Source organism: Nocardioides sp. (assembly GCF_025965415.1).
GTDB lineage: Bacteria > Actinomycetota > Actinomycetes > Propionibacteriales > Nocardioidaceae > Nocardioides.
Map to the genome: position 1 here is coordinate 1 of NZ_JAOPWY010000164.1, position 53176 is coordinate 53176.

Consider the following 53176-nt stretch of genomic DNA (forward strand, 5'->3'; position numbering starts at 1 on the left):
TCGCTGGTCGACGGCCGGCACGGGCGGCTCGTCGGCCGGCAGCACGTCCTGCGACTGGGCGCCGCCGGGCGCGAACGCCCCCTGCAGCTGCAGCTGGGCCTGGGCGCCTGCGTCGGTGCTCGGGGACGCCGAGCCGCGGCGCGCACGGCGCATCGGGCCGCGATCCGCCTTGATGCGACCGACGAGGGACGCGCCCTCCATCGAGCCGGAGGCAGCCGGGTTGGACAGGTCGATGTCGGCGGCGTCGACCTGGGCCGGGGCACCGCCCTGGCCCTCCTCGGCACCGGCCTTCTGGGCCATGCCGAGGTAGGGGTCGGACTCCGTCTGCGCCGCGGGCGCGGCCGACGGGTCGCCGACCGAGATGATCGGCGTGCCGACGGCGACGGTCTCGCCCTCGGACACCAGCAGGGCGAGGACCGTGCCCTCGTAGGGGGACGGCAGCTCGACGAGCGACTTGGCGGTCTCGATCTCGACGATCACATCGTTGATCTCGATGGTGTCGCCGACCTTGACCTTCCAGGCGACGATCTCCGCCTCGGTGAGTCCTTCACCGACGTCGGGCAGGAGGAATTCAGACATGGCGTTCCTCTCAGAAGGCGAAGGTGCGGTCGACGGCGTCGAGCACGCGGTCGAGGTCGGGGAGGTACTCCTCCTCGATCCGCGACGGCGGGTAGGGCATGTCGAACGCGCCGACCCGCAGCACCGGGGCCTCGAGGGAGTAGAAGCACTCCTCGGTGATCCGGGCCGCGACCTCGGCACCCATGCCGAGGTTGACGTGCGCCTCGTGGGTGATGACGCAGCGACCGGTGCGGCGTACGGACTCGTAGACGGGCGCCATGTCGAGCGGCGAGAGGGTGCGCAGGTCGATGACCTCGAGGCTGCGGCCCTCGGACTCGGCGGCCTCGGCGCACTTGAGCGCCGTCTTGACGGTCGGGCCGTAGGCCAGGACCGTCGCGTCGCTGCCGGCCCGCACGACGCGCGAGCTGAACAGCGGCTGCGGCGTGGCCGACTCGTCGAGCTCGGCCTTGTCGGCGTGGTACTGCCGCTTGGGCTCGAGGAAGATGACCGGGTCGTCGTGGGCGATGGCCTGCTGGATCATCCAGTAGCCGTCGACCGGGTTGGAGCAGGCCACCACCTTGAGGCCGGGCGTGTGGGCGAACTGCGCCTCCGGGCTCTCGGAGTGGTGCTCGACCGCACCGATGCCGCCGCCGAAGGGGATGCGGATGACGATCGGCATCTTCACCCTGCCCTGCGAGCGGTAGGTGTACTTGGCGACCTGGCACACGATCTGGTCGTAGGCCGGGTAGACGAAGCCGTCGAACTGGATCTCCACGACGGGGCGGTAGCCGCGCAGCGCCATGCCGACCGCGGTGCCGACGATGCCGGACTCCGCGAGCGGGCTGTCGATGACGCGCTCCTCGCCGAAGTCCTTCTGCAGGCCGTCGGTGATGCGGAAGACGCCGCCGAGCTTGCCGACGTCCTCGCCCATGAGCAGGACCTTGTCGTCGGCCTCCATGGCCTTGCGCAGGCCCATGTTCAGGCCCTTGGCGAGAGTGATCCTCTGGGACGCGCTCATGCGTGGGACTCCTCAAAGGACTCGAGGTAGGCAGCGAAACCGTCGCGCTGGGCGCGGATCTCGTCGGTCATCTCGCTGAAGACGTAGCCGAACTGGTCCAGCGGATCGGGGTCGGGCAGTGCCTTGCAGCCCTCGCGGAGGTGGTGGCCCAGCTCCTTGGCCTCGGCGTCGAGGTCGTCGAAGAACTGCTGGTCGACCAGGCCGTTGCGGCGGAGGTAGACCTTGAGCCGCTCGATCGGGTCCTTGAGCTTCCAGTGCTCGAGCTCGTCGTTGAGGCGGTAGCGCGTGGGGTCGTCGGTGGTGGTGTGGGCACCCATCCGGTAGGTGTAGGCCTCGACGAAGGACGGGCCGTTGCCCTCGCGGGCGCGCTGCAGCGCGGCCTTCGTGACGGCGTACGTCGCCAGCACGTCGTTGCCGTCGACGCGGATGCCCGGGAAGCCGAAGCCCAGCGCGCGCTGGTAGAGCGGGATGCGGGTCTGGCGCTCGATCGGCTCGGAGATGGCCCACTGGTTGTTCTGGCAGAAGAACACGACCGGGGCGTTGTAGGAGGCGGCGAAGATGAAGGCCTCGTTGACGTCGCCCTGCGAGGACGCACCGTCGCCGAAGTGGGCGATCACGGCCGAGTCGCGCTCGGGGTCGCCGGTGCCGACGACGCCGTCACGCTGCATGCCCATGGCGTAGCCGGTGGCGTGCAGGGTCTGCGCGCCGATGACGATCGTGTAGAGACCGAAGTTGTTCTCGTTGGGGTCCCAGCCACCCTGGTCGACGCCGCGGAACAGGCCGAGCAGCCGGAGCGGGTCGACGCCCTTGCAGTAGGCGACGCCGTGCTCGCGGTAGGTCGGGAAGACGTAGTCCTGCGGGCGGAGCGCACGGCCGGCGCCGATCTGCGCGGCCTCCTGGCCGAGCAGCTGGGCCCAGATGCCGAGCTCGCCGTGGCGCTGCAGCGCGGTGGCCTCGACGTCGATGCGTCGCGTCAGCACCATGTCGCGGTAGAGGCCGCGGAGCTCCTCGGCCGAGAAGTCGTGGTCGAACTCGGGGTGGTGGACGCGCTCACCCTCGGGCGTCAGCAGCTGGACGAGCTCTGGGCCACCGTCGGACTGGGAGGGTCCGAAGACCTCCGCAAGGTCGGGGCCGAAACCGGCAGGATCGGACAACGCACTCTCCTTCAACAGCTAGCGGCAGTCACGGGATCGCCGGACGCCGACGGCTTGCAGCGTGGCCGTCGGCGTGTGTGACCCCGACCACATGATGGTGCTCAACGTATCGGCCGAGTCCTGCCAGCACCAATCTGGCGACCCCGCCCCGGAGGGGGCCCTGGTCGCCGGCCTGGCCCTCGGAAGTTGCAGATCGTCCTGCCAGACGAGCCGGCGCCGGCAGGCCCGTGGGTGACCCGTCGACGCCGGCTCCCTCCATGGGGGGTGGAGGTCGGGCGGCTAGCTGCTCCGCCCTTCGGTGAAGGTGGCCATCAGCTGCTCCTGGCCCGAAGGCCAGTGTCCGGGAGGACCTGGGGGACCTCACACCGTCGTGGGACACGGATCCGGTCGAGCAGCATGGAACCCACCTTCAACGTCACCGTGGCCAGGGACGGGCCACTGGTCACGAGCTTCTTCTGCGACAGCGACCGCACGGTGACCCGGTGGAGCCTGGGCCCCACGGGCAGCACGAGCACGGCGGCGACGCGCACCGGCCGGATGGCTCCCAACGACACTCCCTCACATGCAGCACACGACAGGCCGACCCGGGCCGCCCACCCCTGTGTGGCACGCCCCGGACGACCACCACCTTGCGCCATGTCCGGCCCGCCAGACAGTGCCCGGGGCGAAGCGCCGGACTACCTGCAGGTTGCCTTGACAAAACCTCGACACGGCGAGCGGTTTCGGGCGCGGACACGCCACCGGACCAGACCGCACGTAGCCTTTCCCGAGCCGACGACCGTGCCAGCGACCAGGGGGAGGTGCGAGCGGTGCCCACCCGAGCTGCCCGTCGTACGGCGGCCGTCCTGGCCGGGGCCGCGCTCCTGGGCGGCGCGCTCGCGCCCACGTCGGCCCCCGCCGACACCGTCGCCTTCCCGCCGCGGCCGCTGTTCTGGGAGCAGCCGCTGGCCGACCCGAGCGTCGTCCTCGACCAGGGGCGCTGGTTCGCCGCCGGGACGGGGTGGCGCGGCGGCACCAGCAGCAGCGCGCAGGAGTACGCCGGGTGGGCGCCCGGCCCGCCCCTCCTGGACTCGCGGCCGGCGTGGGCACTCAACGGCGACGTGTGGGCGCCCGAGCTCGTCCGGGCCGACGACGGCACCTGGCTGGCCTACTACTCCGTCCCCGTCGTCGGCCTCCCCGCCGCGGAGGACCGGTGCATCGGCGTCGCCACGTCGCCCGCCCTCGCAGTCCCCTTCACGCCCCTGCACAGCCAGCCGCTCGCCTGCCCCGGCGGCGCCGCGACGGCCCCGGCGAGCGACGTCGTACGGACCGAGCGCGGGCTGCCGCGTCGCGGGGTCATCGACCCGTCGTCCTACGTCGCGCCCGACGGGCGGCGGTTCCTGCTCTACCGCACGCAGGGCACCCCGTCCTCGATCCGGATGGTGCGGCTGACCGCGAGCGGCCTGCGCGCGGCGGGGCCGAGCCGCGAGCTGCTGCGCGACCCCGGCGTGCTGGAGAACCCGGAGATGGTCGACGCCCGGGGCTGGCACCACCTGCTGCTGAGCCGGGGCGACTACGGCGGCTGCGGCTACCGGACCGTCTGGCGTCGGTCGGCTGCGGTCCGGCGCGGCTGGGGGTCGGCGCCCGAGAGCGTGCTCCTCGACCGCCGGACGACGGGGATCTGCGGGCCGGGTGGTGCGGACTACGTGCCCCTCACGCCCAACCGGCTCTTCGTCCACGGCTGGGTCTGCGACGGGGTCAACGGCCCCTGCGAGTCGTCGTACGTCTCACGCGACGACGTCGCCCGCCGTGGCCACCGGGTGCTCTACCTCGCCCGGCTCCGCTGGACCGACGCCGGCCCGGTGCTCGCACGCTTCGGCCAGGGGCCGGTGTGGACGCCGCCGGTCAGCGTGACGGCAGTCCGCGGCGCTCCAGCACCTCGCGGAGCACGTGACGCCCCGCCATCGACTCCGGACCGCGCAACCGGGTGAGGTGCAGGACCGCGGACTGCGGCGGCGAGACTCCCGGTCAGCCCCGGCCGTGCGGCGTCAGCCAGACGGCCGGGTCGGGGCCGGCCGGCACGATCTGCGTCGGGTTGATGTCGGTGTGGACGACGTAGTAGTGCTGCTTGATCTGGTCGAAGTCGACCTCGTCGCCGAAGCCGGGCGTCTGGAAGAGGTCGCGCGCATAGCCCCATAGGTGCGGCATCTCGGTCAGCTTGTTGCGGTTGCACTTGAAGTGGCCGTGGTAGACCGCGTCGAAGCGCACCAGCGTGGTGAAGAGGCGTACGTCGGCCTCGGTGATCGCGTCGCCCATGAGGAAGCGGCGATCGGAGAGCCGCTCCTCGAGCCAGTCCATCGCGGTCCAGAGGCGCTCGTAGGCGTCCTCGTAGGCCTCCTGCGACCCGGCGAAGCCGCAGCGGTAGACGCCGTTGTTGACCTCGGTGAAGACCCGCTTCATCACCGACTCCATCTCCTCGCGGAGCTCGGCCGGCCACAGGTCCGGGGCGTCGGGACGCTGGTGCTCGCGCCACTCGAAGAACAGGTCGTGGGTGGTCTGCGGGAAGTCGTTGGTGACGACCTTGCCGGACTCCACGTCGACGATCGCGGGCACGGTGATGCCGCGGGGGTAGTCGGTCTCGCGGGCGAAGTAGGCCTCCTGGAGCCGCTCGATGCCGAGCACCGGGTCGCGGCCGTCGGGGTCGAGGTCGAAGGTCCAGCTGCGGGCGTCGTGGGTCGGGCCGGGCGCGCCCCACGAGATCGCGTCCTCGAGCCCGAGCAGGCTGCGCACGATGATCGAGCGGTGGGCCCAGGGGCAGGCGCGGGCGGCGACGAGGCGGTAGCGCCCCGGCGCGACGTCCCACCGCGGCACGTCGCGCGGGCTGTCCTTCGAGCCGCTCGGGAACGTGTCGTCGAGGGGGTCCGCGGACGCCTCGCCCGCCAGGATCCGGTCCGGGAGGTAGGTCATGTCGCGCTCGAAGGGCTTGCCCTGCGTGGTGTAGGTCGCCGTCTCGTTCACCCTTCAACCTTACTGGACTGAACCGCAAAGAAGTGTTTGCAAAGAAGTGTTGGCAGTCTTACCCTGCTGCCATGGGCTCCGCCATCACCCCCGATATCGCCGGCCTCCGCGCCCTCAGCCACCCTCTCCGGCTCCAGATGCTGGGGCTGCTGCGCTCCGACGGCCCGGCGACGGCCACCACCCTCGCGACGCGTCTCGACCTCAACACCGGGGCAACGTCCTACCACCTGCGCCAGCTGGCCCAGCACGGCTTCATCGAGGAGGACACCGAGCGCGGCAACGCCCGCGACCGCTGGTGGCGGGCGACGCACGACTCCACGCGGACCGAGTTCCGCGGCGAGGACATCACCGACGACGTCGAGGCCTACCTGTCGACGGTCGCGATGATCTACGGCGAGCGGCTGCGGTCGGTCGTGTCCGAGCTGCGCTTCTACCCCGACGAGTGGCAGGGCGTGAGCACGCTCAGCGACTGGCACTTCACCCTCACGCCGGCGCGGGCGAAGGCGCTGGTCGATGCCCTCACGACCACCATCGAGGAGGCCCAGGACACCGACGAGGACGGCGCCGCCGGGTTCGTCGTCAACCTCAACGCCTACCTCCGACCCGGCCAGCTCGGCGCGCGGGAGGAGCAGTGACCGCCGCCATCACCCGCCGTACGCCTGTCGTGGGCGCCCTCGTCGCCGAGGGCGTCTCCTTCGTCGGCACCCGCGTCTCGATGATCGCGATCCCGTGGTTCGTGCTGTCCACGACGGGCTCGGCCACCCAGACCGGCCTCGTCGCGGCGGCCGAGATCACCCCGCTGGTGGCCCTCAAGGCGCTCGGTGGTCCGCTGCTCGACCGGATCGGGCCGCGGCGGGTGAGCCTCGTCTGCGACCTGCTCTCGGCCTTCGTGGTCGCCGCGATCCCGGTGCTGCACGGCCTGGGCCTGCTCACCTTCCCCACCCTGCTGGTGCTGGTCGCGATCGCCGGCGCCCTGCGCGGTCCCGGTGACGCGGGCAAGGCCGCGATGAGCCCCGAGATCGCCCGCACCGCCGGCTGGTCCCTCGAGCGGGTCTCCGGGCTGGCCGCGGCCGTGGAGCGCACCTCCTCGATGGCCGGCGCCGCACTGGCCGGCCTGCTCGTCGCGTCGGTGGGAGCGGCCGACGCGCTCTACGTGGACGCCGCGTCGTTCCTGGTCTCCTTCGTCGTGTTCGGCGTCGCCACGGCGGGGCTGGGCCGGCCGGTCCCTCCCGAGGTCGACGCCGACCCGACGTCGTACGTCACCGAGCTGCGGCAGGGCTGGGACTTCCTGCGCACCGAGCCGGTGCTGATCGCGATCTGCGTGATGGTCGCGGTCACCAACCTCGTCGACCAGGCCTACGCGGCCGTGCTCGCGCCGGTGTGGGCGAAGGACTCCGGGGCCGGCGTCGCGGTGCTCGGCACCCTCTTCGCGGTGATGAGCGGGGCGTCGGTGGTCGGTGCCCTCATCGCGGCCAGGTGGGGTGAGACGCTGCCGCGCTACCGGACGTACGTCGTGGCGTTCCTCATCTGCGGTGCGCCCCGCTTCGTCGTGATGGCGCTGGAGTCGCCGGTCTGGGCGGTCTTCGCCGTCACCGCCGTCGCCGGTGTGGCCTCCGGCTTCCTCAACCCGATCCTCGGTGCGGTCATCCTCGAGCGCATCCCGGCCCCGCTGCTCGGGCGGGTGTCGTCGCTCAACACTGCCATCTGCTGGTCGCTGATGCCGCTCGGCGGCGTGCTCGGCGGCCTGGCGGTCACCGGGCTCGGCATCTCGCCGGCCCTGCTGGTGGCGGGCGCGGCGTACTTCCTCACCACGATGGCGCCGACGCGCGTGCCGTCCTTCCGGCGGATGGACCGGGCGCCGGTCGAAGACACGCAGACCATGGTCACCGGGTCGGGGCACCCGCCCGCCTGAGGGCCGCCGCCCCGTCGACCAACGTCCGCGCGTCTACGCCGGGGACCCGGGAGCGAAGCGGGCCGCCACCTCGACCACGCGGTCGAACGCCTCGGCCTCGCCGATGCTGACGCGTACGCCGTCGCCGGCGAACGGCCGCACCGAGACGCCCGCCTCGCCGCACGCCGCCGCGAACTCGAGGGCACGCTCACCGAGCGGGAACCACACGAAGTTGCCCTGCGCGTCGGGGAGCTCCCAGCCGACCTCGCGGAGCCGGGCGACCAGGTCGGCGCGGCGCGCGACGAGGTCGTCCACGCGCTCGAACAGGGCGTCGGTCGCCTCGAGGGAGGCGATGGCGGCGGCCTGGGCGACGTGGCTGACACCGAAGGGCAGCGACACCGCGCGGAGCGCGCCGGCCAGCGGCGCCGGCGCGACGGCGTACCCGACCCGGAAGCCGGCGAGGCCGTAGGCCTTGGAGAAGGTGCGGGTGAGCACGACGTTGTCGTGGCGCCGGTAGGTCGCGATGCCGTCGATCGCGTCGTCCATCCGGACGAACTCGAGGTAGGCCTCGTCGACGACGACCACCACGTGCGAGGGCACCTTCGCGATGAAGGCGTCGAGGTCGGACTGGGTGACCGCGGGCCCGGTGGGGTTGTTGGGGGTGCAGACGATGACGATCTTGGTGCGGTCGGTGACCGCGGCCGCCATCGCGTCGAGGTCGTGGCGCCCGTCGGCGGTGACCGGCACCTGGACGCTCCTCGCGCCGCCGGCCGTCACGGCGATCGGGTAGGCCTCGAAGGAGCGCCAGGCGTAGACGACCTCGTCGCCGGGCTCGCAGAAGGCATTGACGAGCTGGTAGATCAGCGCCACGGAGCCGGTGGCCGCGGCGAGGTCCTCCGCCGGCACGCCCATCGCCTCGCCGAGCGCGGCGTAGAGGGCGGTGTTGCCCATGTCGGGGTAGCGGTTCATCTGCGCCGCCGCCTCGGCCGCCGCCTCCAGCACGCCCGGGAGCGGCGGGTAGGGGTTCTCGTTGGACGACAGCTTGTAGGACGTCAGCCCGGGTCGGGCCACGGGCGGCTTGCCGGCGACGTACGTCGGGATGGCGAGCACGTTGGGCCGGGGCTGGGGGGTCGTGGTGGACATACGCCAGACCCTAGTGATCGGTCCGGCGACCTCGCCACGGCCTCAGGACCGGCAGCAGCACCAGCCCGACGACGAAGCCGACGCCCGCTCCGAGGATGTTGTCGACCATGTCGGTCACGTCGCACGCGCGGTCCAGCCGCGCCAGCTGGAGCTGCGCGAGCTCGATGCCCAGGCTGTACGCCGCCAGCGCGACGAGGCCGAGCGGGGCGAGCAGCAGCCCCGACCACCAGCGTCCGACCGCGAGCACCAGGAAGACGCCGGCCGGCACGAACAGCAGCACGTTGAGGGTGCGCTGGTCGAGGCCGAGGACCTCGAAGGCCGCCCCCGACGGGCCGCCGTAGTCCCACGAGCAGGACTCGCTGCGGCCCTCCGCGGGCACGACGCCGATGTCGGCGCGGGTCGGGACGAGGGTGACCAGCGCGATCGTGACCAGCGACCAGAGCAGGCCGGAGACCGCGACAGCGGAGGTCGTGCCGAGCCGGCGCCGGGTGAGGAGTGCGAGCAGGACGGCGACGACGCCCGCGGCGAGGGCGCCGAGCACCATCACGCCCGTGCCGCCGATCGTGACCATCCGGGGAGGGTAGCCAATCGATCGCACCGGCCGAGGGTGGGTTTCGACGCGCCGTCGCGGCCTCGCAGGCTCGGTCGCGGGCCTGCTCGACCTCCCGACACACGCGTGCCACTCGTTCCTCGAGCCCCGCTAGTGTCGTGACATGCGCTTCGTGACGTGGTTGCTCACCTACGCGGCCGGGCTGGCCGTGGCCGCCTGGCTGCTCGACGGGATCTGGTTCAACGGGCCCGGCGCCGGACAGGCCGAGCTCAAGGAGAAGATCCTCCCGCTGCTCTTCGTGGCGCTGATCCTCGGACTCGTCTCGACCTTCATCGAGCCGGTGATCAAGCTGCTGTCGCTGCCCTTCATCATCCTGACGCTCGGCTTCCTGCTGCTGGTCATCAACGCGCTGATGCTGCTGCTGACCGCCGGGCTCGCCGACGCCTTCGACCTGGGCTTCCACGTCAACGGCTTCTGGAACGCGCTGGTCGGATCCCTGATCATCACCGTCGTCGGCTGGGGCGTCCGGACGGCGCTGCCGGCCCGGGATTGACCGGCTTGCCGACGCTTCCGTCCCCGCGCTCGCCCGGCCGCTATCGCATCGCGCTGGTCTGCCTCGGCAACATCTGCCGCTCGCCGATGGCGCACGTCGTCCTCGAGCAGCGCCTCGCCGCGGCCGGCCTCGACGACCGCGTCGAGGTCTCCTCGTCGGGCACCGGCGGCTGGCACGTGGGCGGCCCGATGGACCACCGGGCCGCAGCCACCCTCACCGCCGCCCGCTACGACCCGACGCGGCACCGCGCCCGGCAGTACGACGCCACCTGGCCCGAGTCGTACGACGCCGTGCTGGTCATGGACGCGGCCAACCTCGCCGACGTGGGCGGGCGCACCGACCGCGTCGGGCTGTTCCGCGACTTCGATCCCAGCGATCCGGGTGGGGAGGTGCCCGACCCGTACTACGGTGGTGACGACGGGTTCGAGGAGGTGCTGGCGATGGTCGAGCGCACGAGCGATGCGATCGTGACGGCACTCGTCGGCGCGGTCGAGGGCCCTGCCTGATGGCTCGCCAGCCGCTGATCGCCAAGCGTGCCGAGGAGCTCCTCGGCACGTCTGTGGTCGCGACCGCGCCGGTCGCCGGGGGTGACATCGCCACCGCCACCCGCCTGCGCCTCTCCAGCGGCCAGACCGCGCTGATGAAGACGCTGCCGCACGCGCCCGAGGGTTTCTTCGAGGCCGAGGCCGCCGGGCTGCGCTGGCTCTCGGAGGTCGACGGCGGGCTCCCGGTGCCGGAGGTCCTCGGCGCCGCCAGCGACTGCCTGGTCCTGGCCTGGGTCGAGCAGACGTCGAAGACCCCCGCCGAGGCCGCCGTCACCTTCGGCCAGCAGCTCGCCACCACCCACTCCGCCGGCGCCGACGGCTGGGGCCTCGACCACGACGGCTTCATCGGCCGGCTGCCGCTGCCCAACCGGACGGCGGGCTCCTGGGCGGAGTTCTACGCCGTGCGCCGCGTCCTCCCCTACCTCAAGCTGGCGCGCGACCGAGGAGCGATCACCGACTCCGACGCGGCCGCGGTCGAGGCGGTCGTCGGCAGGTTCACCGAGCTGGTCCCCGACGAGACGCCGGCCCGCCTCCACGGCGACCTGTGGAACGGCAACTGCCTCTGGGGCCAGGACCTCGCCATCCACGTCATCGACCCGGCGGCCTACGGCGGGCACCGCGAGGTCGACCTGGCGATGCTCCACCTCTTCGGCCTCACCCACCTGCCGCGGGTGGTGGCGGCGTACGACGAGGCGCACCCCCTTGCCGACGGCTGGGAGGCGCGGCTGGGCATCCACCAACTCTTCCCGCTGCTGGTCCACGCCTGCATGTTCGGCGGCAGCTACGGCGCCCGGGCCGGGACCATCGCGGCGCGTTACCGCTAGATCTTCAGCCTCGCCTCAGGCACGGCTGGCATCCTTGCGAGGTGACCGACCCCAGGCCCCGCGTGCTCGTCGTCGACGACGACCGGGCGGTGCGCGACTCGCTGCGCCGGTCGCTGGAGTTCAACGGCTACGAGGTGGTGCTGGCGGGCGACGGCGCCGAGGGCCTGGTCGCCGTGGGCTCCCACCACCCCGACGTCGTCGTGATCGACGTGATGATGCCGCGGCTCGACGGCATCGAGACCACGCGGGCGCTGCGGGCGGCCGGCAACGACGTGCCGATCCTGGTGCTCACGGCGCGCGACGCCGTCGGTGATCGAGTCGAGGGACTGGACGCCGGCGCGGACGACTACCTGACCAAGCCCTTCGCGCTCGAGGAGCTGCTGGCGCGGCTGCGGGCGCTCCTGCGCCGCGTCGTCCCCGACGACGAGGCCGACGGCGAGGTGCTGTCCTTCGCCGACCTCACCATGGACGTCGGCAGCCGCGACGTGTCGCGGGGCGGGCGCGCGATCGAGCTCACCCGCACGGAGTTCACCCTGCTCGAGATGTTCCTCCGGCGCCCACGCCGGGTCCTCGACCGGTCCTTCATCCTCGAGGAGGTCTGGGGCTACGACTTCCCGACCAGCGCCAACTCGCTCGAGGTCTACGTCGGCTACCTCCGCCGCAAGACCGAGGCCGAGGGCGAGACCCGGCTGATCCAGACGGTGCGCGGCGTGGGCTACGTGCTGAAGGAATCATGAGGTCCGCCGCCACCTGGCCCGAGGGGCGCTGGCACTGGCGCAGGTCGCTGGCCTCGCGCGTGGCGGTGCTGACCACGATCGCGCTCGGGATCTCGATCGCGATCCTGGCGCTGACGGCGTACGTCGTGATGCGCCAGCAGCTGATGAGCTCGCTCGACCAGTCGCTGCTCAACCGCGCGCACAAGGCCACGGCCTACACCACGCTGTCCGAGATCACGGCGCGGGGTGCCCCGGCCTGGATGCTGGGCGCGGCCGACGTCCGGATCATCTTCGTCACCGCCGAGGGTCGCACGGTCACCGGCGACGACGTCCCCGACTTCAGCCTGGGCCGGCCGGAGTACGACGTCGCGACCGGGCGGCGCGAGTCCGTGGTCCGCACCCTCGTCACCCGCGAGGGCGAGCGCTTCCGCGTGGCGACCGTGCAGGCCAACAACGGTGCAGCCCTGATGCTCGCCCAGCCGCTGGCGCCCAACGACCGCACGCTGGAGAAGCTCGGCGGCGTCCTCTTCGTCTTCGGCGCGCTGGGCGTGCTGACCGCGCTGCTCGCCGGGTGGCTCGTCGCCCGCAACGGCCTCAGGCCCGTGCGCCGCCTCACCTCCGCGGTCGAGCGCATCGCCGTCACCGAGGACCTGACGCCGCTGCGGATCGAGGGCGACGACGAGGTCGCGCGCCTGGCGACCGCCTTCAACCAGATGCTGCTGGCGCTCGGCGCCTCGCGGGACCGGCAACGACGGCTGGTGGCCGACGCGAGCCACGAGCTGCGCACGCCGCTCACCTCGTTGCGCACCAACCTCGACCTGCTCCGCCAGGCCGAGGGCAACTCGGCGCTCCCGCCCGAGGCACGCCTCGAGCTGCTCGACGACGTCCGAGGCCAGATCGAGGAGCTGAGCGCCCTCGTCGGCGACCTCGTCGAGCTGGCGCGCGACGAGCCGACGACCCGCGTGGTCGCCGAGGTCGACCTCGCCGAGGTGGTGGAGCGGGCGGTGACCCGCGTACGCCGTCGCGCCCACGGCGTCTCCTTCGACGTCGACCTCGACCCCTGGCCGGTCGTCGGCGACTCCAGCAGCCTCGAGCGCGCCGTCACCAACCTGCTCGACAACGCCGCGAAGTGGAGCCCCGACGACGGCACCGTCACGGTGCGCCTGGCGGACGGCGTCCTCACCGTCGACGACGAGGGGTCCGGCATCGACGCGGCCGACCGGCCGCACATCTTCGATCGCTTCTACCGCTCGGAGGAGTCGCGCGCGATGCCCGGCTCGGGGCTCGGGCTGGCGATCGTGCGGCAGGTCATCGACCGCCACGGCGGCCGGATCGAGGTGTCGGAGGCGCCGACGGGTGGGGCGCGCTTCTCGCTGTGGCTGCCGGGCGTCACCGCCACTGCGACGCAGGGCTAGTCGAACACCCGCTGCAGCCGCTCGGCCTTCCACTCCGACTCCGACCACTCCTCGCCGACATCGGACTTCACGGTGATGCCGCCGCCCGTCCCGAGGGTCCACCGGCCGCTCCCGTCGGTCATCAGCGAGCGGATGACGACCCCCAGGTCCGCAGGGCCGTCGCCGCCGATCCAGCCGAACGCGCCGGCGTACGCACCCCGCGGCGACGACTCCACCTCCTCGACGATCTGCATGGTCCGCAGCTTGGGCGCGCCGGTCATGGAGCCCGCGGGGAACAGCGCCCGCAGCGCACCGACGGTGCTGACGTCGTCGCGGAGGTGCCCCCGGACCGTGGAGACGAGCTGGTGCACGGACGCATAGGTCTCGACCTGCATGAGGGCCGGCACCTCGACCGACCCGACGTCGCAGACCAGCGACAGGTCGTTGCGGAGCAGGTCGACGATCATCAGGTTCTCGGCGCGGGTCTTGGGGTCCTCGGCCAGCCGCTCGCGGTGGGCCTCGTCCTCCTGCGGCGTCGTGCCACGGGGGGCGGTGCCCTTGATCGGCTTGGTCTCCAGGTGCCGGTCGGGGGTGATGAGGGCGTACCTCTCCGGCGAGCTCGACAGCAGCCACGCCCGCGCGTCGGCGACGTCGTGCTGGAGGAAGCCGGAGTACGGCGCGGGGTTGAGCTCGCGGAGGCGGAGGTACGCCGTGACCGGGTCGAGGTCGGCCTCGCGGGCCAGGCGGTGGGTGAGGTTGACCTCGTAGGAGTTGCCGGCGTGCAGGTGCTCCTGGACGGTCGCGAAGGCAGCGGCGTACGCCTCAGGAACCCCTGCGCTGGTGGAGGTGCGAGGGGTGCCGGCGACCTCGACCACCGCCGGGTCCACCGCCGGGGCCACCGCCGGGGCCACCGCGTGCTCGAACACCCGCACCGCCCGCGGCCGCATCCAGACCGCGTCCGGCAGCGCCGGATCGGGCGCGGCGGGGAGGTCGGTGCGGGAGGCGTAGCCGAGGTAGCCGAACCACTGCTCGCCCGCCCGGATGCGCTCCTCGAGCACCGCGAAGATGTCGTCGCCGACCACGGTCGACGTGCCGCCGGCGTGCGCGCGCACCTCGCGCCGCGCGGCCGAGAAGGTCAGCGAGATGTCGTCGTCCTCGAGCCAGCCGATGATCGAGCGGCGACCGGACCACTCGCGGGCGCCGCCGCCGTCGAGCCAGAAGCAGCGCGGGTGGGCGGCGGCGACCTCGCGGAAGAAGGAGACGGGGTCGCTCATGTGAGGAAGTTCCTCACGAGCGCCTCGCCGTGCTCGGACAGGATCGACTCGGGGTGGAACTGCACGCCCTCCAGCGGCAGCGTGCGGTGCCGCACGCCCATCACCACGCCGTCGTCGGTCCACGCCGTGGCGACGACGTCCGGCGGCAGCGACACGGCCGCGAGCGAGTGGTAGCGGACGGCCGCGAAGCCCTGCGGAAGCCCGGCGAGGACGCCGGCGCCGTCGTGCGTGATCGGCGCGACCTCACCGTGCGCGGGACGAACCCGCGCGACCGTGCCGCCGTACGCCGTCACCAGCCCCTGCATGCCCAGGCACACGCCGAGCACCGGCCGCGTCCCGGCCAGCAGGACCGCCGCGCCGACCGAGAAGTCGGCCGGGACCGCCGGGTGGCCGGGCCCTGGCGACAGCACGACGTGCGAGTGCCTCAGCACGTCGTCGGGCGACACCTCGTCGTGCTGCACGACGCGGGGCAGGACGCCGGTCACCCGGGCGACGAGGTGCACCAGGTTCCAGGTGTAGGAGTCGTGGTGGTCGACCACGATCACGTCCGGCGTCACGCACGGAGACTATGGCCGATCTACTGGGTCACGGTGCGGCAGGCCGCCGACACCGACTCGTCGCCCACCTCGTGGCACGCGTCGAACGCCGCGAGCCTGGCCATCAGCAGCGCCACCTCGTCGCGCCACTGGCGGTTGGCGACCAGGTTGCGCTTCTCGTAGGCCTGGCGCTTGTAGGGGTAGAACTCATAGCCCCACGTCGTCCTCCCCGGCCGCGGGTCGAGGTCGAGGCGCACCAGCAGCGCCGTCCTGCTGCGCACCGCGGTGTAGGACGGGATCCGGTCGAGCTCCGACCCGCTGAACGCCGCGTCGGGGTCGCCGCCGGTGAGCGTCTGCTGCGTGTGCTCGAGGAAGGCGTAGGACTGGCGCACCAGCGTCGACTGCCTGAGGGTCGGCACCAGGGAGGTGCCGCTGCGGTAGGGCATGGGCGGCAGCCCGGCGAGCTCCTCGAAGGTCGGCGCGAGGTCGATGTTGCTCGTCACCTCCCGGCGCGCGCCCGGCACGACGCCGGGACCGGTGATCAGCAGCGGCACCCGCACGTCGCTGTCGTACGGCGTCCCCTTGCCGCGACCGAGCCCGACCTGGCCGAGGTGGAAGCCGTTGTCGGAGGTGAGCACGACGTAGGTGTCGGGACCGACCGTGCGCAGGATCCTGGTGATCAGCCGGTCGGCGGACTGGGCCATCCGGGCGCGGTCGCGCAGGTCGCGCACCGCCACGGATGCCCGTAGCGAGCCGGCGGTGTTCCAGGCGCGGGCCCGCTTGCCGTTGGCGAGCCGCGGCCGGTTGTCGCGCGGGTCGTCGCCGAAGCCGGGCAGGTCGTCGACGGTCAGATTGCTGCAGGCCACCCGGCCGCAGGAGCGCTCGCCCTCGCGGTCGCGGAACATCGGCGGGAACAGCGGGTCGCCGGGGTAGTAGCCCTCGGGCTGGGTGCGGTTGTGCGGAGCGTAGAGCGCGACCTCGAGGAAGTAGGGCGCGTCCGCGGCCTCGCCCTTGCGGAGGAAGTCGAGGGCCCGCTCGCCGATGACGGTGCCGGCGTAGGCCCGGTCCTTCTCGGCGGCGCCCGCGCTCGCCGGCGGCGCGGGGTGCTGGGTGATCTGCATCCGCTGGTCGACGACCGAGGTGCTGGCGAAGTCCCAGCCGTCGTACGCCGATCCGAAGACCGTGTTGAACGTCGACCAGCCCGGCACCACGGGCGGCAGCGCCCGGCCCGGCACCCACTCGTACTCGTTGAGGAACTTGCCGACGAAGCCCGTCGTGTAGCCGGCCTCCTGCAGGCGCACGTTGAAGGCGCGCTCGGGGTTGCCGTGGGTGTCGAAGGCCGGCCAGCCGCCGAGCATCGAGGCGCCGCTGTTGGAGGTGTTGGTGCGCACGCCGGTCTGGTGGGGGTACTGCCCGGTGAGGAAGCTCGAGCGCGAGACGCAGCACAGCGAGTCGGTGACGAAGGAGTGCGGATAGCTCGCCCCCGCCCGGCGCATCCGCTGCACCGACCGCATCGTCTGCACGAGGTCCATGGAGAAGTCGTCGAGCATCACCACGATCACGTTGGGCCGCGCGTCCCGGCCGGCTGCGGGCCGCAGCTGACCGATCGCCGACACGCTGCTGGTCGACCGCGGTGCGCGCGCGTCGTCGCGCGTCGTCGTAGCCCCTGCCGCGCCGCACGCGGTGAGCGCGAGCAGGCCCACCCCCACCCATGCCCGCCTGAGTTGTCGCACCTGTCCCCCGTCGTGTCCCGAGCCGGTCACCCACAATGACGCCGTACGCCGTCACTTGGTTGCCTGCCACGCCGACGCTATGTCTACCAGATGACTCGACTTTTGGGTCTCTGAGGCGGGAGGTCAGGGCGCGAGGAGGTCGCGCACGGCCGCGTGGAGCAGGTCGTAGCCGTTCTCGGTGAGGATCGACTCCGCGTGGAACTGGATGCCGCGGAAGTGCGGGCCGATGACCGCGTGGATGTCGCCGGTGGCCTCGTCGGCCTCCACGCGGACGCCGTCGGGCACGGTGCCGTCGACGGGGACCCGTCCGACGAAGGTGTTGTAGAACCCCACCCGCTCGGTGCGGCCGTCGAGCCGCACCGGCGACTGCGTGCCCTGGAAGACGACGTCCTTGTAGCCAAGCTCGAGGCCGAGCCGCTCGCACAGCGTCTGGTGCCCCAGGCACACCGCGAGGAAGGGCTGGCCCGACGCGAGCAGGTCGTCGACGGCGCGCCGGAAGGAGGCGATCTTGGGGTGGTCGCCCTCGCGCGGGTCGCCCGGGCCGGGGCCGACGATCACCAGGTCGGCGCCGTCGAAGGCGCCGGGGGCGTAGTCCTCGTGGCGTACGACGCGCGACGTCATGCCGAAGACGCCGAGCACGTGGACGAGCATGTTCACGAAGTCGTCCTCGCCGTGCAGGATCACGGCGGTCCGCCCGGCCAGGCCCGGGTCGGGGGGCTCGCCCGCCTGGTCGGTGAGCCAGAAGCGGGAGAGCCGCTGGTTGCGCGAGCCCAGGGCGAGCAGGACGTCCTCGTCGCGGGCGAGCTCGGCGATGTCGGCACCGTCGGAGAGCGCGGCCGGGGCCAGCCCGAAGGCGCTGAGGATGCCGCCCGCCTTGGCCCGCGTCTCGGCCACCTCGTAGGCGGCGTCGGAGTCGCGCACCAGCGTCGCGCCGGCGGTCACCTTGAGCTCACCCGCGAGCGAGACGTCGGCCGTGCGGATCAGGATCGGGCTGTCCATGGTCGGCGTGCCGTCGGGCGCGCGGCCGAAGAGCGCCAGCGCGGCGCCGTAGTAGCCCCGGCCCTCGGGCTCGTAGTCGGCGATCAGCCGGCAGGCGTTCTCGACGGGCGCGCCGGTCACCGTCGCGGCGTACATCGTGTCGCGCAGGATCTCGCGGTGGTCGCGGTCGGAGCGGCCGGCGAGGAGGTACTCGGTGTGGATGAGGTGGGTCATCGGCTTGAGGAACGGCCCGAGCACCTGGCCGCCCTCGTGGCAGATGTAGCACATCATCTTGAGCTCTTCGTCGACGACCATGAAGAGCTCGAAGACCTCCTTCTCGTCGGCGAGGAAGTCGATCAGCCGGTCCTTGACCTCGCGCTCGTCGCCGGCCGGGGCCGCGACGCGGAAGGTGCCGGAGATGGGGTTCATCCGCACGTCGCCCGAGCGCACCGAGACGTGCCGCTCCGGGCTCGCGCCGATGAGGAAGCGGTCGCCGGTGAAGAAGCAGAAGGTCCAGTACGCCCCGCGCTCGCGCTCCAGCAGCCGACGGAGCACCGTGAGGGCGCGGGTGGCGTCCCAGTCCGCGATGACCGCCCGGTAGTGCCGGCCGATGACGAGGTTGGCGCCCTCGCCCTGGCCGATCTCGTCCCGGATGATCGCCTCGACCACCTCGGCGTAGTCGTCGTCGGAGGTCGCGAAGCCGCCGCGGTCGGCGAGCTCGATCGGCACGTCGGGCAGCGCCGCGATGAGGTCGTCGACCGACACCTCGTGCTCGGCCTCGATGTCCACGACCGTCAGCGGGGTGCCGTCGTCGATGGCCGCGAAGCCGCGCTCGCGCACCTGGCGGAACGGCACCGCGACGAGCCGGTCGGCACTGCGCCCGGGCTGCGGCGCGCCGGTCTCGAGCGGGATGTCGAGCAGGCTCGCGACCTCGTGGGGCGTGCCGCCGACCAGGCCCGCGGTGGGGGCGGCCTTGCGCCGGATCACCGCCCACGCACCGTACCCCTGGATCTGCTCCAGGAGGTCGGCTACGGGCGCGGTGTCGGTCATGGCCGAAACCCTACGGCGAGCGCTCGTGCGTGGGTCAGCGTGTCTCAAGCGTGGGCCACGAAGGGCCGGAGGCCGGCCGTCGGGCACGACCTACGATGTTGCGGTGACTTTCCCCCGCCGCATCATCCACTACTACCCGCGCTTCCTGGACCACCGTTCCGGGGTCACGGAGAGCATCGCGGCGTGGGCAGAGATGGCGGCGGGCGCCGCCCTCACGGAGGTCTGGGTCGCGGCATCACCGACCGCGCGCAGCCACCGGGACGCCGAGCGCCTCCAGGAACTGGGAATCCCCCTGCGGCACGTCCCCCACTTCGGCAGAAGCGGCCGCACCTACCTCCCTCGGTGGCGGAGGTCGGATCTCGGCCCCGGCGACCTCCTCTACGTGCACGAGGGCTGGGTGTTGTCCAACGTCGCCGCCGTCCGCCATGCCCGCCGGGTAGGCGCGTCCGTGATCGCCATGCCGCACGGCGTCTACGCGCCCCAGGTCGTGGAGGCCGGACGGGACCTCCTCCGGATCCGGGCTCGCCTTGAGCGCTACGTGCTCCGCCGGGTGCACGCCGTGCACCTGTTCTTCCCGCCGGAGGCGGCGGAGGTCCTTGCAGTCGCGCAGGCACAAGTTCCCGCCGGCGTGTTCTCCAACGTGCCGCCCACCATCGAGGCCGATGGCCGGTGGGTGGGCGACGGCGGCTACGTAGTATGGATTGGCCGATTCGTGGTGGGCCACAAGGGTCTCGACCTGATGCTGCGCGGCTGGGCCGAGTTGCCCGAACCACGGCCCCCACTCGTCCTGGCCGGACCCGACTACCTCGGAGGAAAGGGGGAGGTCGCGGCGCTCGTCGCGGATCTCGGGCTGGGCGACAGCGTGACGATCCGCGACTCGGTGAGCGGGTACGAGAAGGAACAGCTCATGATCCACGCCACGGGCTACGTCCACAGCAGTCGGTGGGACGCCTGCAGCATGGTCCTGTTGGAGTTCATGGCGCGAGGCACGCCCTGCCTGGTCAACTCGACGGTCCACGCCGCCACCACTTACGCGCAGGCCGGTGCCGCCCTCACGTTCACCGACGTCTCCGAGTTCCCACGCCTGATCCCCGCCCTCACCTCCGATACCACTCTGGGCGAGCGCGCGGCCACCTTCATGCAGGCGGAGGTCTCGCCCGACGCCCTGAGGGAGCCCTACCTCGCCTGGCTGGAGAGCGTGGGCTGAGGCGAGGCGGTCACTGCGCCCCCCAGCACCGGACCGAGTTGGTAACGTCCGGTAGCCACCGTCCGCCAGCCGTCTCGGGAGATCAGCGTGAAGCAGCAGCTACGGCACGTCGTCAGAGCCGTTCCGCTCGCGCGTCGCGCCAACAACTGGCGCGTCCGTCGCGACCTCAAGATCCTCGAGGCCCTGCCTGCCTACGCCCCCAACTCCGCGGGGCACGCCGAGGCCCGCGCCGCTCTGGCGCTCCAGGCGGCCACCCAGGGCGTGGAGTTCCTGGGCCAGCTGGTGACGCAGGTCGGCGGCCGCGAGTTGCTGCTCACGGATCCGGCAGGCTTCTCCTCAGGGGCCGACGACGCCGCCGCGACCTCGCGCCTGGACGCGCTGTTCCGCACGTACGGCAGCGACAAGTCGACCGACCACGACTACCACCTCGTCTACGCCCACATCCTGGAGACCCTCCCCAGCGGCTCGAGCGTGCTCGAGGTCGGTCTCGGGACGAACAACGAGAGCATCGTGTCGACCATGGGCCACCACGGCCACCCAGGCGCATCCCTGCGGGCCTTCCGCGACTACCTCCCGACGTCGGCGGTCCACGGCGCAGACATCGATCGGGAAATCCTCTTCACCGAGGAGCGGATCACCACGTTCTGGGTCGACCAGACGAGCGACGCGAGCGTGCGCGCCCTCGAGGCCCAGCTGCCCGACGACCTGCACCTCATCGTCGACGACGGGCTCCACAGCCCCAACGCCAACCTTCAGGTCCTGATGCTGGCGCTGCGGGTGATGCCGGTGCAGGGGTGGCTCGTCATCGAGGACATCATCCCGGCGGCCGAGGACTTCTGGCGCCTGGTCGCCGCCGTGCTGCCCGAGCGCTACGAGACCACGCTGGTCCGCGCCAAGGGCGGGGACATGTTCGTCGTACGCCGCTCCGCCTAGGTCGCCTGCGGGCGCAGGCCGCGCCGCGCCCGACCGTTACCCCGGCTGGCTCCCCGCCGTCGCACCGGTGGCGGCGGGCTCGCTGTGCAGTCCACGCGAGGCCCCCGCCAGGATAACGAAGTTGGCCACGGCGGCCGCCACCATGCCGCCCATGACCCAGACGAGGTTCCCGCTGCCCACAGTCACCACCAGTACGACCGCTACGGCTGCCAGGTAGGCGACCCGGACGGTGAGGAGCGTGCGCCAGCGGCGGTAGGTGCTGAGCAGTGAGATCGGTCCCGACGCAAGCGCCCAGACAACCTGCTCCAGCACCACCCACGGCAGGATCGCGCGGGCGCTACCCCAGGTCTCGCCCAGCACCTGCTCGCCGATCGACCGCGGCAACAGGGCGAGGCAACCCGCCCACGCGAGGACGAGCACGCTCATCACCGCTGCCTGGGCAACAGCGAGCCGGGCGCGGTCGTCACTAAGGACGCGCACCAACTCGGGGACCACGACCGCTGGAAGGGCCGAGAACAGCACGGCGGCGGGCCCCAGGAGGGTGCCGGCGCCACGGACCGCGGCCACGTCTCCCAACGTCATGTGGCTGGTCATTACCGCAGCGAGGAGGAGCGGGGCGAGGCACGCGAGCAACGCGTCGGGGCCGAGGATCCGCAGTTCACCGGCGTGCTGCCTCAGCCATCCCCGCCCGTCGGACCCTCGGCGCGAGCGGAGCGGGACGAGGATCACCACCAACGCCGAGCCGCCGCCCGCGAGGACCCACGCAAGAGTCATCGTGGTGACCTCGAGCCGCAGGCCCGCCAGGTTCGCCACGAGGAGGCCCAGCGTGACGGCGAGCCAGGCGCCGTCGCTCGCCACGGCCGAGTGTGCGCGACCCTCGGCGATCGCGCCGTAGCGGAGCAGGTCCTGCGGATAGATGAGGAGGCACGCACCGACGAGCACGTAGTAGGCGGCCGACCCTCCGTCGCCGATTGTGCTGCCGAGCACCACGCCGAGCGTCGCGACGACGGCCGCCCACGCCAGGCTCAGCACCATTGGCGGCGGCCGGTTGCTGCCTGCCGACAAGGAGACCAGCAGCCCCAGCGAGGATCGCTGCACCGCCAGGCCGAAGGCGAACAGGGCGTAGGCGAACGACACGGCACCGAACTCGTCCACGCCGGCGCCCCGCGCGGCTGCGACGAGGAAGAGCACGTTGGAGAGGCTCGAGAAGGCCTGGTCGATGACGCCCAGGCCGAGCCGGCGGAAGCGCGTCATCGCCGCCTCGACGCCCCGGTCGCCAGGGCTTCTGCGACCAGCCCGAGGTAGGCCAGGGCCCGGTCAGCACCGGACGGCCAGCCGTCGGCGACCCGGGTGCCCTCGGCCACCCGACGTGCCCGCAGGTCCTCGTCCGTGGACACATCGACCAGGGCCCTCGCCAGGGACGAGGGGTCAGCGGGGTCGAAGTACCAGGCCGAGCCTCCTGCCACCTCGTGGACGAAGGGACGGTCGGACGCGACCAGCGGTCGCCCGGCCTTCATCGCCTCCAGCGGTGTGACGGAGAAGCACTCGTTGAGACTCGGGAAGACCGCTCCGTCGCAGGCGTCGTACAGGCCGGGCATCTGCGAGACCCGCAGCGGTCCGACGTTGCGGCTGGTCTCGCGGGTGGCGGGGTCCAGTGCCTGCCACTCGTCGTCGGTGAGTGTGAGGACGAACTGCACCTCCCGCCCGTGCTCATCGCGCAGCACCCGTGCGGCCGCTCCGAGCAGCGCGAGGTTCTTGTGCGGGTAGGCGCGGGTCGGGAAGGCGAACGTCGGGCGATGCGCCGGCTCGACGGCCAGGGGTTCGCGCAGCGACTCGTCGTGGAAGACACGGTTGAGCACGTTGGGGACGACCCTCAGTCGCTGCCGGGGGATGCCCCACCTGCCCTCCAGAGCCGACGTGACGTAGGAGGACTCGGCCACGACCAGGTCGGCCGCGCGGAACGTCCGGCGCGACACGCGCGCCCGCACCGCGTGGCGCAGCCGCGCACGGCGGCCCTGCACTGCAGCGTGCTCCGGGAACAGGCTGGTGACGTCGGCGAAGCCGACGATCCGCGTGCGTGCCCGGCGCGGCCCGTAGTCCGGGCCGAATACGGTGAAGGACACGTCGAATCGCTCCTGCCCCGGTCGCCGACGGAGCCGAGCGACCGGGCGGCCGTCGACCACCCGCACCGACAGGTCGTCCCGGTCGCCGGTCGCGTTGGCGGAGACCTCCGGTGACACCTCGACCACGATGTCCTCGAGCCAGGGCCAGCGGCGCAGGGCGTCCGGATCCCTGACGAGGCGCGCGAGCTCGTCGAGGAATGACGCGCCGACCTGGACGCCACCGCCCACGACGAGGTTCGACATGTCGAGCAGGACCGATGGGCTCACCGACGCCGACCTTCAGCCGCGTCCACGAGGAGCGCGCGCAGTGCCTCGGACCCGACGCGGCGCGACATGTGCTCGTCGTACCAGGCCCGGCCTCTGCGGCCCATCTCGGTGCGTCCGGGCCGATCGATGCCCGCGAGTCGACGCACGGTGTCGCGCAGTCCCTGCTGGTCACCCGGGTCCACCGTCACGCCTGCTCCGGCACGGGCGACGACCTCGGCGCTGTCTCCTCGAGCTGAGACGACCAGGGGCAACCCCGCGGCCAGGATCGACTGCACCTTGCTCGGCATCGTCACGGCAAACAGGGGCTGGTCCGCCAACGAGACGAGCTGGGCGTCGGAAGCCGACATCATCGCGGGCATTTCGTGCCGGGGCACGGGAGGCAGGAGGTGGATGCGGGGGTGGACGTCGAACCTCTCGACCAGTCCCGCCCTGCTCACGCCGTCCCCCACGAGCACCAGGTGGCAGCCCGACTCCGGCGGCAGCGCGGCAAACGCCTCGACCACGGGCTCCAGCGCCTGCGCCTGCCCGTGGTTGCCGGCGTACATCAGGACGAAGTCGTCCTGGCCGGCGCCCCAGGACTCGCGCAGGTGCTGCGTGGCCTCGAGGGCGACCGCGGGCTCGGGTTCGTCCGGCACCCAGTTGTGGATCACCGAGAGCTTGTCGCGCGGAACCCCGCGAGACGCGAGCAGGTCGACCATACCCGGCGAGGTGACCGCCACGTGGTGGGCATGCCTGTAGGTGAGTCCGACGAGCACATCCAGCACCCGACGCGCCAGCCTCCCGGCCCGACCGGTCAGGAAGCCCGACGCGAAGATGGAGTCCGGCCACACGTCCTGAATCAACAAGACGTAGGGAGTCCCCCAGAGCGTTCGGGCCACCATCGCAGGGAGGGCGGCAGTCGCCGGCGAGGAGTAGACCAGGGCCGCCGAGGACGACCGCAGCAGCCCCTGCCCGAAGACCGCACCGGACACTGCCCAGGACGCGTAGTTGGCCAGCCTCCGCAGCGCGGACGCGTCATGGCTCGGGTAGAGCGGCGTACGACGGATCGGCAGACCGTCGAGCACCTCACGGGAGGGGCGGCGCGCCGAATACCCGTCCGCCACGACTCCGGTGGGGTAGTTGGGGACCCCAGTGAGGACCCGGACGTCCAGGCCCGTCCCGGCGAGGGCGGTGGCGATGCCTCGCGGCACCTCGGCGGGCTCCGGCGGGTACCACTGGCTTACGAACGCAACCCTGGGACGGCCCGAGCCCTCGCTCGAGCGCCTCATCGTGCGGGGACGCCCTTCACCACGACACCGGGCGGCACGTCCTTCACGACGCAGGCAGAGCCACCGACCACGGAGCCCCGGCCTACCCGGACCCCGTTGAGGATCACGCCACCCACCCCGATCAGGGCGTCGTCCTCGATCACGCAGTCCCCCGAGATCGACGACAGCGGGTTGGCGCTCACGTAGTCGCCGACGGTCGTGTCGTGGCCGACCGTGGAGTTGAGGTTGAGGTGGACGTGGCGGCCCAGCCGGATGTGCGTCGTCATCCGCACCCCCGCGCACAGCACGGAGCCCGGACCGATCTCCACGTCGAACCCGGTCGTCACGGAGGGGTGCACCAAAGTCGCCGGCTCCAGTCCCGCCGCGTTGATCCGCTCGGCGATCGCGCGCCGTACGGCGGGGCCACCGATGCCGACGACGTAGTGCGTCGCAGGCGTCGGCGAGCCGGTACCGATGAGCTCGGCGGTGGTCCCGAGGTAGGGGACACCGCGTGACTCCAGATGTGCCAGGTTCGCCTCGGTCGGGCTGTCGTCGACCACCCCGGCGATCGTCCAGACCGTGGCGGCCGCCGCGTCGTTGACTGCGTCGACGATGTCGAGGACCTCGCGACCGAACCCGCCTGCGCCCACGACCACCAGGGTGTCAGGCACGGCTCGCCTCCGAGGATCCTAGGAACTCCGGCATGGTCGCCTCACCTTCGGCGTTGATGTCGCGACGGCGCACGACCTGGGCGACGGTCGCCCAGATGATCTGCAGGTCGAGGGCGGGGCTGCGCCGCTCGACGTACTCGACGTCCTTGGCGAACTTGGCCTCCCAGCTGATCGCGTTGCGACCGCTGACCTGGGCCAGTCCCGTGATACCGGGGCGAACCTCGTGCCGACGGCGCTGCTCCGGCGTGTAGCGGTCGAGGTAGCACACCAGTAGGGGCCTGGGGCCCACCAGGCTCATGTCGCCGCGGACGACGTTCCACAGCGTGGGGAGCTCGTCCAGGCTCGCTGACCGCAGGAACGAGCCGAGGGGCGTCATGCGCTCCGCGTCTGTCGTCAGTCCGCGGGCGCTGTCGGGCTCGAGCATCGTGCGGAACTTGACCAGCTCGAAGACGCGCTCGTCCTTGCCCGGACGCTGCTGCCGGAAGAGCACGCCCGGACCCAGCCTGGCCCGCACCAAGACCGCGATCACCACCTGCGCGGGCAGCGACACCAGCAGGGCGACACCGCCGACCAGGAGGTCGAGGCCGCGCTTGACGGGGTCGTAGGCGGTCATGGCGCGGAGTCTAGTGTCCGGTCCCACTGCGTTCCCGGGCGGCGGAAGACGAGGAGGATCGCCAGGAAGATCCAGAGAAGGGTGCCCTCACGATTGCCCGTGAGCGATGGCATGCCGAAGGAGGAGCCCGCAACGAGAAGGACTACCGCCGTCGCCAGTCGCCACTCCTCGTGCGGGAGGAAGCGACGCAGGCGAATCAACCGGATCGCAAGGAGAACGTGGACGGCAAACACCAACAGCACCCCGACCACGCCGGCGACGACGACGGCCTCGATCCACGTGGAGTCGTAGGAGACCGGCAGTCCCCTGGCGCCCACACCGAACCACGGGTGCTCCATGAGCACGGCGCGCGCGAGCTTCACGAGACCACCGGGTTGTTGGAACTCGGTCGGCAGCCCTGGCGACGAATCCGGAACCTCTGGCGGCAGCTCGTTTCCTCCGGCGCCAAAGCGACCGGCAGTCAGGGTGTAGGCCCAAGAGTTTCCCGCCTGTGCGCTCTGGACGTACCAGCTAAGCATGCCTGCGGCACCCCAGGTGCCGAGCCAGCCCAGTGCCCCGAGCGTGAAAGTGCTCGCGACCACCACCGCGGTGCCCACCGTAAGCAAGCGTCGATGCGGACGCGCGGTGAGGACGAGCCCGAGGGCGATCAGCAAGCCACCGATGATGAAGATCTTGGAGAGCGTCATCACCCCGCCGAGGATGACCAGCGCGCAGAGGACCAGCCAGACTCTCCGTGGGACGGACGCGCCGGACCGCACGAGATAGATCAAGCAGAACGCCGCGAGGCTGTAGGCGATGCCGGCCTCCGCCGGCTGGTTGAACACACCCGAGAAGCGCCCGTTTACGGCAGCAAGCTCGGCGACGGTCGGCCCAGCTCCGCTGGCGGCCCAGAAGACGCGGAGGAACGGCAGGTTGTCGACGCCGACCAGCGACGTCAGGACAGCCAGTGCGGCGTTGATCGCCATGGCGCTCACCACTACCCAGGATGCCGTACGAAGCATCACCAACGGGGAGATAGATCGCATCCAAAGAGCCACTGCCGTCATCGTTGCCAGTGGCAGTAGGGCGTTGTCTAGGCCGGCGACCAGCGACCCCGATCCCCACTCGAGGCGACTCTCTGTGACCAGACCGCCCACGGCTGCGACCAGCACGTACGCCGCCCACAGCACGAGCACGGCCCGACCCGGCATCAGCACCCGCAGGTGCCGGCGGTGAAGGACCACCGCAACGGCCGCAGAGGCGTACATTGCGAGCTGCTCGGTGCGCAGCCCGCCGACGAGGTACGGTCCGAAGACGCACAGGACCGCGCCGATGAACCAGTAGCGAGTCACGGTCGCGTCCCGCCGCGGCGCGTCGGTAGCAAGCATCGGCCGATCGTCGCCCGGGAGGTTGGCATGTGAGGACGTCACGGAGCGTCGTCCGAGACCGTGCGAACACCCGACCAGCTCTCGTGGCGCGCGTGCGTGGAGAGGATGAAACCCACCGCACGGCGTGAGCAGTCGCCGATGCGGTAGTCGTCGGGGACGCGCGAGGCGCGGTCGGTGTCGGAGACGGCGAAGCGCACGGCCTCCACGACGTTGGTCGCGTCAAGCCCGGTCATCAGGATCGAGGCCGAGTCCAGCGCCTCGGGACGCTCGATGGAGTCGCGAAGCGTCACGGCCGGGAAGTCGAGCAGGGAGGACTCCTCGGAGATCGTGCCGGAGTCCGACAGCACGCACCATGCCTGCTTCTGAAGCTTGTTGTAGTCAAGGAACCCCAGCGGTGCGTGGAAGGTGATGCCATCGGTGGAGCGACCGAGAGCGTCCAGCCGCTTGCGGGTGCGCGGGTGTGTCGAGACCAGCACCGGCATCCCCGTCTCGGCGATGACTTCCTCGAGGCAGTCGAGCAGGAGGTTGAGCCGGTCGGGGTTGTCGACGTTCTCCTCGCGGTGCGCGCTGACCAGCACGTAGCCCCGGGGCGTGAGACCGAGCCGCTCGACCGCGTCGGAGGCATCGATCGCCTCGGCGTGCGCGGCGAGTACCTCCTTCATCGGCGAGCCCGTCTTGAGGATGCGGCGCGGGTGCAGCCCCTCCGCGATCAGGTTGCGCCGGGCGTGCTCGGTGTAGACGAGGTTGAAGTCGGAGACGTGGTCGACGAGGCGCCGGTTGGTCTCCTCTGGCACGTTCTCGTCGAAGCACCGGTTGCCTGCCTCCATGTGGTAGACGGGGATCCGCATCCGCTTGGCCATCACCGCCGCCAGGCAGCTGTTGGTGTCACCCAGCACCAGCACCGCGTCGGGCCGCTCCGCGAGCAGCACCTCCTCGGTCTTGATGAGCACCTCACCCAGCACCCGGCCCAGGCTGCTGGTGTCGACATTGAGCAGGTGGTCGGGCGAGCGCAGGCCCAGCTCGGAGAAGAAGATCCCGTTGAGGTTGTGGTCGTAGTTCTGCCCGGTGTGCACCAGCACGTGGTCGACCGTGCGGTCGAGCAGCTTGATGGTCTCGGACAGCCTGATGATCTCGGGACGGGTCCCAACGACGGTCATCACCTTTGTCATGGTGTCTCCTGCGGGGCCGTGCGCACGACCGGCTCGTGAATGGTATCCGGCGCATCGGGGTCGAAGAGGCTGTCGGTCCAGAACAGCGTGGTCAGCACGCCGTCGCCGACGTTGGTGATGTCGTGGGACCACATGGTCGGCATGTCGACGACCACCGGGTCCTCGCCGGTGACTGGCAGCTCGACGACCTCGTCGTGGAACATCCGCCGCAGCCGGATCACCGCCTCGCCGTCGAGGACGACGAACCGCTCGATCTTGTGGAGGTGGTAATGGATGCCGCGGGTGACGCCCGGGACCGTGGTCGAGACAAAGGTCTGGCCACCGTTGCCGTGGGTGCGGACCGTCTCGACCAGCCGACCGCGTTGGTCGCTGCGTGGCGTCAGGGCTAGGGGGTAGTGGGCTGGGAAGAGCGCCGCTCGGTAGGTGTTGAAGAGGTCGCGCTCGAAGTTGTCGGCCATCGCGGGCACGTCGGCGGTCGGAACATACGTCGTGTGGAAGCGCTCGAGGGCGTCCCACACCGCCTGCACCGACGTCGGGTGCGCGGTGGGCCGCACCGTGTCGGGCGAGTCGGGCGCGAGCGCGTCGAGAAGCGCCCGCGCCGCGCCCTGCGCATGCAACAGCTCGATCGGGCGGTCGGAGATCTCGACCCGCTCGCCGGAGATCGCGCGGTCCACGAAGGTGGCGACGAAGGAGTTGTAGCCGGGGCGTCCGTGCTCCCCGAAGAGGTTGGGCAGCAGCACGTCGACGAAGCGCCCGCCAGCGTGGCCGGCCGCGGCTCGCAGCACCTCGGCGGCCTGCTCCTTGCCGGCGGCGTACGCCGACCCGTTGCCGACCTGGATGGAGTTGGCGAAGACGACGGTCACGCCCGTGGTGCCCTCCAGCGCGTCGGCGACACCCTGCGCCAGCGCGACGTTGCCGTCGACGAGCTCCTCGTCCGTGGCGCGGTTGACGCCCGCGACGTGAATCACGGCGTCGACGTCAGCGACGAGCGCGGGCAGGCGGTCCCACTCCGCGCGCCCGACGGGCACGACCTCGTGATCGGTGGTGGCGTGGATGCGGCACCGCAAGTGCCAGCCGAGGAAGCCCTCGGCGCCGGTGAGCAAGATCCTCACGCGCGCAGCTCCGGGTCGGCGGCGATCTCGGGGATGGTGCGCAGCAGGGACACCGTCTGCTCGACGTCGAGCGGCGGGACGGAGTCGGACGCGTAGTCGACCGACGTGTCAACCTCTTCCTCGCCCTCGCTGAAGTACTTCTCGTACTGCAGCCCGCGGTCGTCGAGCGGCACGCGGAAGTAGTCACCCTGGTCGGCCGCCTTGGCGATCTCCTCGCGACTCAGCAGGGTCTCGTGCAGCTTCTCACCGTGACGGGTGCCGATGCGGTGCACCTCCGGCTCGTCCTGGCCGAAGAGCCGCCCGACGGCGGTGGCGAGCGTCGCCACGGTCGTGGCGGCCGCCTTGCGGACGAACAGGTCACCCGGCTGGGCGTGCGCGAAGGCGTGTTTGACCAGGTCGACCGAGTCGTCGAGCGACATGAGGAAGCGCGTCATCCGCGGGTCGGTGATGGTGAGCGGCTTGCCCTCGCGCAGCAACGAGATGAAGGCCGGGATGACCGAGCCGCGGGAGTACATGACGTTGCCGTAGCGGGTAACGGACACCGTCATGTCGTCGTCGGGGTGATTGCGAGCGAACGCCTGCGCGGTCTTCTCCATGAGGGCCTTCGACATGCCCATCGCGTTGACGGGGTAGACCGCCTTGTCCGTGCTGAGCAGCACCACCGAGCGGACCCCGGCGGCAGCGGCGGCCTCGATGACGTTGTGGCTGCCGACGACGTTGGTCTTCACCGCCTGCTGGGGGAAGAACTCGCACGAGGGGACCTGCTTGAGCGCGGCCGCGTGGAAGACGAAGTCGGCGTCCAGCACCGCCGTACGGACGCTGTCGGGGTCGCGCACGTCACCGAGGAAGAAGCGCACCCGCTCGTCGTTGAACGCCCGTCGCATGAGGTCCTGCTTGGCCTCGTCACGGCTGAAGATGTTGATCCGCGCGGCACCGTCGTCGAGCAGGTGGCGCGCCATGATCGACCCGAAGGAGCCGGTGCCACCGGTGATGGCGACGGTGCGGCCCGTGACCGAGGTGTCGCTCTCGCTCGGGGGGGTGGTCACAGGGTCTTCCTTTCGAGAAACGTGCGGACGTGCGAGACGACCCGCTCGAACTGCTCGTCGCTGAGCGCGGAGCCGCTGGGCAGCGACAGGCCCGTCCGGAAGAGTCTCTCGGACGTGCCGTTGGTGTAGGCCGGCCGGTCGGCGAAGACCGGCTGGAGGTGCATGGGCTTCCACAGCGGGCGGGCCTCGATGTCGGCCTCGCCGAGGTGCAGTCGCAGCTCGTCGGCCGACCAGCCGGTGACCTCCTCGTCGACCAGGATAGACGTGAGCCAGAAGTTGTCGTGGTCCTCGCCGGCTGCTGCGTCGACGCCGTCGTGGCCGCCGAAGACGCTGAGGCCGTCGACCGGCGCGACGAGGTCGCGGTAGCGCCGGCGCCAGCCGCGGCGGCGCTCGAGCATCTGCGGCAGGCGGGCCAGCTGGACCCGGCCGACGGCGGCGAGCAGGTTGGACAGCCGGTAGTTGAAGCCGATGTCGACGTGCTCGTAGTGCACCACCGGCTGGCGCGCCTGGGTCGCAAGGTAGCGGGCCCGGTCGGCCATCTCCGGGTCGTCGCACAGGAGGGCGCCGCCGCCGGAGGTGGTGATGATCTTGTTGCCGTTGAACGACACCACGGCGCCGACACCGTCGGCACCCGCCGGACGGCCGCCGCGGCGCGCGCCGAGCGACTCGGCCGCGTCGACCAGCACGGGTACGCCGTGGCGATCGGCAGCGGCGCGGACACCGACGTGGTCCGCCACCTTGCCGAGCAGGTCGACCGGCACGACGGCACCCACCCGGGCCCCGGCTCGCTGCTGGTCCTCGATCGCCTTCTCGACCAGGGCGGGGTCGAGGTTGCCGGTCTCGTCGGAGTCGACGAACACCGGCGTGGCCCCGGTGTAGGTGACCGCGTTGGCGGTCGCGGCGAAGGTCATCGACGAGGTCACCACGACGTCGCCGGGGCCGACACCGAGGTGCAGCAGGCCGAGGTGGAGCGCCGCGGTGCCTGAGCTCAGCGCGACGGCGTACGCGCGATCGGTGGCCTCTGCGAGCTCGGCCTCGAAGGCGTCGACCTCGGGTCCGAGGGGTGCGATCCAGCCGGAGCGCACCGCGCGGACCAGTGCGTCCTCCTCGGCCTGTGTCACATCGGGGGAGGACAGGTAGGTGCGAGAGGTCAACGATCCCCCACTGCGTGTGCCAGGTCGCTGAGCTCCGCGGGGTCGGCCGCGGGGACCGCAACGGTGCGGATCATCGGGTGCGAGGTGCCCTGGGGGCACTCCTCGTCGGAGAAGAGCCGCTCGTGCAGCTTCTCCCCCGGACGCAGGCCGGTGAAGACGATGTCGACCCCCGAGGCGTGCGATAGCTCGATCATGCGGTGGGCGACGTCGAGGATCTTTACCGGTGTCCCCATCTCGAGGACCATGACGTCGCCGGAGCGACCCATCGTGCCGGCCTGGACGACGAGCTCGCAGGCCTCGGGGATGGTCATGAAGTAGCGGGTGACGTCGGGGTGGGTGACCGTGATCGGGCCGCCGGCCTCGATCTGCGCGTTGAACGTGTGCAGCATCGAGCCGCGCGAGCCCAGCACGTTGCCGAAGCGGACGCTGATGAAGTGGCCGGCCCCGCGCTCGGCGTGCCAGGCGGTGAGCTGCTCGGCTATGCGCTTGGTGGTGCCCAGAACGCTGGTGGAGTCGGCCGCCTTGTCGGTGGAGATGTTGACGAAGTGGGCGATCCGGTGGAGCTCGGAGAGGCGCAGCAGGTTGAGCGTGCCGAGGACGTTGGTCTTCCACCCCTCGTCGGGGAAGCGCTCCAGCATCGGCAGGTGCTTGAGGGCGGCGGCGTGGAAGACGATCTCGGGCTGGTGCTCGGCGAAGACCTTCTCCAGCGCCCCACGGTCACGGATGTCGCAGAGCACAGTGTCGGGGGCGTCGAGCAGGCCGTGGCCGAAGATCGAGAGCTGGACGTCGAGCAGGGCGGACTCGTCGCGGTCGAGCATGATCATCGTGGCCGGTCCGAAATTGTGGACCTGGCGCGCCAGCTCGGAGCCGATCGAGCCGCCCGCGCCGGTGATCAGGACCCGCTTGCCGGTGAGGTAGCCCGCGATCTCTGTGACGCTGGTCGACACCTGGTGGCGCCCGAGGACGTCACCGATCTCGACCGGCCGGATGTCGGCGACGCTGACCTGGCCGCCGATCATCTCTGCCACCCGCGGCAGAACGAGGACGTCGATCCCGGCGGCCTGGGCGGCCTTCTGAGCGCGGTCGATCACGGCGCCATTGGCGGAGGGGATCGCGAGCACCACCACGCCGGCGTCCCGCTCGCTGCCGACCGCGGCGAGCTGCGACCCGTCGCCCAGCACCGGTACGCCGCTGATGCGCAGGTGCCGCTTGCCGGGGTTGTCGTCGAGGAAACCGACGACCTCGTCGGCGTCACCGCGCAGCAGGTGCAGCACTTGGCGACCGGCGTCGCCGGCACCGTAGATCAGCACCCGTCGACCAGCCGGGCGCGAGTCGTCGACCTGGAGCCGGTCGCGCAGCGCACGGTAGAAGAGCCGACCGGCGGCGGAGATGAGCAGCGCCATCGGCGGGGCGAGCACGACCACGCTGCGGGGGGCGGGGGTGGACATGGCCGCGGACATGCCCAGCGTCAGGGCTCCGACGACGGCGAGCAGGAGCGCCAGGCCGGTGGCCTCGTCGAAGGATCCAACCAGGTAGCGGCCGCGGTAGAACTTGGTGGCGTAGCCGATGGCGAGGAGGAGCGCCGAGGCGAGCAGCCAGTAGGCGAGGACTGAGTCCCAGAGGACCTCGGAGAGGTTGAAATCATGGCGGACGCCGACGACGACCGCGGTCGCCAGACCCCATGACCCAACATCCCAAAGCGCCAGGCCTCCCCGGCGAACGTAACCGTTTGACAACATGCCGAACCCCCGCAGGCTTCAATCTGGACAACCCGTCGATGTTAACCCGCCGTTACCCTCAGCACGTGATTGGAGATGGACCCGTACCGTGTGGCCGAAGCTCACCGGACGACCAGCATGACCTACGCGCTCGCGGCGACCAGGTCGGGAGGAGGTGATCGCGTGTCCGAACCCACGGTCGTTCTGATCCTGAGTGGTGACGGCCGGGCGGACCGCGTGCACGCTTGGGTAAGAGCCCTCGGCCAAGTGCAGGCCAAGAGTCGTGGTCTTCGCGTGGATCCAGCAGCTGACTCGCCCCAACTTGCTGCTTGGTGCGAGGGCGCCGAGGTCAGCCTGCTCCCAGACCAGGGCACCGTAGCGAGACCCGACATCGTTGTCCTGGGCGGATCAGACCACCTGCCGACGTCAGGCGCCCTAAAACGGCTCGTCGCCGCCACCGTCGCCCATTCTCACCCCCACCGCACACGAGTGCTCCCCTGCGGCGAGACCGCAGCGGATCCCGGTGACGAACCCGAACGCCTGGCGGCGCCATGCGTCGCCCTGCCAGTCGGGCGCGACGGTCTTGTGCCTTGGGACGACAGCGCGGGCGAAAGGATCGAAGCCTTGGAGGCGGGCGGCACTCCAGTGCCCGAGCTGAGCACCGCCGCCGTCTTCGTCGACGCATGGCCCGACAGATCGATCGTCGGGCCGCCCCTTCGCTACGGCGCGGATCGGCCGGCTCCCGGGCTCCCGGCGACCGCCGTGCACTGGCTGCTGACCGACACACGACTGCCCCACTTACAGGCGCCGCCAGCCGGCGACCGCCCGTTCCTCACGATCATCACGCGCACACAAGGCACCCGGCTGCTGATGCTTGAGGAGATGCTGACCTGCCTCTGCGCCCAATCTCTGCGCGACTTCGAACTCCTTGTGGCCTGCCACCGCGTCAGCGAGAGCGACGGACGCCGCATTCGTAAGGTGGTCGCGGACCTGCCCACTTGGTTGCGCGAGCAGATCAGGGTCATCGACGTCGACCGGCCAGGGCGTGCTGCTCCCCTCAACGACGCGCTGTCATTTGCGACCGGACGGTACTTCGCCGTGCTGGACGACGACGACGCCGTAACTGCCGACTGGGTCGCAACATTCGCCGACATGGAACCCGGGCACGAGGGCACCGTGCTACGCACCTCGGCCCTGAGACAGGACGTCGAGCCCGTGGCAGCCAGCCAAGGCGGCGGCGTGACCCCGAAGGAGGTCGGGCCTGCGTATCCGGGGTGGCCCCGGACCTTCAGCCTCGTCGAACACCTGTGGGACAACGCCAGCCCTTTCATGACCCTCGCCTTTCCGCGCGGACTCTTCGTTGACCTGAAGTGGCGTTTCGACGAGTCCATGGAGACCGCCGAGGACTGGGCCTACTTGCTTCGCTCGGCCGGACTGGTGGGGGTCACCGATTCCTCACGCCTGACTGCGGTCTACCGCACCTGGACGCGCCAAGAGGGTTCCCGCGAGATCCACGACCCGGCGGCGTGGGACGCTTCTCGCCGGGCGGCCATCGCCGCTGTGAACGACGCGCCGCTGGTGCTTGCGCCCGGCGCCGTCCAGGACATTCGTGCTCTACACGAGGCATTGCTCGAAGAGCGCGCGGAGAAGTTCCGCTTTGCGGGTCTCAACGAGCAGGCGGCCGCAGACCTCCGGACGGTCAACGAGGCGGTGGTCGCCCTGCGCGAGCGGGTCGCCCAATTGGAGGACCGTCTGGCGCGGGTCAAGAGTCGTCGGTCGTCGGGCTGACGGTCGTCGTCGAACCCTCACGACGCCGCATGCAGCCGTAGGCTGTGCGCCGGTCTCTCAGGACCTCACGCACCCACCAGAACTCCGGAGCAACATCCATGGCCCAGCATGCACTCACGGACAGTGCGGCGCCCCGATTCAGGACAGCCCTCGCGTCCGCGATCGCGTGGCACGACATGCGCCCGCGGGCAGCGCTGGGGTCCGTCCGCGGTTGGCTGTGGGTCCTTGTGATCACCGCGGTCTTCTTCTGGATGTCCAACCCGCTCGTGTACGTGCCGGGCTTCCACCTCTCGCTGGAAAAGTCCGTCCTCTGGACGGGGGTCGCCCTTGTGATCACTCTGCCGTGGGCGCGCCTCCCCAGAGTCCCGTTGCCGTGGATCGTGTTCCACGCCGCGACATATCTTTCCCTCGCCTGGACTATCGATCCGCACCTCACCGACTACACGTCGCTGCTCTACGTCAAGCTCACCCTGATTGCCCTCGCGATCGCCGCCAACTGCGAGCCGGCGGTGGTGTGCTGGGGAATGGGCGTGGGAGGCGTCGTCGTCGTCGCACTCTCGATCCACGCCTATGAGGAGCAGATGTGGGGGGCCTCGCAAGCCCTGATCGGCGGGGCGGAGTTCGCCGGGGTGGGCACGAACGAGAACATTCTCGCCTACACCTTGAGCATATCCCTGGCCGCGATACTCGCGGCCCGTCCCCCTCGCCGCCTCGCGTTCGCCGCCGTGTGGTCAGTGGTCGTCGTCGTTAACGGCTACGGGATTTACCTCGCACAGTCGGGCACGGGGTTCCTGACCGTCCTGACCGTGCTGCTCGCACTCGGCCTCGTCCGAGCATGGCCCGTCCTGCGGACCCGGCAACGCAGCTGGCTGCTCGCGGGCGGCGGGATCCTGGCGGCCCTCCTGACCGGCGGGATGTTGGTGATCGTCGGGGTCCTGGGCAAGGAGCTGTCCAGCTTCTCGGGCCGTGCTCCCTTCTGGCGGGCCGCGTGGGACACGACTATGGACACCTCGCCCCTCGTGGGCTCGGGATGGGGAGCGGTCTGGACGCATCCTTGGAGCATGGTGCCGCTCAACGAGGTCGCGCAGGACATCTACGACCGGGCTGGGTACTCGCTCTCACATGGCCACAACCTCTTCGTCGACGTGCTTCCGGAGCTGGGCCTGCTAGGCGTGGCACTGGCCGTGCTGATGATCGCCTACGCGGCGCGAGGCGTCACGCGGGCCGGGCTACACGGTGCGAGCACCGATCCGGCTGCCGGGCGGCTCGCAGTGCTGGTGCTCGTCGCTCTCCTGGTGTCCGGCATCACAGAACCCATGTTCACCGTGCCACTCGGATGGTGGTCGCTGGCTCTCATCGCCGCACTGCCGCGCCAGCGCGTCCTCATCGCTCACTCAGCGGACCACCGTGCCCTGGAGCACGAGGCGCCCCCAACGTTGCCGCGGGAAGCCTCCAGCGCCACGACGCACTGACGTCTGGTCTCAGTCGAGCTGGGTCGCGATCCACTCCTGGAGGCCGGCGACACCGTCGCGGAGGCTGACGCGGGGCTGCCAGTCCAGCTGGCGGAGCGTCGTCTCGACGTCGCACGAGGCGTGCCGGACGTCGCCGTCGCGGTACTGGCCGGTAACGTGCGGCTCCGGCGCGGAGTGGTAGCGCGCGATCTCGCGAGCGAGGTCACCGATCGTCGTCCGCACGCCGCTCCCGACGTCGACCGTGCGGATGTGGTCGGCGGGCTTGAAGGCGATCGCGGCGACGAGCGCACTGACCACGTCGTCGATGTAGACGAAGTCGCGGGTGATGTCGCCGTCCTCGTAGAGCGGGATCGACTGGCCTTCGCGAGCCAGCCGCGAGAAGAGCGAGACGATGCCCGTGTAGGGGTTGGAGAGCGACTGGCGCGGGCCGTAGACGTTCTGCAGCCGGAGCACCGACAGCCGGGTGTCGTGGGAGCCGGTCCACGCGGAGAGGATCTGCTCCTGCGCGAGCTTGGTGGCGCCGTAGACGTTGATCGGGTTCGGGTGGGTGCCCGCCACCGTGTTGGGCACGTGCGCGGCGCCGTCGCCGTGGTCCCACTTCCCCGCCTCGAGCTGTGCGTGCGTCCGGAGGCCGGGCTGGAACAGGGTGCCGTCGCCGTTGCGCCACACGCCCTCGCCGTAGACCGCGCGCGAGCTGGTCAGCACGAAGTGGCTCGGGACGTGGCCGGCGCGGGTCAGCGCGTCGAGCAGCTGCGTCGTGCCGACGACGTTGACCATGCCGTGCCGCGTGCTCTCCGCGAGCGACTGCGCGGTGCCCGTCTCGGCCGCGAGGTGCACGACCGTGTCGGGGCGCAGTTCGGCGACGACCGCGTCGAGGTCGTCGGCGCTGGTGACGTCGCCGATGCGCAGGTCGACGGAGTCCGGCAGGTCCTTCGGCGGCTCCGAGCCGGGGTGCACCTGCGGGTGCAGGTTGTCGAGGACGACCCACTGCTCGGCGGAGTCCGCGAGCTCGCGCGCCAGCGTCGTACCGATGAAGCCGGCGCCGCCCGTGACGAGGACCCGACCACCCGCCTGAGATGAAGAAGCCATGGCGCGCAGCCTAGGAGACAGCGGCCGAAACCCGGGTGTCGCCGGGGGCCGGTGGCCGGGCTGACACAATCCGGCGCATGACCGCGGAGCCGTACGCCTCCTCCGTGGACCAGCCCTCCCACCTCCGCGGCCTGCTCGAGGTCGGCGCCGCGAGTGTCATGTGGGGCACCGGCGGGCTGGCGGTGCAGCTCATCCGCGAGCACGAGTCGCTGTCTCCGGTGACGATCAGTGCCTGGCGGATGGCCATCGCCGCCGCCGTCCTGCTGGTCGCTCTGCTCGCGCTGCGCCGCGGCGGTGAGCTCCTCGCCCTCGCCCGTGCCCGCCCACGCCAGCTGCTGGTCGTCGGCGTGGGGACCGCGGCCTACCAGGGCTTCTACTTCGTCTCCGTCACCCAGGTCGGGGTCGCCGTCTCGACCGTGGTCAGCCTCGGCCTCGCGCCGGTGCTGCTGACCGTCGCCGAGTCGGTCCGGCACCGGCGCGCCCCGACGGCGTCGCGCGTCGCCGTGCTGGTCGCGGCGCTGACCGGCCTGCTGCTGGTCAGCGTGGCGGGCCACGAGTCCTCGACCGGACCGGCCCCGGTCGCCGGGGTGCTGCTCGCCGTCGCGTCGGGGACGACGTACGCCCTGACGACGGCCGCCGGCGGCTCCATCAGCCGTACGACGTCGCCGCTGGTGCTCACCAGCGGGATGACGCTCGTCGGGGCCGCGGTCCTGCTGCCCTGCCTGGCCCTCGTCGACGGGCCGCGCGTCACCACCGACCCGGCCGCGCTGGCGTGGCTGCTCTACCTCGGGGCGCTCACGATGGCGCTGGCCTACGTCCTGCTCTACTCCGGCCTGCGGGTCGTCGCGCCGAGCACCGCCGTGACGGCCAGCCTGGTCGAGCCGGTGACCGCCGCGGTGGTCGCCGCGGTCGTGCTGGAGGAGGCGCTGGGACCGGTGGCGGTCGTCGGGATCGTGCTCGTGCTGGGCGCGGTCGCCGGTCTCGGGCGGCCTGCTGCGGCGGCCGGGCCGGTGCTGCCCGACCCCGACCTCAGCTGAGGATCGTCAGCAGCTGCGTCGCGCGGGTGAGCACGACGTAGAGGGTCGAGCGGCCGGTGGCCGACTCGTCCTCGATCTCCTGCGGCCGGACCACCACGATGCCGTCGAACTCCAGGCCCTTGGTGTCGAGGCCGGTGAGCACCACGATGCGGTCCTCGCCGCTCGGGGTGACGCTGGAGTCGACCGCGGCGCGGGCGCCGGGAGCGTGCTCGGCGAGCTCCGGCCACGACGCGAGCCAGGCGTTGACCTCGGACCGTCGCGCCACCGGCACGACGACGCCGACGGTGCCCTCGACGCGCCCGGCAGTCTCCGCCACGGCGGACCGGACCGCTGCCTCGAGGTCGTCGACGGGGCCGATGACCTTCGGCTCCTCACCCGTGCGGCGTACGGCGTCGGGCAGGTCGGCGTCGAGGCCCACACGACCGGCGTAGGCGGCTGCGAAGGCGTAGATCTCGGCGGAGTTGCGGTAGTTGGTGGAGAGGTGGAACTCGTGGAGCTCCTTGCCCTCCAGCGCCTCCGCGCGGGCGGTGGCCGCCTCGGGGGCGTCGGGCCACGACGACTGCGCGGGGTCGCCGACGATGGTCCAGCTGGCGGCGCGGCCGCGTCGCCCGACCATCCGCCACTGCATCGGGGTCAGGTCCTGCGCCTCGTCGATGAGGACGTGGGCATAGCCGTCGTCCTCGATCCGGTGGGTCGGTGCCGACCAGGCGAGGCCGCCGGGGGCGTACTCGCGCTCGGAGATCGTGGTGAGCTCCTGGAGGTCGACCCCGCCCTCGAGCAGGCCGGTCTCGTCGAGGTCGCGCTCGTCGTCGGTGCGCTGCGGCACGTCGCCGATGGCGTAGCGCAGCTCGTCGAGCAACGGCACGTCCTCGATCGACAGGTCGCTCGCCGCCCACGACTTGGTGAGCAGGAGCTGCTCCTCGCGGGTGACCAGGCCGTCGGCGACGCGGGCGAGGAACTCGGGCTCGCGCAGCCAGCGGAAGACGGTGAGCGCATCGAGCGGCGGCCACCACTGGGTGGCGAACTCGACGAACCCGTCGTGGGACAGCATGTCGTCGTCGAAGGCCTCGCGGCCGCGGTCGCGGCCACGGTCGCCCTTGACCTGGCGCCACATCGCATCGAGCAGCGTCCGTGCCACTCGCGGCAGCTGGCGGTTGCGGCGACCCTGCGACATCAGCTGGCGGCGCAGCCGGCCCAGCAGGCCGGGGTCGAGCACGATCGTCTCGTCGAACCAGTGGATCCGGAAGCTCGTCGGCGCGCCGGGTGCGTGCTGGCGGGACGTGCGGCGCACCAGCTCGGCCATCCGCGTGGCGCCCTTGATGTCGGCGACCGCGGGCTCGTCGTGGCGGGTGGCGCGGACCCCGCCGACGACCTCGCCGAGCGAGCGCAGCGCGACGGCCGTCTCGCCCAGGCTGGGCAGCACGCGCTCGATGTAGCGCATGAACACACCGCTCGGGCCGACGACGAGCACGCCGCCACCCTCGTAGCGACGGCGGTCGTTGTAGAGCAGGAACGCCGCACGGTGCAGCGCGACGACGGTCTTGCCGGTGCCGGGCCCGCCGGAGATCGACACGACACCCTTGCCCGGGGCGCGGATCGCCTGGTCCTGCTCGGCCTGGATGGTGGCGACGATGGAGTGCATCGAGCGGTCGCGGGCCCGCGAGAGCTGCGCCATCAGCGCGCCCTCGCCGACGATCGGGAGGTCGGTCTCGGCCTGGTCGTCGAGCAGCTCGTCCTCCACGCCGATGACCGTGCGGTGCAGCGAGCGCAGCACGCGACGGCGTACGACGCCCTGCGGGGTCGCGGCGGTGGCCTGGTAGAACACCCCGGCCGCCGGCGCGCGCCAGTCGATCAGCAGCACGTCACGCTCGGCGTTGCGGACGCCGATGCGACCGATGTAGCGCGGGAGCGCGTCGATCGAGGGGTCCAGGTCGAGCCGACCGAAGACCAGGCCCTCGTGAGCAGCATCGAGCTGGGCGATCCGCTTGGCGGCCTGGAAGACCATCGCGTCGCGCTCGACGAGACCGCCCTCGTGCTCCAGCTTGCCGCGACTGTGTCCCTCCGCGGCCAGCGCCTTGGCGTTCTGGGTGGACGCATCGAGCTGGACGTAGACCTCGTCGACGTACTGCTGCTCCGCCGCGATCTCCCGCGCCTCGAGCTCCTCGCTCACTCCTGCTCCTCATCCCCCGATGACATCCCCTGATGCGACTGCCCATCCTTCTCGGGCAGACCGACAAGCCTACTGCGGAGTGGTCCCACTCGCCGACTTACCGGCAATCGGTGGAACTGTCCCTGCGACCGCACCGTCTTGTTGGATGGGGTGCAGCAGCACCCAGGGGGAGACATGGACGCTCGACGCACCGGGACGTGGCTCGGCGCCGCTGTCGCGGTGGCGGTGCTCGTGGCCGCTGTCTTCGTCGTGCCCCGCCTCCTGGCCGACGAGGTGGCCGCCCCGGCTGCGGCGAGCACCGAGTGCGTCGCCCGCACCGACGCCCCCACCTCCGAGATCGGGGCGCAGCAGGCGACGTGGGTGCGCTTCTGCCCGCTGGCCGAGGAGGGCGCCGCCCAGCGCGTACGCCACCCGCAGGGCGTGGTCACCGGCGAGCTGGCGACCAGCGTCGCCACCACCCTCTTCCAGGCGCAGGTCGACCGCCCCGTCTGCACCGTCGACGAGTCGACGCCCGGGCCCACCGGGCTCTTCCGCATCGAGGTCGGCCTGGCCGACGGCCGCGTGGCCGAGATCGCCGGTGACACCGGGTGCAGCACCCGCGACGAGTTGCTCTTCGCCCAGCTGGAGACCACCCTCCTCATGGAGGCCGCGGGTGCGGCCGGGCAGCCGGGCGCCCTCCCGGCGCCGGTGACGTGCCCGGCCCGCTTCACCACGACGGCGACCAACACCGACGGGCCCTCCGCCGACCTCCTCACCGAGACCGCCGGATCGCCCTGGCAGTCGACGGTCCCCCTCCTCCCGCTGCCGGCCACGGCCGCCGACGTCTGCGTCTACGCCGGGGCCGGCCCCCGCCGCGCCCTCGTCGACCAGTGGCAGGTCGGCTCGCCGCTGTCGGAGACGATCCGCTCGACCGCCACCACCGAGGTCCTCCGGGGTGCGATGACCGACTGCCCGCTCGACGCGGGAGCCGCGTCGTACGTCGTGGTGCTCACCGACGCCACCGGCACGGCGCGCACGCTCGCCCTCGACCTGACGGTGTGCGCGACCCTCCAGGCGGCTGTCGGGACACCCCCGGTCGACACCTACCTCGGCCTCGCCACGCCGTCCCTGGTCCGCCTCGTCGTGCGCAGCAGGCCTTGACGGGGCCCGACGTGGGTTCGGGCCACCAGCGGGTGGACCGCGACGGGACGTTCCACACCAGGTGGGCCGAGGCGGACCGCCCCGAGGTGCAGGTCTGGGTCCGCGGCCCCGCTCAGCTCCCGACGGCGAGCCACACGGCTCCCGCCACGCAGAGCACCGCACCGACGCTGCGGACCCGGTCGGCCCGGTCGAGGCGACGCATCAACGCCGGCCTCCCGGCCGCGCCGACCGTGGACAGCCGACCGTGGGCGGGTGCCGCCACGGCCGCCGTCGTGGCGACGGACAGGAGGCCGCCCGCAAGCGCGAGCCACGTGCCCGGCGCCCCGGGGTCCTCGACGGCGCTCCACCCGAGGACCACCACGAGCGGCGGGTAGACCACCGCCACGACCGGCGTGATCCGGCGCGAGTGGCTCGCGTGGGCGGACGCCCACGCCTCGGGCCGTACGTCGCCGAGCGCGGGGTAGACGACGAGGTCGACGGTCAGCTGGAAGCCCAGGTGCACGCCCGCGACGAGCAACAGCCACGGCGCCGGGTCGGCCGGGCTCATCGGCGGGTGGCCCCGAAGGCGTCCGCGCCGAGGTCCTGCTCGCCGGCGGCCAGGGCCGCGACGATCCGCGGCATCGGCCGCTCGACCACCACGGCGCTGAGTGCGCCGGTGGCGCCGACGACGGCGATGCGTGCGCCCGACAGCTCACGGCCTCGGCCCGGTCGCGGCTGGGTGTCCATGGCGCTCTCCTTCGTCGGGGTGTCACCTTGTCTCTCTGCCGCGGGCACCCCGGTGGATGCAGTCGGGCGCTACTTCCCGCGCTGCTTCCCGCGCTACTTCCCGCGAGAGAGGAACGCGGTCATCGCCTCGCGGGCCTCGTCGCTGGCGAACAGGCGGGTGCTGGTGGCGGCCATCTCCTCGCCCAGCGCGTCGATGCGGGCGACGAGGTCGCGGTTGAGGAGGCGCTTGGACTCGCGCAGCCCCTGGGGCGCACCGGTGGCGAGGCTGGCGCAGGTCGCGGCCACGACGGCGTCGAGCTCGTCGGCAGGCACGGCCCGCGTCACCAGCCCGTACGCCGCTGCCTCGGCGCCGGTGAACACCTCGCCGCCCAAGGTGGTGAGCGCCGCGGCCCGGGGGTTCATCCGGTGGTGCACGGTGAGGCTGATGATCGCCGCGGCGAGACCGAGCTTGACCTCGGTGAGGGCGAAGGTGGCGTCCTCGGCACTGATCGCGACGTCCGCGGCGGCGATGATGCCGATCCCGCCGGCCCGGACCGCGCCGAGGTTGGTGGTGACGACCGGCTTGTCGAGGGTGGCGATCAGCCGCTGGAGGTCGACGATGCGGCGGGTCCCCGCCTCCATCCCCTCGGTGCTGGCCTCGGTCAGGTCGGCACCGGAGCAGAAGACCTTGCCGGAGCTCTCGATGAGCACCACCCGCACGTCGCTGTCCGCACCGGCGCGCTCGAGGTGCGCGAAGAGCTCGGTGACCAGCTGGCGGCTGAGCGCGTTGCGGTTGGCCGGGCTGTCGAGGGTGATGGTCGCGACGGCATCGGCGACGGCGTAGTGGACCAGTTCGGCGGGCGCATCGGTCATGGCGCCATCCTGCCGCACCACCCATCCATGACCCCTCCGGCTCCGAACACGTCCCATGCAGACCCCTCCGCACTCCCGCTCGCGCACGCTCCGGCACGCGGCGTACGGCGTGCTGGCCACCGTGGTCGGCCTCGCGGCCGCCCACCTGGTCGCCGCCCTCACGGTGCCGTCCGCGTCGCCCGTGCTCGCGGTCGGCTCCACGGTGATCGACCTGACGCCGACACCGCTCAAGGAGTGGGCGATCCGGCAGTTCGGGAGTGCCGACAAGCTGGTGCTGGTCGGCTCGGTCACCGTCGTCGTCCTGCTGCTCGCTGCCGTCGCCGGCATCGTCGCGGCGAAGCGCGAGACCGTGGGTCTGCTCATCGTCGTGGGCCTCGCCGGCGTCGCCGGCGTGCTCGCCGTGCTCCGTCCCGGCGCCGGCCCCTTCGACCTCGTTCCTGCCCTGGTCGCCGCGGCTGTCGCCGCCACGTCGCTGTGGTGGTTGCACCGCGTCGACGACCAGGGCCTCACCGGTCCGTCGTCGGGGGTCGACGGTCCGAGCCGGCGCGGGGTCGTGCTGGCAACCGGCGGCCTCGCCGCGGCCGCAGTCGCCATGGGGGCGCTCGGTCGCTGGGTGACGTCCTACCGCCTCGGCGGGACGGACATCGCGCTGCCGGTTGCCACCGACCCCGCGCCTTCCTTCCCCCAGGGGCTGGAGCAGACGTACGACGGCATCAGCCCGTTGCGGACTCCCACCGCCGACTTCTACCGCGTCGACACCCGCCTCACGGTCCCCACCGTCGACGTCGACTCGTGGACCCTGACCATTGACGGCGACGTCGACCAGGAGGTCACGCTCACCTTCGACGACCTCGCGGCGATGAGGACCGTCGAGCGCGACATCACGCTCACCTGCGTCTCCAACGAGGTGGGCGGCCCCTACATCGGCAGCGCCCGCTGGCTCGGCGTACCCCTGGCCGACGTGCTGGCCAAGGCCGGCATCGACTCGACCAAGGCCGACCAGATCCTGTCGATCGACGTCGACGGGATGACCATCTCGACCCCGCTCGACGTTGCCCTCGACGGGCGCGACGCGCTGATCGCGATCGGCATGAACGGCGAGCCGCTGCCCCGCACGCACGGCTTCCCGGCCCGGATGGTCGTGCCCGGTCTCTACGGCTTCGTCAGCGCCTGCAAGTGGATCACCAAGATGACGCTCACGACGTACGACGCCGAGCAGGCCTACTGGACCGAGCGCGACTGGGCGATCGACGCCCCCATCAAGCTCTCCAGCCGGATCGACACCCCCAAGCCCCTGTCCGACAGCAAGGCCGGCACGGTCGTCGTCGGCGGCATCGCCTGGGCGCAGGGCGTCGGCATCGAGAAGGTCGAGGTCCGCATCGACGGCGAGGCCTGGAAGCCGGCCACGCTCGGCCCGCAGGTCACCGACGACTACTGGCGCCAGTGGTACTTCGAGTGGGACGCGAGCCCCGGGCAGCACTTCATCGCCTGCCGCGCCACCAACAAGGACGGCGACGTCCAGAGCGACGTGCGGATGACGCCGTTCCCCGAGGGCTCCTCCGGCCTCCAGGAGATCTCCGTCAACGTCGAGTAGTGCGCTCGAGCGGTGTCCGCTCCGCTCAGCTGCCGTCGGGCGGTGTGTGGCGCAGGTTCTGAGCCTCCGGATCCTGCGCCACTCACCGCCCGGCGGCGATTTCCCGGGTGCCGGAGAACTTTCTTCATCCGCCACCCATCCGGTCCCCCGGGCGCTCCGAACACCTCCTGAAAGCGGGCCATCACGGCCCCCTCGAATGGCTTCCAACGAAAGGCAACGCCATGAACACCAAGCTCCGCACCCGCACCCTGGGCCTCGCCGCCCTCGCGCTGACCGCGTCCATGAGCCTGGCTGCCTGTGGCAGCGAGAGCGACGCCGACACCGCGTCCGAGCCCACCAGCTCGGCCTCGACGTCGGAGACCCCGATGGAGTCCGAGTCCCCGTCCGAGGAGCCGATGGCCGACGGTCCGTTCGGTCCCGCCTGTGCCGAGGTCCCCACCTCCGGTGAGGGTTCGGTCGAGGGCATGGCTGACGACCCGGTCGCCACCGCCGCCTCCAACAACCCGCTCCTCAAGACGCTCGTCGCCGCCGTGACCGAGGCCGGTCTCGTCGACACGCTCAACTCGGCCGAGGACATCACCGTGTTCGCGCCCACCGAGGAGGCCTTCGCCAAGATCCCGAAGAAGGACCTCAACGCGCTGCTCGCCGACAAGGCCGCCCTCACCGCCGTGCTGACGCACCACGTGGTGCCCGGCAAGCTGTCGCCGGCCGACGTCGCCGGTGAGCACGAGACCCTCAACAAGGACATGATCACCGTCGAGGGCTCGGGCGAGGACTTCACCGCTGAGGGCGCGACCGTCGTCTGCGGCAACGTGCAGACCGCCAACGCCACCGTCTACCTCATCGACTCGGTGATGATGCCGCAGATGTGACTCGTCCCCTGACGAGCCCGACCCGAGCAGCACTTGCGCAAGGATGACTGACGTGAATCACGTGAGGCCCGTACCGGACGGGGCGCCCGAGGGCGTCCCGTCCGGGGGCGACGCACCCAGGCTCTCCGAGCTGCTCAGCCGGGCCGGGCGTGGCGACGAGGCGGCCTTCGCCGCGTTCTACGACGCCACGTCCGCCCGGGCGTACGGCCTGGCACTGCGCGTCGTGCGCAACCCGGCCCACGCCGAGGAGGTCACGCAAGAGGCCTACCTCGACGCCTGGCGCTCCAGCACCCGCTACGACGCGGAGCGCGGGAGTGCCGCCGGCTGGCTGCTCACGATCGTCCACCGCAAGGCGGTCGACCGGGTCCGCTCGGTCGAGGCGTCCACCACCCGTGACGAGACCTGGAACCGCCAGACGGCTCCGGTCGACCACGACCAGACCTCCGAGGCCGCACACGCCTCGCTCGACGCCGCACGGGTCCGCAGTGCGGTCGCCACCCTGACCGACGTACAACGCCGGGCCGTCGAGCTCACCTACTTCGGGGGCTACACCCACACGGAGGTAGCTGCTCTGCTCGACGTCCCGTTGGGCACCGCGAAGACACGAATACGCGACGGACTGATCCGCCTGCGAGACCTGATGGGAGTTGGCTCATGAGCGACGTGCACAAGCTCACGGGCGCCTATGCCCTGGACGCGCTCGACGATCTCGAGCGGGCCCGCTTCGAGCAGCACCTCGCCACGTGCGAGGACTGCCGGGCAGAGGTCGCAGAGCTCCGCGAGACCGCGGCGCTGCTGGCCGAGACGACCGCAGTGGCCCCGCCGGCCTCGCTGCGCGACTCGGTGCTGAGCGGCATCACCCAGATCCGTCCCCTCCCTCCCGAGGTCCCCCGCACGACTCCCGCGTCCATCGCGGCACAGCAGCGCGCCGGGCGGCGGGCCTGGATGCCCTTTCTGGTCGCGGCGGCACTCGCGATCTTCGTCGGGCTCGGCGCGGCGCTGATCCAGCCCTGGCAGTCCGACGAGGTGCCCCAGCTGACGGCCGCCGAGCAGGTCATCGGCGCCGACGACGCCCAGGAGGTGTTCCTCGACCTCGGTGAGGCCGGGCGGGCCACCGTGGTCCGCTCCAAGGCCGAGGACCGCGCGGTCATCCGCACCGAGGACATGGTCGCCGCTCCCAAGGGCAAGGTCTACGAGCTCTGGCTGATGTCCCCCGAGGGCGAGTTCACCTCCGCCGGGCTGATGCCCGACGAGGCCGACCAGACCCTCGTCCTCGACGGGTCGGCCGCGTCCGCGGCGGCCGTGGGGATCACCGTCGAGCCCGACGGCGGGTCCGAGCAGCCGTCCAGCAAGCCGATCGCCCTCTTCGACCTGACCGAGGCGACGTGAATGCCGGTGCGCAGCGCCGGGTGGCGGTCGTCGGGTCCGGTGTTGCCGGGCTGACGGCCGCCTGGGTCGCCGCGCGCACGGCCCACGTGACCCTCTACGAGGCCGACGACCGCCTGGGCGGCCACGCCGACACCCACCTGGTGCCGACCGCCGACGGCGAGCTGGCCATCGACACGGGCTTCATCGTCCACAACCGCAAGACCTACCCGACGCTGCTGCGGCTCTTCGCCGAGCTCGGCATCGAGACCCAGCCCTCGGAGATGTCGCTGTCGGTCAGCGACGCCGGCACCGGTGTCGAGTACGCCGGCGCGCTGGGGGCGCGCGGCCTCTTCGCCCAGCGCTCCTCGCTCCGCTCGCGCGAGCACTGGCGGATGCTGCTCGAGATCCCGCGGTTCCACCGACGGGCACGGGCGCTGCTCGCCGACGACACCTCGACCTCGGACCAGACGCTGCGCGACTTCCTCGCCGGGGGCGGCTTCTCGGCCGGCTTCGTCCGCCACTTCATGGAGCCCCTGGTCGCGGCCGTGTGGTCCTGCGACCCCGCGACCTCCCTCGACTACCCCGCGCGCTACCTCTTCACCTTCCTCGAGCACCACGGCATGCTCGGCGTCTTCGGCTCCCCGGAGTGGCGCACGGTCACGGGTGGCTCGGGGACCTACGTCGCCGCGCTCGCCCGGGCCCTGCCCGACGTACGGCTCGAGACCAAGGTGACGTCGGTCCGCGAGCTCGACGACCGGGTCGAGATCACCGACGGCAGCGGCGCCACCACCGCCTTCGACGCGGTCGTGATCGCCACCCACCCGGCCCACGCGCTCGGCATGCTCGAGGCGCCGAGCGACCTGCAGCGCGGGCTCCTGTCCGCGCTGCCCTACAGCAGCAACCCGGCGCTGCTGCACACCGACGTCTCCCTGCTCCCCGACGCGCCGGACGCCCGTGCGTCGTGGAACTTTCACCGCCCCGCCAACGAGTCCCGGCAGGTCACGGTGACCTACGACCTCACCCGCCTCCAGCGCCTGCCCACCGACACCCACTACCTCGTCACCCTCGGCGGCGAGGACCTGGTGGACCCGGCGACCGTGATCGACCGGATGGAGTACGAGCACCCGCTCTACACCCCCGAGTCGGTGGCGGCGTCGCGGCGGCTGCCGGAGATCAACACCGAGCGCATCGCGTTCGCCGGCGCCTACCACGGCTGGGGCTTCCACGAGGACGGCGCGCGCTCCGGCCTGGCCGCCGCGACCCACCTCGGCCTGCCCTGGACCCGTGTCGACCACGTCGTCCCGGCGCCGGGACGCTTCCGGACCACCATCCGCCACACCCGGCGCACGCCGTTCAAGCGCACCTTCGAGCACTCCTCGACGCTGTGGCTGGTCGACCTCGACGGCCTGCCCGACCACGGTCTGCTCGCCCGCTTCGAGGCCCGCGACCACCTGGGGTCCCCGGAGCGCACGCTGCGCGAGAACGTCGAGGCGTTCCTCGCCGACAACGGCGTCTCGCTCGGCACCGGCACGCGGCCCGGCACGATCCTGATGGCCGCGCAGCCACGCTCGCTGGGCTATGCGTTCAACCCGATCAGCGTCTTCTGGTGCTTCGACGACCGCAACCGCCAGGCCGGCGTCGTGGTCGAGGTGCACAACACCTACGGCGACCGGCACGCCTACCTGGTCCACCCCGACGAGCAGGGCCGCGCCCGCACCGACAAGGCGATGTACGTCTCCCCCTTCCACGGGACGGACGGGACGTACGACATCGCCGTGCCGATCCCGACCGACCGCCTGCACGTGGCGGTGACGCTGCGCGGGCACGACGCCGACGCACCCGGGGGCCCGTCCGCCGCGTTCAGCGCCAGCCTCACCGGCACCCGCAGCGACGTCGCCGTCCGCACGACGCTGGGCGCCGCGCTGCGCGGCAGCGTGCAGATCCGGGCGCACGGCATCTGGTTGTGGGCCCGCCGACTTCCGATCCGCCCTCGACCCCGTCACCGCCAGGAGGGCGTGCAATGACACTCGAGAAGAACCGCCCCGACGACCCGTCCCTCGAGCAGGGCACCGAGCGCCGCAGCCAGGGCATGCCCGGGCTCGAGCCGCTGGTCCGCAGTCCCCGCACCGCCGTGTCCGCCGCCGTGGCGCGACGGCTGTTCCGTGCCGCCGTCGGCCGCCTCGCGGTGACCGTCGTCGAGGAGCCCACCGGCCGCCGCCTCGGCCAGGGTGGCCCGACGATGCGCCTGCACCGACCCGACGAGTTCTACGCCCGCCTGGGCCGCGACGGACTGATCGGCTTCGGCGAGTCCTACATGACGGGCGCGTGGGACACCGACGACCTCGCTGGCTTCCTGACCGTGCCCGCGGCCCGGATCGCCACGCTGATCCCGGACTCCCTGCAGCGGCTGCGCGCCCTCGTGACGCCCCGCATGCCGGGGCACCACCGCAGCACGGAGGCCAACAGCCAGGCCAACATCTCCCACCACTACGACCTGTCCAACGACCTCTTCGCGCTCTTCCTCGACGACACGCTGAGCTATTCGTCCGCCCTCTTCGACACCTCCTCCACCCCGGTCCCGCAGGGCCCCGGCTCCGTCGGTGACCACCTGGTGTCGACCCCACCGGAGCCCACCGACAACGCCGACCCGATGCTCCACCACCCCGACTTCGCCGAGGCGCAGGGCCGCAAGATCGAGCGCCTGCTCGACGAGGCCGGCGTCACCGACGGCAGCCGGGTGCTGGAGATCGGCACCGGCTGGGGCGAGCTGGCGATCCGCGCGGCCCGCCGCGGGGCGAACGTGCACACGATCACCCTCTCGGTCGAGCAGCTCGAGCTGGCCGAGGAGCGCATCACCGCTGCCGGCTTCGCCCACCGCGTCCACGTCGAGCTGATGGACTACCGCGCGCTGGCCGCCACCGGGGCGACGTACGACGCGGTGGTGTCGGTCGAGATGATCGAGGCCGTCGGCCACGAGTTCTGGGGCACCTACTTCCGCACCATCGACGCGGTGCTCGCCCCCGGCGGCCGGGTCGCCATCCAGGCGATCACGATGCCCCACGACCGGATGCTCGCCACGCGCGGCGGCCACACGTGGATCAACAAGTACATCTTCCCCGGCGGCTTCCTGCCCAGCGTGGAGGTCATCGACGAGATCACCCGCGACGAGACGACCATCCGCCTGGTCGGTCAGCTCGAGATGGGAGACCACTACGCCGAGACGCTGCGCCGCTGGGACCGCCGGTTCCTCGCCCAGCGCGACGCCGTGCTGGCCCTCGGGTTCGACGACATGTTCATGCGGGTGTGGCACTTCTACCTGGCCTACTCCCAGGCTGGTTTCGCCAGTGGCTACATCAACGTCTCGCAGCTCACCTTCACCCGGGAGAACCAGTGACCCAGACCGCCCCGCGCCCCACCTCGGCGGTCTCCGCCGCCGGGGTCGCCGACCGCCTCGCCGAGGCGGTGCGGCCGTTCATCGGCGGCGACCTCCCGGTCCGGCTGCAGGCGTGGGACGGCTCCGTCGCCGGGCCGGACGGCGCCCCGCTCGTGGTGCTCCGCTCCCCCGACGCGCTGCGCCGGCTGCTCTGGCACCCGGGCGAGCTCGGGGCTGCCCAGGCCTACGTCACCGGTGAGCTCGACGTCCCCGACCAGGACGGCTGGGACCTGGAGTCCGCGCTGACGCACGCCTTCGCGGTCGGCGCCGAGCGTGGCCTGTCCGGCGTACGCCTCTCGCCCCGCGCGCTGGTCGACGCGATCCGCACCGCCTCCGGTCTCGGCGCGCTCGGTCGCCCGCCGGCCGCTCCGGCGTCCCAGGCGCGGGTCAAGGGTCGGCTCCACAGCCTGGCGCGCGACCGGTCGTCGATCAGCCACCACTACGACCTCTCCAACGAGTTCTACTCGCTGATCCTCGAGCCGCAGATGGCCTACAGCTGCGGCTACCACGCGACCCCGGAGACACCCCTCGAGGAGGCGCAGCGCGCCAAGCTCGACCTCGTCTGCACCAAGCTCGGCCTCGAACGCGGCATGACGATGCTCGACGTCGGCTGCGGCTGGGGCTCCCTGTCCCTGCACGCGGCGGAGCACTTCGGCGCGCGGGTCACCGGCGTGACGATCGCCGCGGAGCAGAAGAAGTTCATCGACGCCCGGATCGCCGAGCGCGGGCTGGAGGACCGGGTCGAGATCCGGCTCCAGGACTACCGCGAGGTGCCGGAGCGCGACCACTTCGACGCCGTCGGCTCCCTCGAGATGGGGGAGCACGTCGGCGCGGCCAACTACGCGACGTACGTCGACGTGCTGCGCCGCGGGGTGCGCCCCGGCGGCCGGGTCCTGGTCCAGCAGATGTCGCGGCAGGGCGCCGGCGGTGGCAAGCACCCCGGTGGCGGTCCGTTCATCGAGTCCTTCATCGCCCCCGACATGACGATGCGGCCGGTCGGCGAGACCGTCGCCCTCATCGAGGCCGGCGGGCTCGAGGTGCGCGACGTCCACGCGATGCGGGAGCACTACGTCCTGACGGTGGCCGGCTGGATCGAGCGCTTCGAGGCCAACCTGCCGCGGCTGCGCAAGCTGGTCGGCGAGGAGGTCGTCCGCGTGTGGCGCCTCTACCTCGTCGGCGGCGCGCTCGCCTTCCGCGACGGCCGGATGGGCGTCGACCAGATCCTGTCGGTCCGCCCGGGCGCGGCCCACACCCTCCCGGCCGTCCGCTCGTGGTGACCCAGGCCCTGGTCGCCCTCCTGGTGGCACTGGTCGTCATGGGGGTCACCGCGGCCGCCAGCAAGCGCGTCGACCGGGTCGCGGTGGTCGACATCGCGTGGGGCTCGGTCTTCGTCGCGATCGCGCTCGTGCTGGCGCTCGTGTGGCCCGACGGCCACTCGTGGCTGCTCGCCGTGCTGGTCGCCCTCTGGGGCGGCCGGCTGGCCTGGCACATCGCGAAGCGCTCGAAGGGCCACGGCGAGGACCCGCGCTACGAGGAGCTGCTCGGTGGGCCCGGCTGGCACGCCGGCGCCGCCCAGGTGCTGCTCCGGGTCTTCCTCACCCAGGCGGTCGTCGCGTGGGTGATCTCCTTCCCCCTCGTCGTGGCCGCGGCGTACGACGTCCGCTGGTGGCCGCTCGTGTGGGTCGGCGTGGCCGTGTGGGTGGTCGGCGTGTTCTTCGAGGTCGTCGGCGACGCCCAGCTCGCGGCGTACCGCTCGCGCCCCCGCGACGAGCGCCCGACGGTGCTCGACACCGGCCTGTGGGGCTGGACCCGGCACCCCAACTACTTCGGCGACGCGTGCGTCTGGTGGGGCATCGGGCTCGTCGCGGCGGGCTCGTGGGCAGGCGTCGTAGCGCTGATCGGGCCGCTCTTCATGACAATCTCGCTGACGGAGATTACGGGGGCGAAGCTCAACGAGAAGGGCCAGCGGTCCAAGCCCGGCTGGGACGACTACGTCCGCCGCACCAGCTACTTCGTCCCCCTCCCCCCCAAATGACCCTCATCCCCACGACCCTCATCCCCACGACGGTCATCCGTACGGAAAAAGGCGCTCAT

General features: G+C 71.8%; 48 protein-coding genes. 22 read left to right on the top strand and 26 right to left on the bottom strand.

What is annotated here, in order from left to right; genetic code table 11:
- The 3 genes from JWN97_RS16780 to pdhA all read right to left on the bottom strand — a co-directional run.
- On the bottom strand, positions 1-564 hold a 564-nt coding region (locus tag JWN97_RS16780), incomplete at its 3' end, for a biotin/lipoyl-containing protein (RefSeq protein WP_297625351.1).
- A gap of 25 nt (positions 565-589) precedes the next feature.
- Positions 590-1576, bottom strand: coding sequence for an alpha-ketoacid dehydrogenase subunit beta (locus JWN97_RS16785; protein ID WP_297625211.1), 987 nt, complete (start codon positions 1574-1576; stop codon positions 590-592).
- A complete protein-coding gene (gene pdhA / locus JWN97_RS16790; protein ID WP_363321306.1) occupies positions 1573-2730 on the bottom strand; it encodes a pyruvate dehydrogenase (acetyl-transferring) E1 component subunit alpha in 1158 nt (385 codons plus the stop codon). The genes JWN97_RS16785 and pdhA overlap by 4 nt, the downstream gene beginning before the upstream one ends.
- Before the next feature lie 809 nt (positions 2731-3539).
- Between pdhA and JWN97_RS16795 the strand changes: the two genes are divergently transcribed.
- Complete coding sequence (locus JWN97_RS16795) at positions 3540-4700, top strand: family 43 glycosylhydrolase (protein WP_297625214.1); 1161 nt, start codon at positions 3540-3542, stop codon at positions 4698-4700.
- Between the two features lie 37 nt (positions 4701-4737).
- Here JWN97_RS16795 and JWN97_RS16800 read toward each other — a convergent pair whose 3' ends face one another.
- Positions 4738-5727 carry a glutathione S-transferase C-terminal domain-containing protein gene (locus JWN97_RS16800; RefSeq protein ID WP_297625219.1) on the bottom strand — a complete coding sequence of 330 codons (990 nt, stop codon included), beginning with the start codon at positions 5725-5727 and terminating at the stop codon, positions 4738-4740.
- 71 nt (positions 5728-5798) lie between these two features.
- Here JWN97_RS16800 and JWN97_RS16805 point away from each other — a divergent pair, with 71 nt between their 5' ends.
- Both JWN97_RS16805 and JWN97_RS16810 read left to right on the top strand, forming a co-directional pair.
- Complete coding sequence (locus tag JWN97_RS16805) at positions 5799-6362, top strand: helix-turn-helix domain-containing protein (RefSeq protein ID WP_297625222.1); 564 nt, start codon at positions 5799-5801, stop codon at positions 6360-6362.
- Positions 6359-7639, top strand: coding sequence for an MFS transporter (locus JWN97_RS16810; protein ID WP_297625225.1), 1281 nt, complete (start codon positions 6359-6361; stop codon positions 7637-7639). The genes JWN97_RS16805 and JWN97_RS16810 overlap by 4 nt, the downstream gene beginning before the upstream one ends.
- Positions 7640-7672: 33 nt before the next feature.
- On the opposite strand, the gene hisC is transcribed toward JWN97_RS16810, so the two are convergent.
- Both hisC and JWN97_RS16820 read right to left on the bottom strand, forming a co-directional pair.
- Positions 7673-8761 (bottom strand): histidinol-phosphate transaminase, encoded by a 1089-nt coding sequence (hisC, locus tag JWN97_RS16815; RefSeq protein ID WP_297625228.1) that lies wholly within the window; start codon positions 8759-8761, stop codon positions 7673-7675.
- Between the two features lie 10 nt (positions 8762-8771).
- Positions 8772-9332, bottom strand: coding sequence for a VanZ family protein (locus tag JWN97_RS16820; RefSeq protein WP_297625231.1), 561 nt, complete (start codon positions 9330-9332; stop codon positions 8772-8774).
- A 142-nt stretch (positions 9333-9474) separates the two neighbouring features.
- Between JWN97_RS16820 and JWN97_RS16825 the strand changes: the two genes are divergently transcribed.
- From JWN97_RS16825 to JWN97_RS16845, 5 genes are read left to right on the top strand one after another with little or no spacing between them, the layout of a single operon-like run.
- Complete coding sequence (locus JWN97_RS16825) at positions 9475-9864, top strand: phage holin family protein (protein WP_297625236.1); 390 nt, start codon at positions 9475-9477, stop codon at positions 9862-9864.
- A 5-nt stretch (positions 9865-9869) separates the two neighbouring features.
- Positions 9870-10370, top strand: coding sequence for a low molecular weight protein-tyrosine-phosphatase (locus JWN97_RS16830; protein WP_297625239.1), 501 nt, complete (start codon positions 9870-9872; stop codon positions 10368-10370).
- Entirely contained in the window at positions 10370-11233 is an 864-nt protein-coding gene (locus tag JWN97_RS16835) for a fructosamine kinase family protein (RefSeq protein WP_297625244.1), read from the top strand. Before JWN97_RS16830 ends, JWN97_RS16835 begins: the two co-directional genes overlap by 1 nt.
- Positions 11234-11274: 41 nt before the next feature.
- Positions 11275-11970 carry a response regulator transcription factor gene (locus JWN97_RS16840; protein ID WP_297625246.1) on the top strand — a complete coding sequence of 232 codons (696 nt, stop codon included), beginning with the start codon at positions 11275-11277 and terminating at the stop codon, positions 11968-11970.
- Entirely contained in the window at positions 11967-13364 is a 1398-nt protein-coding gene (locus JWN97_RS16845) for a HAMP domain-containing sensor histidine kinase (protein ID WP_297625249.1), read from the top strand. Before JWN97_RS16840 ends, JWN97_RS16845 begins: the two co-directional genes overlap by 4 nt.
- On the opposite strand, the gene JWN97_RS16850 is transcribed toward JWN97_RS16845, so the two are convergent.
- The 4 genes from JWN97_RS16850 to JWN97_RS16865 form a co-directional block, all read right to left on the bottom strand.
- Positions 13361-14617, bottom strand: coding sequence for an anthranilate synthase component I family protein (locus tag JWN97_RS16850; RefSeq protein ID WP_297625253.1), 1257 nt, complete (start codon positions 14615-14617; stop codon positions 13361-13363). The genes JWN97_RS16845 and JWN97_RS16850 overlap by 4 nt on opposite strands.
- On the bottom strand, positions 14614-15174 hold the full coding sequence (locus JWN97_RS16855; RefSeq protein ID WP_297625256.1) for an aminodeoxychorismate/anthranilate synthase component II: 561 nt from the start codon (positions 15172-15174) through the stop codon (positions 14614-14616). The genes JWN97_RS16850 and JWN97_RS16855 overlap by 4 nt, the downstream gene beginning before the upstream one ends.
- 20 nt (positions 15175-15194) lie before the next feature.
- Positions 15195-16886, bottom strand: a complete 1692-nt coding sequence (locus JWN97_RS16860; protein ID WP_297625259.1) for a sulfatase-like hydrolase/transferase — start codon at positions 16884-16886, stop codon at positions 15195-15197.
- A 123-nt stretch (positions 16887-17009) separates the two neighbouring features.
- Positions 17010-18914, bottom strand: a complete 1905-nt coding sequence (locus JWN97_RS16865) for a chorismate-binding protein (protein ID WP_297625262.1) — start codon at positions 18912-18914, stop codon at positions 17010-17012.
- 103 nt (positions 18915-19017) lie between these two features.
- Here JWN97_RS16865 and JWN97_RS16870 point away from each other — a divergent pair, with 103 nt between their 5' ends.
- The gene (locus JWN97_RS16870; RefSeq protein WP_297625265.1) at positions 19018-20121 is read left to right on the top strand and encodes a glycosyltransferase; all 1104 of its coding nucleotides are present in this window, start codon (positions 19018-19020) and stop codon (positions 20119-20121) included.
- Between the two features lie 87 nt (positions 20122-20208).
- Complete coding sequence (locus JWN97_RS16875) at positions 20209-21054, top strand: hypothetical protein (protein WP_297625268.1); 846 nt, start codon at positions 20209-20211, stop codon at positions 21052-21054.
- Positions 21055-21090: 36 nt separating this feature from the next.
- Here the strand turns inward: JWN97_RS16875 and JWN97_RS16880 are convergent, their stop codons facing one another.
- From JWN97_RS16880 to JWN97_RS16930, 11 genes are all read right to left on the bottom strand, one after another.
- Positions 21091-22308 (bottom strand): hypothetical protein, encoded by a 1218-nt coding sequence (locus JWN97_RS16880; protein ID WP_297625271.1) that lies wholly within the window; start codon positions 22306-22308, stop codon positions 21091-21093.
- Positions 22305-23444 (bottom strand): glycosyltransferase, encoded by a 1140-nt coding sequence (locus JWN97_RS16885; RefSeq protein WP_297625274.1) that lies wholly within the window; start codon positions 23442-23444, stop codon positions 22305-22307. The genes JWN97_RS16880 and JWN97_RS16885 overlap by 4 nt, the downstream gene beginning before the upstream one ends.
- Positions 23441-24634, bottom strand: coding sequence for a glycosyltransferase family 4 protein (locus JWN97_RS16890; protein WP_297625276.1), 1194 nt, complete (start codon positions 24632-24634; stop codon positions 23441-23443). Before JWN97_RS16890 ends, JWN97_RS16885 begins: the two co-directional genes overlap by 4 nt.
- Positions 24635-24708: 74 nt before the next feature.
- Positions 24709-25362 (bottom strand): NeuD/PglB/VioB family sugar acetyltransferase, encoded by a 654-nt coding sequence (locus JWN97_RS16895; protein WP_297625279.1) that lies wholly within the window; start codon positions 25360-25362, stop codon positions 24709-24711.
- On the bottom strand, positions 25355-25975 hold the full coding sequence (locus JWN97_RS16900; RefSeq protein WP_297625282.1) for a sugar transferase: 621 nt from the start codon (positions 25973-25975) through the stop codon (positions 25355-25357). The genes JWN97_RS16895 and JWN97_RS16900 overlap by 8 nt, the downstream gene beginning before the upstream one ends.
- Positions 25972-27342: a hypothetical protein gene (locus JWN97_RS16905; protein WP_297625284.1), complete on the bottom strand. Its 1371-nt coding sequence runs from the start codon at positions 27340-27342 to the stop codon at positions 25972-25974. The genes JWN97_RS16900 and JWN97_RS16905 overlap by 4 nt, the downstream gene beginning before the upstream one ends.
- A 38-nt stretch (positions 27343-27380) precedes the next feature.
- A complete protein-coding gene (gene wecB / locus JWN97_RS16910) occupies positions 27381-28511 on the bottom strand; it encodes a UDP-N-acetylglucosamine 2-epimerase (non-hydrolyzing) (RefSeq protein ID WP_297625287.1) in 1131 nt (376 codons plus the stop codon).
- A complete protein-coding gene (locus JWN97_RS16915) occupies positions 28508-29623 on the bottom strand; it encodes an NAD-dependent epimerase/dehydratase family protein (protein ID WP_297625290.1) in 1116 nt (371 codons plus the stop codon). Before JWN97_RS16915 ends, wecB begins: the two co-directional genes overlap by 4 nt.
- Positions 29620-30669 (bottom strand): polysaccharide biosynthesis protein, encoded by a 1050-nt coding sequence (locus tag JWN97_RS16920; RefSeq protein WP_297625293.1) that lies wholly within the window; start codon positions 30667-30669, stop codon positions 29620-29622. The genes JWN97_RS16915 and JWN97_RS16920 overlap by 4 nt, the downstream gene beginning before the upstream one ends.
- Positions 30666-31823, bottom strand: coding sequence for a DegT/DnrJ/EryC1/StrS family aminotransferase (locus tag JWN97_RS16925; protein ID WP_297625296.1), 1158 nt, complete (start codon positions 31821-31823; stop codon positions 30666-30668). Before JWN97_RS16925 ends, JWN97_RS16920 begins: the two co-directional genes overlap by 4 nt.
- Positions 31820-33562: a nucleoside-diphosphate sugar epimerase/dehydratase gene (locus JWN97_RS16930; protein WP_297625298.1), complete on the bottom strand. Its 1743-nt coding sequence runs from the start codon at positions 33560-33562 to the stop codon at positions 31820-31822. The genes JWN97_RS16925 and JWN97_RS16930 overlap by 4 nt, the downstream gene beginning before the upstream one ends.
- A 603-nt stretch (positions 33563-34165) precedes the next feature.
- Between JWN97_RS16930 and JWN97_RS16935 the strand changes: the two genes are divergently transcribed.
- Together JWN97_RS16935 and JWN97_RS16940 are read left to right on the top strand one after the other, a co-directional pair.
- Entirely contained in the window at positions 34166-35329 is a 1164-nt protein-coding gene (locus JWN97_RS16935; protein WP_297625301.1) for a glycosyltransferase family 2 protein, read from the top strand.
- 227 nt (positions 35330-35556) lie between these two features.
- Positions 35557-36801 carry an O-antigen ligase family protein gene (locus JWN97_RS16940; protein ID WP_297625303.1) on the top strand — a complete coding sequence of 415 codons (1245 nt, stop codon included), beginning with the start codon at positions 35557-35559 and terminating at the stop codon, positions 36799-36801.
- Between the two features lie 9 nt (positions 36802-36810).
- On the opposite strand, the gene JWN97_RS16945 is transcribed toward JWN97_RS16940, so the two are convergent.
- A complete protein-coding gene (locus tag JWN97_RS16945; protein WP_297625307.1) occupies positions 36811-37890 on the bottom strand; it encodes an NAD-dependent epimerase/dehydratase family protein in 1080 nt (359 codons plus the stop codon).
- Between the two features lie 77 nt (positions 37891-37967).
- Between JWN97_RS16945 and JWN97_RS16950 the strand changes: the two genes are divergently transcribed.
- The gene (locus tag JWN97_RS16950; RefSeq protein WP_297625310.1) at positions 37968-38927 is read left to right on the top strand and encodes a DMT family transporter; all 960 of its coding nucleotides are present in this window, start codon (positions 37968-37970) and stop codon (positions 38925-38927) included.
- Here JWN97_RS16950 and JWN97_RS16955 read toward each other — a convergent pair.
- Positions 38920-41097 (bottom strand): UvrD-helicase domain-containing protein, encoded by a 2178-nt coding sequence (locus tag JWN97_RS16955; protein WP_297625313.1) that lies wholly within the window; start codon positions 41095-41097, stop codon positions 38920-38922. The two genes, JWN97_RS16950 and JWN97_RS16955, sit on opposite strands and share 8 nt — an antisense overlap.
- Positions 41098-41271: 174 nt before the next feature.
- Here JWN97_RS16955 and JWN97_RS16960 point away from each other — a divergent pair, with 174 nt between their 5' ends.
- Entirely contained in the window at positions 41272-42237 is a 966-nt protein-coding gene (locus JWN97_RS16960; RefSeq protein ID WP_297625315.1) for a hypothetical protein, read from the top strand.
- Positions 42238-42349: 112 nt separating this feature from the next.
- Here the strand turns inward: JWN97_RS16960 and JWN97_RS16965 are convergent, their stop codons facing one another.
- The 3 genes from JWN97_RS16965 to JWN97_RS16975 all read right to left on the bottom strand — a co-directional run bounded on the left by JWN97_RS16965 (position 42350) and on the right by JWN97_RS16975 (position 43815).
- Positions 42350-42784 carry a hypothetical protein gene (locus JWN97_RS16965; protein ID WP_297625318.1) on the bottom strand — a complete coding sequence of 145 codons (435 nt, stop codon included), beginning with the start codon at positions 42782-42784 and terminating at the stop codon, positions 42350-42352.
- A complete protein-coding gene (locus tag JWN97_RS16970) occupies positions 42781-42963 on the bottom strand; it encodes a hypothetical protein (protein ID WP_297625322.1) in 183 nt (60 codons plus the stop codon). Before JWN97_RS16970 ends, JWN97_RS16965 begins: the two co-directional genes overlap by 4 nt.
- A gap of 93 nt (positions 42964-43056) precedes the next feature.
- Positions 43057-43815 (bottom strand): enoyl-CoA hydratase-related protein, encoded by a 759-nt coding sequence (locus tag JWN97_RS16975; protein ID WP_297625325.1) that lies wholly within the window; start codon positions 43813-43815, stop codon positions 43057-43059.
- Between the two features lie 55 nt (positions 43816-43870).
- Between JWN97_RS16975 and JWN97_RS16980 the strand changes: the two genes are divergently transcribed.
- The 8 genes from JWN97_RS16980 (at position 43871) to JWN97_RS17015 (ending at position 53117) form a co-directional block, all read left to right on the top strand.
- Positions 43871-45409, top strand: coding sequence for a molybdopterin-dependent oxidoreductase (locus JWN97_RS16980; protein WP_297625328.1), 1539 nt, complete (start codon positions 43871-43873; stop codon positions 45407-45409).
- 221 nt (positions 45410-45630) lie between these two features.
- Positions 45631-46281, top strand: a complete 651-nt coding sequence (locus JWN97_RS16985) for a fasciclin domain-containing protein (protein WP_297625331.1) — start codon at positions 45631-45633, stop codon at positions 46279-46281.
- Positions 46282-46324: 43 nt separating this feature from the next.
- Positions 46325-46939 carry an ECF RNA polymerase sigma factor SigK gene (sigK, locus tag JWN97_RS16990; protein WP_363321307.1) on the top strand — a complete coding sequence of 205 codons (615 nt, stop codon included), beginning with the start codon at positions 46325-46327 and terminating at the stop codon, positions 46937-46939.
- Complete coding sequence (locus tag JWN97_RS16995; RefSeq protein ID WP_297625337.1) at positions 46936-47670, top strand: anti-sigma factor; 735 nt, start codon at positions 46936-46938, stop codon at positions 47668-47670. The genes sigK and JWN97_RS16995 overlap by 4 nt, the downstream gene beginning before the upstream one ends.
- Entirely contained in the window at positions 47667-49673 is a 2007-nt protein-coding gene (locus tag JWN97_RS17000; protein WP_297625340.1) for an FAD-dependent oxidoreductase, read from the top strand. The genes JWN97_RS16995 and JWN97_RS17000 overlap by 4 nt, the downstream gene beginning before the upstream one ends.
- Positions 49670-51043, top strand: coding sequence for a cyclopropane-fatty-acyl-phospholipid synthase family protein (locus JWN97_RS17005; RefSeq protein ID WP_297625343.1), 1374 nt, complete (start codon positions 49670-49672; stop codon positions 51041-51043). Before JWN97_RS17000 ends, JWN97_RS17005 begins: the two co-directional genes overlap by 4 nt.
- On the top strand, positions 51040-52359 hold the full coding sequence (locus JWN97_RS17010) for a cyclopropane-fatty-acyl-phospholipid synthase family protein (RefSeq protein WP_297625345.1): 1320 nt from the start codon (positions 51040-51042) through the stop codon (positions 52357-52359). The genes JWN97_RS17005 and JWN97_RS17010 overlap by 4 nt, the downstream gene beginning before the upstream one ends.
- Positions 52356-53117, top strand: a complete 762-nt coding sequence (locus JWN97_RS17015; RefSeq protein ID WP_297625348.1) for a DUF1295 domain-containing protein — start codon at positions 52356-52358, stop codon at positions 53115-53117. Before JWN97_RS17010 ends, JWN97_RS17015 begins: the two co-directional genes overlap by 4 nt.
- Positions 53118-53176: the final 59 nt, after the last annotated feature.

Excerpts from the sequence above, each read along its gene's own strand:
- JWN97_RS16785 (WP_297625211.1), bottom strand. The coding sequence starts at position 1,576 with ATGAGCGCGTCCCAGAGGATCACTCTCGCCAAGGGCCTGAACATGGGC.
- JWN97_RS16805 (WP_297625222.1), top strand. The coding sequence starts at position 5,799 with ATGGGCTCCGCCATCACCCCCGATATCGCCGGCCTCCGCGCCCTCAGC.
- hisC (WP_297625228.1), bottom strand. The coding sequence starts at position 8,761 with ATGTCCACCACGACCCCCCAGCCCCGGCCCAACGTGCTCGCCATCCCG.
- JWN97_RS16820 (WP_297625231.1), bottom strand. The coding sequence starts at position 9,332 with ATGGTCACGATCGGCGGCACGGGCGTGATGGTGCTCGGCGCCCTCGCC.
- JWN97_RS16825 (WP_297625236.1), top strand. The coding sequence starts at position 9,475 with ATGCGCTTCGTGACGTGGTTGCTCACCTACGCGGCCGGGCTGGCCGTG.
- JWN97_RS16835 (WP_297625244.1), top strand. The coding sequence starts at position 10,370 with ATGGCTCGCCAGCCGCTGATCGCCAAGCGTGCCGAGGAGCTCCTCGGC.
- JWN97_RS16845 (WP_297625249.1), top strand. The coding sequence starts at position 11,967 with ATGAGGTCCGCCGCCACCTGGCCCGAGGGGCGCTGGCACTGGCGCAGG.
- JWN97_RS16850 (WP_297625253.1), bottom strand. The coding sequence starts at position 14,617 with ATGAGCGACCCCGTCTCCTTCTTCCGCGAGGTCGCCGCCGCCCACCCG.
- JWN97_RS16865 (WP_297625262.1), bottom strand. The coding sequence starts at position 18,914 with ATGACCGACACCGCGCCCGTAGCCGACCTCCTGGAGCAGATCCAGGGG.
- JWN97_RS16880 (WP_297625271.1), bottom strand. The coding sequence starts at position 22,308 with ATGACGCGCTTCCGCCGGCTCGGCCTGGGCGTCATCGACCAGGCCTTC.
- JWN97_RS16900 (WP_297625282.1), bottom strand. The coding sequence starts at position 25,975 with ATGACCGCCTACGACCCCGTCAAGCGCGGCCTCGACCTCCTGGTCGGC.
- JWN97_RS16905 (WP_297625284.1), bottom strand. The coding sequence starts at position 27,342 with ATGCTTGCTACCGACGCGCCGCGGCGGGACGCGACCGTGACTCGCTAC.
- wecB (WP_297625287.1), bottom strand. The coding sequence starts at position 28,511 with ATGACAAAGGTGATGACCGTCGTTGGGACCCGTCCCGAGATCATCAGG.
- JWN97_RS16930 (WP_297625298.1), bottom strand. The coding sequence starts at position 33,562 with ATGTTGTCAAACGGTTACGTTCGCCGGGGAGGCCTGGCGCTTTGGGAT.
- JWN97_RS16945 (WP_297625307.1), bottom strand. The coding sequence starts at position 37,890 with ATGGCTTCTTCATCTCAGGCGGGTGGTCGGGTCCTCGTCACGGGCGGC.
- JWN97_RS16950 (WP_297625310.1), top strand. The coding sequence starts at position 37,968 with ATGACCGCGGAGCCGTACGCCTCCTCCGTGGACCAGCCCTCCCACCTC.
- JWN97_RS16960 (WP_297625315.1), top strand. The coding sequence starts at position 41,272 with ATGGACGCTCGACGCACCGGGACGTGGCTCGGCGCCGCTGTCGCGGTG.
- JWN97_RS16965 (WP_297625318.1), bottom strand. The coding sequence starts at position 42,784 with ATGAGCCCGGCCGACCCGGCGCCGTGGCTGTTGCTCGTCGCGGGCGTG.
- JWN97_RS16970 (WP_297625322.1), bottom strand. The coding sequence starts at position 42,963 with ATGGACACCCAGCCGCGACCGGGCCGAGGCCGTGAGCTGTCGGGCGCA.
- JWN97_RS16975 (WP_297625325.1), bottom strand. The coding sequence starts at position 43,815 with ATGACCGATGCGCCCGCCGAACTGGTCCACTACGCCGTCGCCGATGCC.
- JWN97_RS16980 (WP_297625328.1), top strand. The coding sequence starts at position 43,871 with ATGCAGACCCCTCCGCACTCCCGCTCGCGCACGCTCCGGCACGCGGCG.
- JWN97_RS16985 (WP_297625331.1), top strand. The coding sequence starts at position 45,631 with ATGAACACCAAGCTCCGCACCCGCACCCTGGGCCTCGCCGCCCTCGCG.
- sigK (WP_363321307.1), top strand. The coding sequence starts at position 46,325 with ATGACTGACGTGAATCACGTGAGGCCCGTACCGGACGGGGCGCCCGAG.
- JWN97_RS16995 (WP_297625337.1), top strand. The coding sequence starts at position 46,936 with ATGAGCGACGTGCACAAGCTCACGGGCGCCTATGCCCTGGACGCGCTC.
- JWN97_RS17005 (WP_297625343.1), top strand. The coding sequence starts at position 49,670 with ATGACACTCGAGAAGAACCGCCCCGACGACCCGTCCCTCGAGCAGGGC.